Annotated in this window: 47 protein-coding genes, 3 tRNA genes, 2 pseudogenes and 1 other annotated feature (2 of these 53 cut by a window edge); of the genes and pseudogenes, 23 read left to right on the forward strand and 29 right to left on the reverse strand. The window is 58.6% G+C overall.

The features are described from left to right. The 6 genes from pykF to KYK33_RS06575 all read right to left on the reverse strand — a co-directional run. A protein-coding gene (gene pykF, locus KYK33_RS06550) for a pyruvate kinase PykF (RefSeq protein ID WP_263480023.1) crosses the window boundary here: on the reverse strand, positions 1–800 show its 5' portion. It extends 613 nt beyond the left edge of the window; 800 of the gene's 1,413 nt are visible here — the first part of the coding sequence; its start codon is at positions 798–800; its stop codon lies off the left edge, out of view. Between the two features lie 307 nt (positions 801–1,107). Next, on the reverse strand, positions 1,108–2,319 hold the full coding sequence (locus KYK33_RS06555) for a transporter (RefSeq protein WP_224432447.1): 1,212 nt from the start codon (positions 2,317–2,319) through the stop codon (positions 1,108–1,110). Between the two features lie 80 nt (positions 2,320–2,399). Continuing rightward, positions 2,400–3,059 (reverse strand): hypothetical protein, encoded by a 660-nt coding sequence (locus KYK33_RS06560; protein ID WP_224432448.1) that lies wholly within the window; start codon positions 3,057–3,059, stop codon positions 2,400–2,402. A gap of 7 nt (positions 3,060–3,066) precedes the next feature. Then, positions 3,067–3,744, reverse strand: coding sequence for a C39 family peptidase (locus tag KYK33_RS06565; RefSeq protein WP_042040366.1), 678 nt, complete (start codon positions 3,742–3,744; stop codon positions 3,067–3,069). A 53-nt stretch (positions 3,745–3,797) separates the two neighbouring features. Continuing rightward, a complete protein-coding gene (locus KYK33_RS06570) occupies positions 3,798–4,901 on the reverse strand; it encodes a hypothetical protein (protein ID WP_224432449.1) in 1,104 nt (367 codons plus the stop codon). A gap of 127 nt (positions 4,902–5,028) precedes the next feature. Continuing rightward, positions 5,029–5,610 carry a hypothetical protein gene (locus tag KYK33_RS06575; RefSeq protein ID WP_224432450.1) on the reverse strand — a complete coding sequence of 194 codons (582 nt, stop codon included), beginning with the start codon at positions 5,608–5,610 and terminating at the stop codon, positions 5,029–5,031. 366 nt (positions 5,611–5,976) lie between these two features. Between KYK33_RS06575 and KYK33_RS06580 the strand changes: the two genes are divergently transcribed. Together KYK33_RS06580 and KYK33_RS06585 are read left to right on the forward strand one after the other, a co-directional pair. Next, the gene (locus KYK33_RS06580; RefSeq protein ID WP_224432451.1) at positions 5,977–7,278 is read left to right on the forward strand and encodes a sigma-54 dependent transcriptional regulator; all 1,302 of its coding nucleotides are present in this window, start codon (positions 5,977–5,979) and stop codon (positions 7,276–7,278) included. Positions 7,279–7,376: 98 nt separating this feature from the next. Continuing rightward, positions 7,377–7,565 carry a hypothetical protein gene (locus tag KYK33_RS06585; RefSeq protein WP_224432452.1) on the forward strand — a complete coding sequence of 63 codons (189 nt, stop codon included), beginning with the start codon at positions 7,377–7,379 and terminating at the stop codon, positions 7,563–7,565. 105 nt (positions 7,566–7,670) lie between these two features. Here the strand turns inward: KYK33_RS06585 and ggt are convergent, their stop codons facing one another. Further along, positions 7,671–9,452, reverse strand: coding sequence for a gamma-glutamyltransferase (gene ggt, locus KYK33_RS06590; RefSeq protein ID WP_224432453.1), 1,782 nt, complete (start codon positions 9,450–9,452; stop codon positions 7,671–7,673). Positions 9,453–9,588: 136 nt separating this feature from the next. On the opposite strand from ggt, the gene KYK33_RS06595 reads away from it, so the two are divergent. Then, the gene (locus tag KYK33_RS06595) at positions 9,589–10,185 is read left to right on the forward strand and encodes a GDSL-type esterase/lipase family protein (protein ID WP_224432454.1); all 597 of its coding nucleotides are present in this window, start codon (positions 9,589–9,591) and stop codon (positions 10,183–10,185) included. A gap of 106 nt (positions 10,186–10,291) precedes the next feature. Here KYK33_RS06595 and rdgC read toward each other — a convergent pair whose 3' ends face one another. Continuing rightward, positions 10,292–11,203 (reverse strand): recombination-associated protein RdgC, encoded by a 912-nt coding sequence (rdgC, locus tag KYK33_RS06600; RefSeq protein ID WP_042040372.1) that lies wholly within the window; start codon positions 11,201–11,203, stop codon positions 10,292–10,294. A 180-nt stretch (positions 11,204–11,383) separates the two neighbouring features. On the opposite strand from rdgC, the gene KYK33_RS06605 reads away from it, so the two are divergent. The 3 genes from KYK33_RS06605 to KYK33_RS06615 all read left to right on the forward strand — a co-directional run bounded on the left by KYK33_RS06605 (position 11,384) and on the right by KYK33_RS06615 (position 16,902). After that, the gene (locus KYK33_RS06605) at positions 11,384–11,812 is read left to right on the forward strand and encodes an N-acetyltransferase (protein ID WP_224432455.1); all 429 of its coding nucleotides are present in this window, start codon (positions 11,384–11,386) and stop codon (positions 11,810–11,812) included. A 114-nt stretch (positions 11,813–11,926) separates the two neighbouring features. After that, complete coding sequence (locus KYK33_RS06610) at positions 11,927–13,153, forward strand: exonuclease SbcCD subunit D C-terminal domain-containing protein (RefSeq protein ID WP_224432456.1); 1,227 nt, start codon at positions 11,927–11,929, stop codon at positions 13,151–13,153. After that, complete coding sequence (locus KYK33_RS06615) at positions 13,150–16,902, forward strand: AAA family ATPase (protein WP_224432457.1); 3,753 nt, start codon at positions 13,150–13,152, stop codon at positions 16,900–16,902. Before KYK33_RS06610 ends, KYK33_RS06615 begins: the two co-directional genes overlap by 4 nt. 385 nt (positions 16,903–17,287) lie before the next feature. Here the strand turns inward: KYK33_RS06615 and crr are convergent, their stop codons facing one another. The 4 genes from crr to cysK form a co-directional block, all read right to left on the reverse strand. After that, the gene (gene crr, locus KYK33_RS06620; protein ID WP_005906805.1) at positions 17,288–17,797 is read right to left on the reverse strand and encodes a PTS glucose transporter subunit IIA; all 510 of its coding nucleotides are present in this window, start codon (positions 17,795–17,797) and stop codon (positions 17,288–17,290) included. A gap of 43 nt (positions 17,798–17,840) precedes the next feature. Beyond that, a complete protein-coding gene (gene ptsI / locus KYK33_RS06625) occupies positions 17,841–19,568 on the reverse strand; it encodes a phosphoenolpyruvate-protein phosphotransferase PtsI (RefSeq protein ID WP_042040377.1) in 1,728 nt (575 codons plus the stop codon). Between the two features lie 45 nt (positions 19,569–19,613). After that, entirely contained in the window at positions 19,614–19,871 is a 258-nt protein-coding gene (locus KYK33_RS06630) for an HPr family phosphocarrier protein (RefSeq protein WP_005303128.1), read from the reverse strand. 441 nt (positions 19,872–20,312) lie between these two features. Beyond that, a complete protein-coding gene (gene cysK, locus KYK33_RS06635; protein WP_042040379.1) occupies positions 20,313–21,281 on the reverse strand; it encodes a cysteine synthase A in 969 nt (322 codons plus the stop codon). A gap of 276 nt (positions 21,282–21,557) precedes the next feature. Here cysK and KYK33_RS06640 point away from each other — a divergent pair, with 276 nt between their 5' ends. Next, positions 21,558–22,679: a beta-ketoacyl-ACP synthase III gene (locus KYK33_RS06640; RefSeq protein WP_224432458.1), complete on the forward strand. Its 1,122-nt coding sequence runs from the start codon at positions 21,558–21,560 to the stop codon at positions 22,677–22,679. A gap of 83 nt (positions 22,680–22,762) precedes the next feature. Here KYK33_RS06640 and tsaA read toward each other — a convergent pair whose 3' ends face one another. Then, positions 22,763–23,467 (reverse strand): tRNA (N6-threonylcarbamoyladenosine(37)-N6)-methyltransferase TrmO, encoded by a 705-nt coding sequence (tsaA, locus tag KYK33_RS06645; RefSeq protein ID WP_224432459.1) that lies wholly within the window; start codon positions 23,465–23,467, stop codon positions 22,763–22,765. A gap of 170 nt (positions 23,468–23,637) precedes the next feature. On the opposite strand from tsaA, the gene KYK33_RS06650 reads away from it, so the two are divergent. Next, positions 23,638–24,027 carry an MAPEG family protein gene (locus KYK33_RS06650; protein ID WP_042040382.1) on the forward strand — a complete coding sequence of 130 codons (390 nt, stop codon included), beginning with the start codon at positions 23,638–23,640 and terminating at the stop codon, positions 24,025–24,027. A 66-nt stretch (positions 24,028–24,093) separates the two neighbouring features. On the opposite strand, the gene rcsF is transcribed toward KYK33_RS06650, so the two are convergent. The 3 genes from rcsF to cydD all read right to left on the reverse strand — a co-directional run bounded on the left by rcsF (position 24,094) and on the right by cydD (position 28,082). Next, positions 24,094–24,465: an Rcs stress response system protein RcsF gene (gene rcsF, locus KYK33_RS06655; protein ID WP_042040384.1), complete on the reverse strand. Its 372-nt coding sequence runs from the start codon at positions 24,463–24,465 to the stop codon at positions 24,094–24,096. Between the two features lie 124 nt (positions 24,466–24,589). After that, entirely contained in the window at positions 24,590–26,320 is a 1,731-nt protein-coding gene (cydC, locus tag KYK33_RS06660) for a heme ABC transporter ATP-binding protein/permease CydC (protein WP_224432460.1), read from the reverse strand. Further along, a complete protein-coding gene (gene cydD / locus KYK33_RS06665) occupies positions 26,313–28,082 on the reverse strand; it encodes a heme ABC transporter permease/ATP-binding protein CydD (RefSeq protein ID WP_224432461.1) in 1,770 nt (589 codons plus the stop codon). The genes cydC and cydD overlap by 8 nt, the downstream gene beginning before the upstream one ends. Before the next feature lie 201 nt (positions 28,083–28,283). Here cydD and KYK33_RS06670 point away from each other — a divergent pair. Both KYK33_RS06670 and KYK33_RS06675 read left to right on the forward strand, forming a co-directional pair. Beyond that, positions 28,284–28,357, forward strand: a tRNA-Gly gene (locus KYK33_RS06670). Positions 28,358–28,451: 94 nt separating this feature from the next. Further along, positions 28,452–28,526 (forward strand) — tRNA-Gly (locus tag KYK33_RS06675). Positions 28,527–28,708: 182 nt separating this feature from the next. Here KYK33_RS06675 and arcA read toward each other — a convergent pair. Beyond that, complete coding sequence (arcA, locus tag KYK33_RS06680) at positions 28,709–29,428, reverse strand: two-component system response regulator ArcA (RefSeq protein WP_042040388.1); 720 nt, start codon at positions 29,426–29,428, stop codon at positions 28,709–28,711. A 776-nt stretch (positions 29,429–30,204) separates the two neighbouring features. On the opposite strand from arcA, the gene KYK33_RS06685 reads away from it, so the two are divergent. Further along, positions 30,205–30,684 (forward strand): putative 4-hydroxy-4-methyl-2-oxoglutarate aldolase, encoded by a 480-nt coding sequence (locus tag KYK33_RS06685; protein WP_224432462.1) that lies wholly within the window; start codon positions 30,205–30,207, stop codon positions 30,682–30,684. Between the two features lie 3 nt (positions 30,685–30,687). Here KYK33_RS06685 and KYK33_RS06690 read toward each other — a convergent pair whose 3' ends face one another. Beyond that, positions 30,688–31,170 carry a hypothetical protein gene (locus tag KYK33_RS06690; RefSeq protein ID WP_224432463.1) on the reverse strand — a complete coding sequence of 161 codons (483 nt, stop codon included), beginning with the start codon at positions 31,168–31,170 and terminating at the stop codon, positions 30,688–30,690. A gap of 156 nt (positions 31,171–31,326) precedes the next feature. Between KYK33_RS06690 and KYK33_RS06695 the strand changes: the two genes are divergently transcribed. Continuing rightward, positions 31,327–31,722 (forward strand): META domain-containing protein, encoded by a 396-nt coding sequence (locus KYK33_RS06695; protein WP_224432464.1) that lies wholly within the window; start codon positions 31,327–31,329, stop codon positions 31,720–31,722. 137 nt (positions 31,723–31,859) lie between these two features. On the opposite strand, the gene aceK is transcribed toward KYK33_RS06695, so the two are convergent. Next, positions 31,860–33,635 (reverse strand): bifunctional isocitrate dehydrogenase kinase/phosphatase, encoded by a 1,776-nt coding sequence (gene aceK, locus KYK33_RS06700; RefSeq protein ID WP_224432465.1) that lies wholly within the window; start codon positions 33,633–33,635, stop codon positions 31,860–31,862. A gap of 156 nt (positions 33,636–33,791) precedes the next feature. On the opposite strand from aceK, the gene KYK33_RS06705 reads away from it, so the two are divergent. From KYK33_RS06705 to KYK33_RS06735, 7 genes and pseudogenes are all read left to right on the forward strand, one after another. Further along, positions 33,792–34,484: a tRNA/rRNA methyltransferase gene (locus tag KYK33_RS06705; RefSeq protein ID WP_224432466.1), complete on the forward strand. Its 693-nt coding sequence runs from the start codon at positions 33,792–33,794 to the stop codon at positions 34,482–34,484. 67 nt (positions 34,485–34,551) lie between these two features. Then, positions 34,552–34,686: a sequence feature (Thr leader region), on the forward strand. A gap of 25 nt (positions 34,687–34,711) precedes the next feature. Then, complete coding sequence (gene thrA / locus KYK33_RS06710) at positions 34,712–37,204, forward strand: bifunctional aspartate kinase/homoserine dehydrogenase I (protein WP_224432467.1); 2,493 nt, start codon at positions 34,712–34,714, stop codon at positions 37,202–37,204. A gap of 40 nt (positions 37,205–37,244) precedes the next feature. After that, a complete protein-coding gene (gene thrB, locus KYK33_RS06715; protein WP_224432963.1) occupies positions 37,245–38,213 on the forward strand; it encodes a homoserine kinase in 969 nt (322 codons plus the stop codon). Continuing rightward, positions 38,210–39,499, forward strand: a complete 1,290-nt coding sequence (gene thrC, locus KYK33_RS06720) for a threonine synthase (RefSeq protein ID WP_224432468.1) — start codon at positions 38,210–38,212, stop codon at positions 39,497–39,499. The genes thrB and thrC overlap by 4 nt, the downstream gene beginning before the upstream one ends. A 109-nt stretch (positions 39,500–39,608) precedes the next feature. After that, complete coding sequence (locus tag KYK33_RS06725) at positions 39,609–40,010, forward strand: YybH family protein (protein ID WP_224432469.1); 402 nt, start codon at positions 39,609–39,611, stop codon at positions 40,008–40,010. 361 nt (positions 40,011–40,371) lie between these two features. Next, a complete protein-coding gene (locus tag KYK33_RS06730) occupies positions 40,372–41,946 on the forward strand; it encodes an ATP-binding cassette domain-containing protein (protein ID WP_224432470.1) in 1,575 nt (524 codons plus the stop codon). A gap of 46 nt (positions 41,947–41,992) precedes the next feature. Next, positions 41,993–42,187, forward strand: a pseudogene (locus KYK33_RS06735) (IS481 family transposase); the annotation flags it as partial. Between the two features lie 354 nt (positions 42,188–42,541). On the opposite strand, the gene KYK33_RS06740 reads toward KYK33_RS06735, so the two are convergent. The 6 genes from KYK33_RS06740 to KYK33_RS06765 form a co-directional block, all read right to left on the reverse strand. Beyond that, on the reverse strand, positions 42,542–43,684 hold the full coding sequence (locus KYK33_RS06740) for a hypothetical protein (protein WP_224432471.1): 1,143 nt from the start codon (positions 43,682–43,684) through the stop codon (positions 42,542–42,544). After that, positions 43,681–44,691 (reverse strand): hypothetical protein, encoded by a 1,011-nt coding sequence (locus tag KYK33_RS06745; RefSeq protein WP_224432472.1) that lies wholly within the window; start codon positions 44,689–44,691, stop codon positions 43,681–43,683. The genes KYK33_RS06740 and KYK33_RS06745 overlap by 4 nt, the downstream gene beginning before the upstream one ends. Then, a complete protein-coding gene (locus tag KYK33_RS06750) occupies positions 44,691–45,707 on the reverse strand; it encodes a hypothetical protein (RefSeq protein ID WP_224432473.1) in 1,017 nt (338 codons plus the stop codon). The genes KYK33_RS06745 and KYK33_RS06750 overlap by 1 nt, the downstream gene beginning before the upstream one ends. Beyond that, complete coding sequence (locus KYK33_RS06755) at positions 45,704–45,907, reverse strand: hypothetical protein (RefSeq protein WP_224432474.1); 204 nt, start codon at positions 45,905–45,907, stop codon at positions 45,704–45,706. Before KYK33_RS06755 ends, KYK33_RS06750 begins: the two co-directional genes overlap by 4 nt. 886 nt (positions 45,908–46,793) lie before the next feature. Then, entirely contained in the window at positions 46,794–48,818 is a 2,025-nt protein-coding gene (locus KYK33_RS06760) for a BCCT family transporter (protein WP_224432475.1), read from the reverse strand. A 240-nt stretch (positions 48,819–49,058) separates the two neighbouring features. Next, on the reverse strand, positions 49,059–49,949 hold the full coding sequence (locus tag KYK33_RS06765; RefSeq protein WP_224432476.1) for a LysR substrate-binding domain-containing protein: 891 nt from the start codon (positions 49,947–49,949) through the stop codon (positions 49,059–49,061). A 103-nt stretch (positions 49,950–50,052) separates the two neighbouring features. Here KYK33_RS06765 and KYK33_RS06770 point away from each other — a divergent pair, with 103 nt between their 5' ends. Both KYK33_RS06770 and KYK33_RS06775 read left to right on the forward strand, forming a co-directional pair. Then, positions 50,053–51,033 carry a TDT family transporter gene (locus KYK33_RS06770; protein WP_224432477.1) on the forward strand — a complete coding sequence of 327 codons (981 nt, stop codon included), beginning with the start codon at positions 50,053–50,055 and terminating at the stop codon, positions 51,031–51,033. 310 nt (positions 51,034–51,343) lie between these two features. Beyond that, positions 51,344–51,724, forward strand: a pseudogene (locus KYK33_RS06775) (hypothetical protein); the annotation flags it as partial. Positions 51,725–51,968: 244 nt separating this feature from the next. Here the strand turns inward: KYK33_RS06775 and KYK33_RS06780 are convergent. Beyond that, positions 51,969–52,976 carry a DUF481 domain-containing protein gene (locus tag KYK33_RS06780; RefSeq protein WP_224432478.1) on the reverse strand — a complete coding sequence of 336 codons (1,008 nt, stop codon included), beginning with the start codon at positions 52,974–52,976 and terminating at the stop codon, positions 51,969–51,971. A gap of 20 nt (positions 52,977–52,996) precedes the next feature. Beyond that, complete coding sequence (locus tag KYK33_RS06785; RefSeq protein WP_224432479.1) at positions 52,997–53,908, reverse strand: L,D-transpeptidase family protein; 912 nt, start codon at positions 53,906–53,908, stop codon at positions 52,997–52,999. Positions 53,909–54,185: 277 nt separating this feature from the next. On the opposite strand from KYK33_RS06785, the gene KYK33_RS06790 reads away from it, so the two are divergent. Beyond that, positions 54,186–54,275, forward strand: a tRNA-Ser gene (locus KYK33_RS06790). Positions 54,276–54,739: 464 nt separating this feature from the next. After that, complete coding sequence (locus tag KYK33_RS06795; RefSeq protein WP_224432480.1) at positions 54,740–54,982, forward strand: DUF6719 family protein; 243 nt, start codon at positions 54,740–54,742, stop codon at positions 54,980–54,982. A gap of 140 nt (positions 54,983–55,122) precedes the next feature. Here the strand turns inward: KYK33_RS06795 and prpF are convergent, their stop codons facing one another. Continuing rightward, positions 55,123–56,325 carry a 2-methylaconitate cis-trans isomerase PrpF gene (prpF, locus tag KYK33_RS06800; protein ID WP_224432481.1) on the reverse strand — a complete coding sequence of 401 codons (1,203 nt, stop codon included), beginning with the start codon at positions 56,323–56,325 and terminating at the stop codon, positions 55,123–55,125. 155 nt (positions 56,326–56,480) lie between these two features. Further along, positions 56,481–57,117, reverse strand: the 3' end of a protein-coding gene (acnD, locus tag KYK33_RS06805; RefSeq protein WP_224432964.1) for a Fe/S-dependent 2-methylisocitrate dehydratase AcnD. Its footprint extends 1,994 nt past the window's final position; only the last 637 of its 2,631 coding nucleotides appear in the window; the start codon falls outside the window, past its right edge; its stop codon occupies positions 56,481–56,483.

The raw sequence follows: 57,117 nt of genomic DNA on the forward strand, positions 1-57,117 counted from the left end.
CACTTGGTGATGATCATCTTCTGGGCGAAGATCACTTCTTCAACCGGGATCTCGACACCCATGTCACCACGGGCGACCATGATGCCGTCGGAGACAGCCAGGATCTCGTCGAAGTTGTCCAGGCCTTCCTGGTTTTCGATCTTGGAGATGATCTGGATGTTCTCGCCACCGTGGGCTTTCAGGTGCTCACGGATTTCCAGCACGTCTTCTTGCTTGCGGATGAAAGATGCAGCAACGAAATCAACGCCTTGCTCACAACCGAAGATGAGGTCGCGCTTGTCTTTCTCGGCCAGGGCCGGCAGCTTGATGGAGACACCCGGCAGGTTGACACCCTTGTTCTCACCCAGGTCGCCGTTGTTGAGCACCTTGCAGATGACTTCACGCTCGGTGATTTCGATAACATCCATGCCGATCAAGCCATCGTCAACCAGGATACGGTTGCCGACGCGCAGGTCGTTGGCAAAACCGGCATAGGTCACGGCGACCTTGTCCTGATTGCCAACTACGGTCTGATCGATCGTGAAGGTGAAGGTCTGGCCGGCGACCAGAGAGACATCGTTGCCACCTTCCAGCTTCATGGTACGGATTTCCGGACCCTTGGTGTCGAGCAGGATAGCGGCTTGCTGTCCGGTTTCTGCCATGACTTCGCGCAAGTTGTTGATGCGGCCGCCGTGTTCGGCGTAGTCACCGTGAGAGAAGTTCAGGCGCATGACGTTCATGCCGGCATCCAGCATCTTGGCCAGCATTTCTTTGGATTCGGTCTTGGGACCTATGGTGCAGACGATTTTGGTCTTTTTCATGTCAGTCTTCATGGTTAAGGAGTTTCCGCCGAGTAATATACACCAGTTTCTGGATACTTTTTATGATCCAGAAACAACGTTTTGAGCCAAAAATGCCTCATTTTGCGCGATAACGTTTTCGTAGCCATAAGATTTTAGGGCCTAAAATAATGGCGTTTTTGGGGTCTAGCCCATACATGACAGATGCGTCACGGATCTGGCTGATGGGGAGTATGTAGTTAAATGACTAGCTGGCCCGACCTCTCCCCAGGCCGGCGAAAGCGTACTTTCCCCGGCCTGGGTGGGTGCGACAACCTCGATGTTGGTGCTAGAAACGATAGGGGAAACGTATCCCTATGTTGTAATCAGGAGCATCAGTAGTCAGCCCTGCCGACCAGTTGACGGCCATGGAGAGCTTGTCTGTCATGGCCCAGGTCGCCCCCATGCCAAAGCTGGCGGCATTGGCATCCGAGCCTGTGACTTTCTCCATGGGGAAGCCTTCGGCGCCTTGCTCGGATTCCAGGGTGATGCGTTGGTTGATGTTGAATGAGAGGCTGAAACGCTCGTTAAGGGCAAAGGCAACCCCCAGACCATATTCGTACCAGTCACCAATCTGTATGCTGCCGGGCTGATCGCCAGGCAGATAGGAGACATCGTCAAAGTCGCCTTTGAGGCTATGGCCATAGTTCAGGTTGGCAAACAAGATGGCAGGATCCAGGGTTCTGACCACGGAGAAGCCGGTAGAGAGTTGCCATAGACCGTTACCTGTGGCGAGCTCTTTGGGGGTGATCAGGTTGCCAGATTCCGATGTATCCACTCCTATGCCATAGGGATCTCGGCCGGTCGGTGCCTTGGCCCGTATGTTCCAGACCAGATCCGGCCAATTTTCATCCTCCGCCAGCACCCGATAGTAGACAGCCATGCTCAGATCGCCCAAGCCGCCGTCCGTGACACTCTGCTCTTCGAAATCGCGGCTGGAATTCTCCTTGCCCGTGGTCTGGTAGTTGGTGCTGCGCAGCATGTAGGGTACAGCCAGCTCCAGCTGCCAGCGATCGTTGAGGGTATAACGAGTGACGAGATCGGCGACCCATTGATCGGAACGTACCCGATCGAGATTGATCTCGCCGAGGAAGATGGCATCGAGGGCAAGGAAACCACGCAGGGCCAGGTCTTTGCGGTTGTAATGCTGATAGGAGAGCCCGAAGTCCAGCACCCAGGCACGATCGAACACATTATGCTGCTCGATCATCAAGTCTTCCGTGCTGCGCCCCGCCTCCGGGGTACGGCGAGTCGCTTCATTTTGGGGGGCTGATGCGGTGGCGGCCGTACCAGCCACGGCCCCCGTGGCGGCGGCTGTGCCCGCTGTCTTGCTGGTTTTCACGGCCTCCAGACGCGCTTGTAGCTGATGAAGTGCCTGATTTTGCTGGATAAGTTGTTGGCGTAGCAGATCGAGTTGCTGTTGCAGTGCCTCTTCTTCCGCACTGGCCGCCCAGCAGCTGAGCGGTGCCAGTGCAATCAACACCATGGCAGACTGTTTCATCGGATCCATCCTTGTTGTTTATTGTCTTTGTATCAGCGCCATCCAATGGAGCAGAATCAATCAGCAAGGGTTTACTTACTTTAACGGGAGAGCCAGATCCGGGTCTGATTGAGTGCCCGTAAACCATCTCCTCTGACTCGATTAAGCTGCAATAAGCCCCGGCTGAAGTTGTCTCCTCGCAGACTCTGTTCCAGTTGAACGTGTCCATCGGCCGAGTTTAGTTGCAGTCCCGCATAATTGCCCGAGACCCGGTAGCTAGCCGTACCAAGAGATCCCTGACTTTCATAATTGCCAGTGTTTACGCTCTGGCCCGTCACCGGTGGCGCTGTCAAGGTGATGCCGGTCTGGTTGACCGAGCTATTACCACTGCCTTGAAGCTGCACCACTTGAACCAGACCCGAGCCATTGATGTTGCTGGCGGCAGGCGCGGACACAGCCGCTTTTGCATCATTTTTGATGCGGATGTCGAGATTGGGGTGATTCTGGATGACGCTCAGGGTCAGATTCATGGCTGCCGTCTGCTGCGCCTGGGCCGTGGTCAGGGTCGAGATAAATTCGATCCCGAAATAGCGGATCCCCTGAGGCCCGGCGTAACGACCGCGCAGATTGGCGAGTTCACTGTCGCCAAGCTCCGGGGCGAAGTGCTCCGACAGGTTGGCCAGTGGATCCGAGGCTGCCAGCGCAGGGCCGGTCATGCCTGCAAACAAGCAGGCAAGCCAAACGGAATGTAGGTTGCTCATAACTGCCTCACATTAGCTCCCTGTGCTGAAAACCAAACTCCAGCAGGGAGGTCTCGTTGATGGGCGCAAACAGGCCATCTTTCCCTCGCACTGACAGAGGGGGGGATGGATTGGCCAGGGGAGCGTCCGGACGATATCCGGATCCAATCACCGCCAGCAGGATCCCGTTCCAGCTCTTCTTGAACTCATCAAACGAGATAATGCGATTTCCCAGGGCGGGATCGGCCAGATAGACGCGATCTTGTCGATCAATGGCGCGCAGTACGGCGAAGTGCTGATAGCCACGAATATTGAGTAACACTATGGTCGGCACTCTCACCTGGCGCAGCTTCTCGTCACCAAGTCGATAGCCCCTGACCCGCATGCCGAGCATTTGCAGATACTGCTTCATGTCGAGCATGGAAAATCCATAACGCTGTACCAAAGCCGGATCGGCCATGGCCATCATGCCATCCATGACCCAGCGTTCATTGGTCACCTGGCCGTAGGAGTAACGCAATATGGTTGCCACGGCAGCGGCGCCGCAGCTGAAATCCGTATGTTGACGCTCGATATTGGCGAAGCGCCGTTCCATGATGCTCTGCACCGGCTTGTTGAAGTCGCCAAGGGCCGGGAGATGTTCCCCTATGGGCAGATTGGCCGCCCAGGCACCCTGACAGAGACACAAGATTAGTAGCCAGCGCATCGTCTCCTCCTCGCGTGTAAAAAAGGGGGCTTGAAGCCCCCTGTGCAGACTGATTACTTGGCGAAACCTGCGGCCAGCGAGAGGTTGTTCGCTTGCAGATTGTTGGTGCCAGATGCCACGTTCACCCCAATGTTGCCCACGGCGCCATTGAAGGCCCCACCATTGATGTTGGCGTGGTTGAAGGTCTCACGACTGGTGTAGGTGTTGACCACAGGAATGTAGCCAGACACAGAACCGCTCAGCTTGATATCACCCTCTTCCTCGAACTCGAACTTGCCAGGGTTTTTCTTGTTATCGTTATCGAAGTCGATATGACCAAGCTGTTTTTGTGCCCCGGGGTTGTGATCCCCGTCTATCCATACTTCCGGATAGACATCATTGGACTGCTTGCTATCGCCCTCATAGCTGCCATGAGCGTTGAGCTTCAGGTAAACAGGGTTGTAGGCCACTGTTTTGGTTGCACTCAGGCTGGTGTTGGAGGTGGCGTTGTGGGATACGTTCTGGCTATTGGCGACTGTGGCCACGGCCATGTTGCCAGTGGAGACAGTGGCAGCCATGTTATTGGCCTGGACGTTACCCGAGCCGGAAACCACGTTCACCCCGATATTGCCTGCCGCGTCTTTGAAGGCGCCATCGCCGATGCCAGATTTGTTCTGATGACCCATGTTGGTGGTCAGGTTATGACCGGCACTCTGATCGGAGAAGATCTCTGCATCAGATGATCCACCGGCAGAACCGCTTTGGCCCGGGTAACCACGACCCATGACGAACTCGGCGTCAGCTGAATCGTAGGCTGCAAGGGAGGCGCTGTTGCCCTGCACGTTGGAGTCACCGGCGGCCACGTTGGCGCCGACGTTACCTGCCGCCCCTTTGAAGGCGTTATCGATCTGGCTCTTGTTTTCGGTTCTGTAGTTGGAGGTGCCAATCATAGAGCTGGATTGCTGGTTATCCACCACGGCCATACCCAGCTTGTTGACATTGATGGATCCGCCGACGTTGACCCGTCCTTCATATTCAACATCCACTTCAACCTTGACCTTCTTGGTCAGGGTGGCGCCCGTTTCGTCCCTGTCACCGCCTCTTTCATTGGCGAATGCGGTACCCGACATGGCCATGACGACCGCGGCGGCTAATGAGCTGTATATAAGTCCACGCATAATGAGTCTCTCCATTGAGCTTGCCATGGGGGCCTCACCTGTGACTCCTGTATCCGCGTTCCGATCTATAGATTGAGCATCGGGCATGGCGGTGAAGTGTCAGGTTTAACCTCCTGTCCCTGCGGCATCAAGGCGATGCCGTTACTGCACCGGTCAAAGGCAGGGAAACCATGTTTACCGCTTGATTCCCTTGTCCCGTGACCTGATTAACCTGAATGACTCCCTTGCTTCCTGCGAGGGCGTTGCCATCCAGATAAATACTGCTTGTCGTATTCGCCGGTACCTTGCCTGTGGGCAATGTCGCGACGCTGGTACTGAGATTGATATCGGTCACCGTGCCTACCCCAGTGTCATCCCCAAGGGATAGTGCAAAAGCGTTTACCTGTTGATTGGCTTCCCCTGCTCCTTGGTTGATGCCAATGAGCCCCTTGCTTTGGTTCAGTGCGGAGTCGTAAATGGCAACGCGCTGGTTTCCATTGAGGGCAGAGATAGCCTGGGTTTGCTGACTAAACTGGATGATGGCAGGACCCGAGATTGCGATGGCGGCAAGATTCCCTTGTTGGTTATTGTTGCCGGACACCATATTCACCCCCATGCTTCCTCTGATATTACTCAGAGCCTGCTGGCCTAAATTGACCTGGTTTTCAGCTCTGGTTGGGGCTGTGAATAGCAATAAAATATAAGCAGCCAATGCAATATATGTTTTCACTCTTTCTCTCCATGCTACAAGAGGGGCGAAAGAGGTAAAGCAATGCTTGTGCCATTATTTAAGTTATTGTTTTTAAAATAATAAATTATTGTTGGCTGTGTCATTTAATCTCACCAGTGAGATATGGTCTTTTTTATAATGAATAAGCTTTTGTTTATTTTGGAATTTATTCTTTCTCATCATTAAATCTCGAGTCTCATTATTGTTGTGTCATTAATCTATATCCGGGATAGGTTATAGTTATCCCGTCTTAGTTCATTGAGACGGTGTCGTTTGATATCAAGTTTTTTATTTCTACCTGCATGCCGATAACAAGGTGGTCGCAGGCTAGCGTCGCAGTCGGCACGGACGACAGGAGGTTTCAACATGTCGGAAGAAGCACTGCTGGTTATCAATCCATGTGCTGTGTTGGAGACGTTGCTTGCTCAGGGGGAGTGGCGTTTATCTCGGGCCCACTCGTTGAGCGTAGCGGAAGAGAAGTTGCGTCATGGTGACTTTCCCTTGGTGCTGGTGGCTATTGATCCGCTACAAAATGAAGCTCTGCGCGCGCTCATTACCCAACATCCCAATCGCCTCTGGATAGGGCTGGTCGATAGAGAGCTATTGGCCTGTGAGAAGTTGCGTAATCTGCTGGCTGCCTGTTTCCATGATTTCCATACTTTTCCTCTTGATGCCGCCCGTTTGTGCCACAGCCTGGGTCATGCCCTGGGAATGGCACGGCTCATCGAGTGCCAACGTCCACCATTACCGGCCAAGATGCGGATCATCCAGGGGAAAAGTGAGCCGATTGTTCAGCTCAAAGCACAGATTGCCAGACTGCAACACTGCCGGTTACCCGTGTTGGTGACAGGGCCAAGTGGTACGGGCAAGGAGCTGGTGGCGCGTGAGTTGCACTACGGTACCTTCGGGGAGGAGGGGCCTTTTGTGGCGGTCAACTGTGGCGCCATGCCTCACCAGTTGATCCAGTCCGAGCTGTTCGGTCATGTGAAGGGCGCGTTCACAGGGGCTCAGGCCCACAAGATAGGCAAGATAGAGGCGGCTGATGGTGGCACCCTGTTTCTCGATGAGATTGGCGAGCTGCCGCTGGAGGATCAAGTCACTCTGCTGCGCTTCTTGCAGGAGCAGTGTATCGAGATGGTCGGCAGTCACGCCTCGCGCAGTGTCGATGTCAGGGTGATAGCCGCGACCAATATAGATGTAGAGCAGGCGGTTGCGCAGGGGCGTTTTCGTGAGGACCTCTACTATCGGCTGAATGTCGTGCGCCTGAGAACCCCAGCGTTGCGGGACCGCAGAGATGATGTGCAGCTGCTCGCCAACGAGGTATTGGCCGAAATGAAGGGAACTAGGTCGCTGACATTTTCCCATCAGGCGCGTCAAGCCATGCAGGCTTATGGTTGGCCCGGCAACGTGCGTGAGTTGCACAACAGGGTGCAGCGTGCCGCTGTCATGTGTACAGGCCCCTTGATAGAGGCGCAGGATCTGGAGTTGTCAAATTCTGAGTCTTTGCTGTTTGATGGATCACTCAAGGCGGTGCGTGAGGCGGCCGAGCGCCAGGTTTTGCAGCAAACGCTCGCCCGTTTTCCCGATCGCCTTGAGGAGGTTGCCCGCCAGCTTGCCATCTCTCGGGCAACCCTCTATCGCCTGCTGGATAAGCACGACCTGTTGTAACACTGCCGTCACAGGGAAGAGGCATCATCATGAGGTAACCTTGGGGGTGTGCTGCAACAGGCGCCCCAATCAGAATAAGCGTCATACAGGAGCCTCCCATGGCCTGGTATCTTGCTAGCCTGTTTGTCTTGTTGTTGACCCTGCCCTGGTGGCCGCTGCCCAATTGGTCCGTGGCGCCCGTCCCCCAAGGGGATGTGCAGCCCGCTGCCCTGGAGCGTATCGAGCGCCAGCACTGGCTGCTGGCCCAGACAACCGCCCCGGCCGCATTGACCGCCAGCAACCCCTGAGGTCTTTGATTTCCCGATAAACAGCGAGGCCACCCTTTGGGTGGCCTCGTTGGTATGGGCACCTTGCTAGCCTGCATGATGCATGGATGGGGTCATGATCCTAGGTCACTCACCCTTGGCTATCCCTTCCCGGCGCGGATCGGCGGCGCCAAACCAGCCCAGGTCATTGCGCTCTACCCCCTGCAATCCGGAGGTTTGCTCGTTCAGCACCACCTCATGACCCCGGGTCCGCAGTGCATCGACCACAAACTGAGGGGTACGTCCCTGCTCCAGCTCGGTGGGGCCATTGCGGCTGCCGAAGTTGGGCAGATTGATGGCCTGCTGCAAGTTGAGCCCCCAGTCCTGAGTGCCGAGCAGCGTCTTGCCCACATAGTTGATGATGGCCGAGCCACCCGGGGAACCCAGGCTCATCTCCAGTTGTTTGCTCTTTTTATCAAAGACCAGCAAGGGCGACATGGAGGATCGTGGCCGCTTGCCTGGCTCGACCCGGTTGGCGACCGGCAGTCCGGCGGCGTCCACCGAGGTGAAGGAGAAATCAGTCAGCTCGTTGTTGAGCAGATAACCATTCACCATCAACCTTGAGCCAAAGCCGTCTTCGATGGAACTGGTCATGGAGACGGCCATGCCTTGTTCATCGACGATGGAGATGTGGCTGGTGGAGGGCAACTCCGGGGTCGCATCCAGGCCACGGGCAATGGCCATGGGCGGTGTGCCGGGTTTGGCCATGCCCATAGACTTGTCGCTGATAAGTGCTCCACGTTGCGCCAGGTAGCCCTTGTCCAGCATGCCAGCCACCGGCACGCTGACAAAATCCATGTCTGCCACATATTGGTTGCGATCGGCGAAGGCGAGGCGCGCCGCTTCGCTATAGAGGTGAATGGCTTGCGGACTGGCGCTCAGTTGGCCATCGGCGCCCTGCACGGGTTTGAGGGCTGCCATGTCACGGCTCTCCAGCATGCCGAAGATCTGTCCCAGCGCCAGGGTGCCGGAGGAGGGGGTCGGGAAGCCACAGACTTCACTCTGGCGATAATCGAAGCAGAGACCCTCCCTGAGCTTGGCCTGGTAGCTGGCGAGATCGCTTGCCGCCAGCACCCCCGGGTTATCCGGGTGCTGATGCACCTTGGCGACCATGGCGTCGGCGAGCGGACCGCGATAGAAGGCGTCGGGCCCCTCACTGGCCAGGGTGCGCAATACCTTGGCCAGGGCCGGGTTGGTGAGCCGGGTCCCCACAGGCTTGGGTGTGCCATCGGCCTGATAGAAGTAGGCGCGGGCCTCCTTGTCCCTGGCAAGATAGGGCTCCTTGGCCAGCAGGGTGCCCAGTCGTGGACTGATGGCAAACCCTTGCTCTGCGAGGGTGATGGCTGGCTCGAACAGGCTGGCCCAGGGCAGCTTGCCATACTGCTGATGGGCCAGGGCCAGCGCGCGTACCGTGCCGGGTACCCCGACCGAGCGTCCACCGACGACCCCCTCATAGAAGGCCATCGGCTTGCCATCCTTCATAAACAGCTGGTCGGTGGCGGCCGCTGGCGCCGTCTCCCGGCCATCCACGGCGCTGACTCGTTGGCCGTCCCAGACCAGCATGAGGGAGCCACCCCCTATGCCGGAGGATTGCGGCTCGACCAGGGTCAGCACCAACTGTACGGCGATGGCGGCATCCACCGCCGAACCACCGGCCTTGATCACCTGATAACCGGCATCCACCGCCAGCGGGTTGGCGGCGGCGACCATGAAGGATTTGCCTTGCCAGCCCTGTTTGTCGGTCCAGCCACTGGCAGCCTCGGGGGCGAGCAGGGTCTGGGGAGGCACTGAATAATGGAAGGCTTCCTGAGAGGCGCAACCGGCGAGCAGGCCGAGGGTGACCAGCAGGCTGAGGGGTTTGAGGAACATGACACTCTCCTTGTCTGTTTTTCCTACAGGGATAAAGAATGTGGCACAATCGAGGCTCTATGGAAAGTTTGTCTTTATACTCAAGTGGTTACAAATCTATCAATGAACCAGGGTGGCGGTGGTCAGGGAGGAGAGGATGAGAAGAGGCGTGATAGGGCTGCTCTGCTTGCTGTTGGCCGGTTGTGGTGAGCCCCAGTTCAGACCCCTGGCGGCCGGGGAAACCATACTGGCCTTTGGGGACAGTCTGACCGAGGGGCGGGGGGCGAGTCCCTCGCAGAGCTACCCCAGTGTGCTGGCGAGTCTCAGTGGCCGCCCCGTCATCAATGCCGGGGTGTCGGGGGAGCTGAGCCAAGCGGGCCGAGCGCGGTTACCGGCCCTGTTGGTCAAGCACAGGCCGGGCCTGGTGATCCTGCTGGAGGGGGGTAATGACATCTTGCGAAACAGTGGCGAACCCGCGCTCAAGGCCAATCTCGCCGCCATGATAGAGGCGGTGCAGGGCAGCGGTGCCCAGCTACTGCTGGTGGCGGTGCCGCGCAAGTCGTTGTTGAGCGACGGCGCTCCCCTCTATGGCGAGCTGGCGGAACATTACCAGCTGGTGCTGGACGACAGCAGCATAGGTGAACTGCTGCGCAGTCCGGGTCTCAAGTCCGATACGGTGCACCTCAATGACGAAGGATACAGGGTGCTGGCCGAACGGCTCCATGGCTTGTTGCAGGATCGCGGCGCCCTCTGAATGGGCTCGGTTGCCAGGCGCTGCCGATTTCATGGACAAAAAAACCGCCCGAGGGCGGTTTTTCATCATCTGGTCGAGGGTTTGCGACAGATACTGGCAAGTGCGCTCAGATGGACTGCTCTTCACCACCTAGCACCGCGAACAGCGCCGGGATGAACTGGGCCAGCTCGGCGGTCACCAGGGCGAAGTCGGCATCCAGACGAGCGGCCGGATCCTCGCTGGTCACATCGTCGTTCTGCTCGCGCAGCTCCTCGCTGAACTTGAGGCGCTTGATGGAGAGATCGTCCCCCAGCACGAAGCTCAGGGTCTCGCCCCAGTTCAGGGCCAGCTTGGTCACCAGCTTGTCGTTGGCGAGGTGATTCTTGATCTCGTCAGTCATCAGATCCTGCTGCTTGCAGCGGATGATGCCACCATGTTCCATGGCGCTGCGCAGCTCTGCTTCATCTTCCAGGGTGAAGGGAGCGGGCAGGTTCCCCTCGCTGAGCCACTCGGTCATGGTGATTTCGGGCGGATTCTTGAGGGCCACTGGCACCACCGGCAGGGTGCCGATGCTCTTGCGCAGCAGGGCCAGCAGATCGTCAGCCTTCTTGGCGGAGCCTGCATCGACCACCATCAGGTTGTCGGCCGGGTTTATCCAGGCGAAGGTCTGGCTGGTGCGGCTGAAGGCGCGCGGCAGCAGGGTATGCATTATCTCCTCTTTCAGCGCCTCCTTCTCTTTCTTCTTCAGGGCGCGGCCCTGCTCGAATTCGATCGCTTCCACCTTCTCGGCCAGCATCTCCTTGACCACGTTGCCGGGCAACATCTTCTCTTCTTTGCGGGCGCAAAGGAGGATGTGGCCAGCGGCCGAGTGGGTCAGGGTGGCGCCGAACTTGCCGAGGGGCTTGACCCAACCGAACCGGGAGATGTCCTGGCTGCCACAGGGGGTAAAGGCACAGGCCTCAAGCTGGGTCTCCAGCTCGTCGACACTCAGCTCGAAGGGGCGGGTAAAGCGATAAATCTGCAGGTTTTTAAACCACATGGCGTCCTCGGTCGTAAAGATTGTCCGGCGGGCATTGTACTGCAAAGCGGCGCTTTGTGATCGACCAATCACTCCGGTGAGAAAAATCGGACGGCGCTCACAGGCCAGGGTGCTGGCCGAGCAAGGGGCAGTCGAGGTCTCCTAGACTGCCAGAGTTGGCTGACGGATAAGGATGAAGAGATGCTCAGAGCGAGTCGGGCGCAGGACATGGATGCCATTATGGACATCTGGTTGCTGGCTTCCCTGCAGTCCCACGATTTTGTCGATGCTTCCGTCTGGTGGCAGGCTCAGGAACTGCTGCGCAGCCGTTACCTGACCCGGGCCGAGGTGTGGGTCTATGAAGACGATGGCCAGCTGCAGGGATTCATCGCCCTGGTCGACGATTATCTGGCCGCTCTGTTTGTGCGCCCGGATAGCCAGGGGCGGGGCATAGGCCATGCCTTGCTGCAAAATGCCAAGACCCAGGTCACCAGCCTGCATGCCAGGGTCTTCACCGAGAACGATCCTGCGGTGCGCTTCTACCGCCAGCATGGCTTCGTCATCGATGGCGAGGAGCCGGATCCCCTGACCGGTCATGGCCAATACCGGATGCACTGGTTCGGGGCTTGAGCCGTTTTTCTTTATGGCACCCTTGAGTCCCACCCTTGCCGAACAGGCATGGGCTAAGGCACCATGACGTCAATATGGGCGCCTGACGCCTTCGCTTAATTGAGCCGCAACGCCATGAAAATCCTGCATACCGCCGATTGGCATCTGGGCCATCAGCTCCATGGCCATGAGCGCCGTTTCGAGCATGATGCCTTCCTCGACTGGTTGGCCGATACCATCAAGACGCGGCAGATAGATGCCCTGCTGGTGGCCGGGGATCTGTTCGATACCGCCAATCCCCCCGCCAGTGCCTGGCAGCAGCTGTATGGCTTTCTGGCAAGATTGCGCGCCGATATGCCCAGGCTCAACCTGGTGCTGGTCGGTGGCAACCATGACTCCCCCTCCAAGCTGGATGCCCCCCATGAGTTGCTGCGGGCCTTCAACTTGCATCTGGTGGGCAGCATCAGTCGGGATGAGGGTGGGCAACTGGAAACTGACCGCCTGCTGGTACCACTGCATGACAGGGAGGGCAAGGTGGCCGCCTGGTGCGCCGCCGTGCCCTTCTTGCGCAGCAGCGACCTCAGACCCGAGGCCTTGGGGGAGGGGCAGGACAGGCTGATCGAAGGGGTGCGCCAGATCTATGATGAGCTGCTGGCCGAGGGGCGGGCCCGCTGCGAGCCCGAGCAGGCCCTGATCGCCATGGGCCATGCCTATCTGGCCGCGGGTCAGCTCTCCGAACTGTCCGAGCGGCGGGTGCTGGGTGGCAATCAGCATGCCCTGCCTGCCGACATCTTTGCCGGTGCCGATTACACGGCGCTCGGTCACTTGCATCTGGCCCAGCGTCTGGCCCCCGGCGTGCACTACAGCGGCTCGCCGCTGCCCCTCTCTCTCAATGAGGCCAACTATCGTCATCAGGTGCTGGAAGTCACGCTGGAGGGCGGCAAACTGGTGGCGGTCGATCCCATATTGGTGCCACGCAGCGTCGAGATGATACGGCTGCCCGAGAGCGAATTGCATGTCGCTCTGGAGGCGATCGCGGCGCTGGACTTGGCCGATGTCCCTGCGCAGGCGCAGCCATTCCTTGAGGTGAGGCTGTTGCTGCCCAAGCCCGAGGCGCGCATTCGTGAGCGGATCCTCGCGGTCCTAGCAGGCAAGCCGGTGCGACTGGCCCGGATCAGCACCCGCTATCAGGGTTCAGGACAGGGGCTGGCCGATGGCGGCCAGCGTCGGCGTCTGGACGATATTGCCCCCCAGGAGGTGTTCACCCTCTGTTATCAACGGCAGTTCGAAGGGGAACCGAGCGAGGCACTGCTCGCCTCCTTTGACGAGATCCTGACCCAGGTCAGAGAGGCCAAGTCATGAAAATTTTATCCCTTGCCGGGGAGAACCTGGCCAGTCTGACTCAGGCTTTTCACATCGATTTTGACAAGGATGCCCTGGGCGCTGCCGGTCTGTTTGCCATCACCGGCAATACCGGGGCGGGCAAGAGCACCCTGCTCGATGCCATCTGTCTGGCGCTCTATGACGAGATGCCGCGCTTTGTCGCCAACCGTAAAAATGTGGCCGAAGTCGGTCGCCAGGATGATGAAGAGAAGCTCAAGGCCAATGACGTGCGCGGCATCTTGAGTCGCGGCCATGCCAGCGGTTTTGCCGAAGTGCGCTTTCGCGGCTGCGATGGCCGGGTCTATCTCGCCCGCTGGGCGGTGCGCCGGGCCCGCAACCGGGCTGAGGGACGTTTCCAGGCCCAGGAGCGATCCTTGACGGATCTGGTCAGCGGTCAACTCTTCTCTGGCAGCAAGCGTGAGCTGCAAGAGCGGATCGACGAGTTGGTTGGGCTCTCCTGGGAGCAGTTCCGCCGCGCAGTCATCCTGCCACAGGGGGAGTTTGCCGCCTTCCTCAAGTCCGATGCCAACGAACGCTCCGCCTTGCTCGAGCGCATGACCGGCACCGAGCTCTACTCAGCCATCTCGGTACAGACCTATGAGCGGGCCCGGGCCGAGCAGCAGATGCTGGCGACGCTGAGGGAGCGGCTTGGCGACATAGCGCTGATGGACGAGGCAACGCGCACGCAGTGGGCCGCGCAGCAGCAGAGTCTCTCCGCCAGCCTCACGCTCGCCCAGCAAGAGCGCCAGCTGTTGCAGGATTTGCGCGATCTCAACGATCGTATCGCCGCCCTGCGCCAAGCCTGTCTGGAGGGGGAGGCCTCACTGGCGGATGCCGAGGTGGCTCATGCTCAGGCGGCGCCCGAGCGAGAGGCGTTTGGCCGCGCCGAACAGGCTCAGGTGGCCCGCGCCGACCACGACGAGCTAGCCCGTCTCGATCTGGAGGCGCAGCAGCAGGAGCGGCTCATCGACCAACTGAGGCCCGAGCTCGAACGGGCCGAGCAGGCGCAGCAGCAAGCCGCCCAGCTCGAACAGCAGCTTATTACGCAAAGAGCGGCCGCCGAGCGGGAGTGGGGGGCGTTGCAGCCCGAACTCAAGCGGGCGCAAGATCTTGATACCCGTATCCGGGAGAAGACCAGCCAGTTGCAGGAGATCCAGCAGCAGGGCAAGCCGGCGCGCGAGCAGCAACTCAAGCTGCAGCAGGAGTGGCAGCAACAAAACGAGCAGAAGCAATCCCTCGAGACGCGCCGTCAGCAGCGAGCGAACTGGCTCGAGGAACGCAAGGGGATGGCCCCCTTGGCCCGTCAGTGGCAGCCCTTGCTGGCCGCCATGCAAGACTGGGCCGAGAGCCGGGGGCAGTTGCAGCGCGTGATCCAGCGTCGTGCCCAGGGAAGCGAGACGCTGCTCGATCTCAATGCCCGCCTGGAGCAGGGACAGCAGGAGCGCGATCGCGGGCAACAGGAGTGCGCGGCCTTGCAACGGCAGCACGATGAGTTGCAGGCTCAGGAGTGGGACGCTCAGGTCGCCGGGGCGCAGGAGTTGCGCCAATCCCGGACCGAGCAGTTGGGGCAAGTGCGCGCATTGTTGGCGCTGACGCAAGAGGGCCGCCACCACAGCGAACAGCAGGCGCGGCTGCAGCAAGAGATGAACCTGCTCGAGCAGCAACTGGCGCGGCTGGCCGCGCAACATGGGGAGCGGGAACCCGAGCTGGCACGGCTCGTCATCCAGCGTGATGAGGCGCGCCATGCCCTGGAGCAGGCCCGTGCCGTGGTCAGTTTCGATCAGCATCGCCATGTGCTTCAAGATGGTATTCCGTGCCCGCTCTGTGGCTCAGAGACTCACCCTTACCGCCAGAGTCAGCCTCAGGCCGCGGGTATCCTGGCCCAGCAGAGCGAACGGGTTCACCAGCTGGATCTCGAATGTGAGCGGCTCAACCGTCAGCATCTGCAAGGGGAGGTCGAGTGCGCCGAACTGACCCGTCAGCTGGCCGCGCACCAACAACATCATCCCGAGCTGGCCGCGAGAGCCGCACAGCTCAATCAACGCTGGGGAGAGCTGGGAGGGCGCAAGCTGCTGGGGCACGACCTGCCGACTAACCCCAGTCCAACTGAATGGGGCGAGTGGCAGACGCAACTGCTGACCCAGGAGAAGGCTCTGGCGCTGAGCCTGGCGACTGGCCTGGCGCAGTTGCAACAGGCCCAGCGGGAGCAGCAGCGACTGGCGGAGCTGCGGGATCAGCTGACCAGACTCAATGTTCGTCAACAGCAGTGTGAACAGCAGCTGCACGAAGCCGAGCGCCAGAAGATAGCGTTGGAGGGCGAGCTGAAGGCGTTGGCCGAACAGGAGAGCGCCCTGGCACAGCGACTGGTGCAGGGGGAGGCGCGGCTCGATCAGCAGATGGGCGCCGAGCCCTGGCGCCAATGGGCGGAGGCGGCGCGTTGGCAGGAGTGGCAACAGACTTGCGAGGCCTATTTGCAGGGCCAGAGCGAGTGGGAACAACTGGGCAATGAGCTTGCCAGCCTGACCCCCATCCTCAGTGCACAGGCGGTGCGGGTGCAGAGTCAGAACGATCTGCTGCACAAGCTGACGCTTGACTATAAAGAGGGCGATCAACAACGCCAGGTGTTGCTGGCCAGCCGCGAGGCGTGCCTCGATGGTCGCGCCATCGCCGTGGTGGAAAGTGAGTGGCAGCAGCGATTGCAACAGGGGGTCACTCAGCTCGAGGAGGCGATGGCTGCCCTGCATGCCTCAAGGGAGCGTCAGACCGAGCTCAAGACCCGGTTGACCCATCTCGAGCAGGACAGGCAGCTGAGTCGCCAGCGGCAGCGTGAGGTGCAGGGGCGCTGGTCAGCTCGGGCCAGCGCGTTGGGCATCCCGGAAGATGATCTGCGCCAGCTGCTGGCCATCACGCTGGATGAGCTAAAGGCTCGCCGTATCGCCTTGCAGCGCCTGGACGATGCCCTGGCCGAGGCACGTACCCGGCTCGGCGAACGCCAGCGGGCACAGGCTCAGGAAGAGGCGAAGCTGGCGCGCTATCGCGTGCATCATGGGGAGTTGGCGGCGCTGAGTGCCGAAGCCCTTAGCCAGCGGCTTGCCGAATGTGAGACCCGCTGCCGCGAGCTCGATGAGCAGCTGTTTGAGTGCCGCAGTCAACTTGCCCAGGCCGAGGTGGCTCGCCAGAAGGCGGGTGAGCTGCAGGCGGCGTTACAGCATCAGCAGGGGGTGGCGGATCATTGGCAACAGCTGTCGGATCTCATCGGCCAGGCCAATGGTGCCAAGTTCCGTACCTTCGCCCAGAGTCTGACCCTGGAGCGCTTGCTGCTCGAGGCCAACGCCCAGCTGAGCGACTTGTCACCACGTTATCGGCTGGAGCGGGTACCGGGTACCGATCTGGCGCTGCAGGTGGTCGACCTCGACATGGGAGATGAGGTGCGTTCGGTCGACTCCCTCTCAGGCGGCGAGAGCTTCCTGGTCTCCCTGGCTCTGGCCCTGGCGCTCTCCAGCCTCTCCTCCAAGCAGACCCAGATAGAGTCGCTGTTTATCGACGAGGGGTTCGGTACCCTGGATCCGGACAGCCTGGACCTGGCCCTGGCCAGTCTGGACTCCCTGCAGGCGGCGGGGCGCCAGATCGGCGTCATCTCCCATGTCCAGACTCTGGTTGAGCGCATCGGGGTACAGATCCGCATCGAGGCCCTGGGTGGGGGAGAGAGCCGGGTAGTCTTGCCCTGAATGGTTGCCAGCCGCGACGACTGCTGGATCAGCATGGCGTAGTGGAAGTGGAAGTGGAAGTGGAAGTGGAAGTGGAAGTGGAAGTGGAAGTGGAAGTGGAAGTGGAAGTGGAAGTGGAAGTGGAAGTGGAAGTGGAAGTGGAAGTGGAAGTGGAAGTGGAAGTGGAAGTGGAAGTGGAAGTGGAACCGTGGAGCAATGCGCCGGTTTGCCATCAGGGATACCAAACTGGCGGAGCGGCTCCCACAGGCTGGCATCCGTGCTGTCTGGGGGGACGGTGGGAAGTCGAGGAGCCATGTCGAGTGCTCGCCTGGTTGCGGGTTTGGCGAACAGATATAAAAAAACCGACGCCTTGGCGTCGGTTTTCATCGTCAGGCCTGGGCCAGACTTATTTCTTGATGCGGATCACCGGGGTCTCACCGACGGTCACGGCACCAGTCATCTTGATCAGCTCTTTGATCTCATCCATGTTGGAGATGACAACCGGCGTCAGAGTAGACTTGGCTTTCTCTTCCAGCAGGGCCAGATCGAACTCGATGATGGTGTCGCCGCGTTTGACCTTTTGGCCTTCCTGGGCGATACGAGTGAAGCCTTCGCCTTTCAGTTCAACGGTATCGATACCGAAGTGAACGAACAGCTCGATACCAGTGTCAGACTCCAGCGAGAATGCATGGTTGGTCTCGAAGATCTTGCCGATGGTGCCGTCGCAAGGGGCAACCATCTTGTTACCGGCTGGCTTGATGGCGATGCCGTCACCAACGATCTTCTCGGCGAATACTACGTCAGGCACGTCTTCGATGGGGACGATCTCGCCAGACAGGGGGGCAAAGATTTCGATGCCGCCGGTGTCAGAGCTGTCATCGGAAACTAGCTTCTTCAGTTTATCGAACAGACCCATAGTAAAAGCTCCTAAAGATGATTATCGCTGTTTGCAGCCGATCTTAGCAGACTGCTTTCTGCTTTATAAAGTTATCTACACAGGCTTCGATTTCGGCGGCGGTGGCATAGCTCAATGCTTGATCTGCCATGGCCTTCACATCTTCGAAGTTAGTGTTGCGAATGAGCTTCTTGATGCGCGGTACAGAGATGGCGCTCATGGAGAATTCATCCAGACCCATACCCAGCAGCAGCAGGGTGGCGCGTTCGTCACCAGCCAGTTCACCACACATGCCAGTCCACTTGCCTTCGGCGTGGGATGCATCGATCACCATCTTGATCAGCGTCAGGACGGAAGGTGACAGCGGGTTGTACATGGCGGAAATCATTTCGTTACCACGGTCGACAGCCAGGGTGTACTGGGTCAAGTCGTTGGTGCCGATACTGAAGAAGTCCACTTCCTTGGCCAGATGATGAGCCATCACGGCGGCGGCTGGGGTCTCAATCATGATACCCACTTCGATGGATTCATCAAAGGCTTTACCGTCGGCACGCAGTTCGGCTTTGAGCTGTTCCACGGTGGCTTTGAGGCTGCGGAACTCTTCAACCGAGATGATCATCGGGAACATGATGCGCAGTTTGCCGAAGGCAGAGGCACGCAAGATGGCCTTCAGTTGAGCGTGCATGATCTCTTCGCGATCGAAGAAAATGCGGATGGCACGCCAGCCCAGGAAGGGGTTCATCTCTTTCGGGAAATTCATGTATGGCAGTTCTTTGTCGCCGCCAATGTCCATGGTACGGACGATGATCGGCTGATCCGGCATGGCCTCTGCCACTTCTTTGTAGGCCTTGAACTGCTCGTCTTCGGTCGGCAGCGCATCGCGATCCATGAACAGGAACTCGGTGCGGTACAGACCGACGCCCTCGGCGCCATTGCGGATGGCACCCTCGGTATCCTTGACGGTACCTATGTTGGCGCAGACTTCGACCTGATGACCATCAAGGGTGATGGCGGGCAAGTCTTTGAGCTTGGCCAGCTCATCTTTCTCGGCCTGGAACTGGGCCTGGAACTTCTTGGCGTCGCTCAGCTGCTCCGGGCTCGGATTGATGATGACCTGGTTATTGATGGCATCCAGCACCAGCATGTCGCCATTGTTGACGCGACGGGTGATGTCATTGGTGCCCACGATGGCCGGCAGCTCGAGGGAGCGGGCCATGATGGAGGTGTGAGAGGTACGGCCACCGATGTCGGTGACAAAACCCAGCACATATTTCAAATTGATCTGGGCAGTTTCAGACGGGGTCAGGTCGTTGGCGACCAGGATCACCTCTTCGTCTATGGTGCTCAGGTTGACCACGGCGATGCCCAGTGCGTTCTTCACCAGACGGGTGCCGATGTCACGGAAATCGGTGGCGCGCTCACGCAGATAGGGGTCATCCAGGTCGGCCATCATCTTCGCATATTGCTCGATGACCTCAAAGATGGCCTTGTCAGCATGGGCCTTGTTGTCCTTGATGAAGGATCTGATATCCCCTTCCAGCTCCTCATCTTCGAGCAGCATGATGTGGCCTTCGAAGATGGCCTCTTTTTCCTCACCGAAGGTGCGACCGGCCATCTCTTTGATGGCTTCCAGCTGGGTAGCTGACTTGGTGCGAGCCTCGAGGAAGCGGTTGATTTCGGTATCTATCTGTTCGGCAGAAATCTTGCTCTGATTGATAACGATTTCATCTTCTTTGAGAAGAAGCGCCTTGCCGAATGCGATGCCGGGGGACGCAGGAATGCCAGATATCATAATCCTTCCTATTAAAACGACTGTGGGGGAGGAGTGTGAGCCGGATTACTCCAGCTCGTCCATCAGGGCGACCAGCTTCTCAACGGCTTTCTGAGCGTCCGGGCCATCGGCCTGGATGGTGACGTTGGTACCCTTGGTCAGACCCAGAGTCTGCAACTTGAACAGGCTCTTGGCGCTGGCGGACTTGCCACCGGAGACCACAGTGATCTCGCTTTGGAATTCTTTGGCTTCTTTCACGAATTGCGCTGCCGGACGGGTGTGCAGGCCGTTTTCAGCAGTGATAACTACAGACTTCTCGTACATGGTTCACCCCATATTATTGATATTTTATAGTCTGAAGGCCGCTTTGAGGCTGCTCTTTCAGACCGTTTAAGTATGCATATGTTGTAAAGTAACGAAATCAGACCTGCAATAGCTTAATCCAGGTCAATTTTCTGTTCAGTATTTGTAGTCTTGGTCGGATTTCCTGGAACGCTGTGCTGCAAGCCGCGCTATACCTAGCTTGTCGTTATTTTATAACGAAAAATAACACTTTGTTACTTTGTGAAACCTGACCCGCAAAAAGTGCGTGACGCCGCACAGGATATGAGATTTATCACAGAATGTCTGCTTTTTTTGTGGCGCGCTTATTTGTTATTTTACCCCAAAAAATAAGGGGGTCGAGTGGCGCTGTTTGGCGATAAGTTTAGCGCAAACAAAAATGGCGCCCACTGTGGGCGCCATTTTTATGGAAAACAACATCATTTACTGTTGCAGCTCTTGCTCACTGAACACACCCGCAAACAGGGCGCTGGAGAGATAGCGCTCGGCAGCACTCGGCAACACGACCACTATGGTCTTGCCTGCAAATTCGGGCAGTTCTGCCAGACGGGCGGCGGCCACGACGGCGGCGCCTGAGCTGATCCCCGCCAGAATGCCTTCCTCTTCCATCAGGCGGCGAGCCATCTCGATGGCATCATCGCTGCTGACTTGCTCGACTCTGTCCAGCAGGGCCAGGTCCAGGTTGCCCGGAATGAAGCCGGCGCCGATGCCCTGGATCTTGTGGGGGCCTGGCTTGATCTCTTCTCCAGCCAGTTTCTGGCTGATGACGGGGGATTCGCTTGGCTCGACCGCGACCGAAATGATGGCCTTGCCCTTGGTCTGCTTGATGTAGCGGGAGACCCCGGTGATGGTGCCGCCGGTACCGACCCCGGCCACGAACACATCGATGTCGCCATCGGTGGCTTCCCAGATCTCGGGGCCAGTGGTCTGCTCGTGGATCTCGGGGTTGGCCGGGTTTTCAAATTGCTGCAGCAGTACAAACTTGCCTGGTTCGGATTCGAGGATCTCATTGGCCTTGGCGATGGCGCCCTTCATGCCAAGCGGCCCCTCGGTCAGCACCAGATTGGCACCGAGCGCCTTGAGCAGCTTGCGGCGCTCAAGGCTCATGGTGGCCGGCATGGTGAGGGTGATGGGATAGCCACGGGCCGCAGCCACGAAGGCCAGAGCAATACCGGTATTACCGCTGGTGGGCTCGATGATCTCTTTGCCCTTGGTCAGCACACCGCGCTTCTCTGCATCCCAGATAAGGTTGGCGCCGATGCGGCACTTGACGCTGAAGCTGGGGTTACGGCTTTCGATCTTGGCCAGCACTCGGCCTTTGGTAACACGGTTGAGACGAACCAGCGGTGTCTGACCTATGGTCTGGCTGTTGTCCTCAAAAATCTTACTCATGGTGCTATCCCTGTTTGTTACGGCGATGAAACAAGATTACTCTGAGATTCCTGAATGAGAAGTGACGTTTTGTTATAACAATATGTTATTACAAGATATAGAGCTTATACCCTCTTATCTGAATTAATCGCCGACCATCATCCGATGGTCAGTTATAACGAAACCCTGAACGATAGCAGAGTGTCGCGCGCTGGCGCCTGTTCTTCCGTCGGCCCGGCTCTGCCTCACCTCGACCCTACCCGATAAGCCGGGACTGCACCCGGCACAGGAGCAAAGATGACCCAGATAGTGATCAGTGGCAGCGGCCTCTATACCCCGCCCCACGCCGTCAGCAACGAGGAGCTGGTCCAGGCCTTCAACCAGTATGTGGATCTCTACAACGAAGAGAATGCCTCCGCCATAGATGCGGGTCAGCTCGATGCCAAACAGCACTCCAGCAGCGATTTCATCGAGAAGGCCTCCGGCATCAAGAGCCGCTTCCTGGTGAGCCGGGAAGGGGTGCTGGATCCCGACATCATGCAGCCGCTCTTGGCCGAGCGCCCCGATGAGCAGCCCTCCATCATGGTCGAGATGGCGGTTGCCGCCGCCGAGCAGGCGCTGATCGCCGCCGGTCGCAAACCCGAAGAGATAGACCTGGTGATAGTGGCTGCGTCGAACATGCCGCGCCCCTATCCGGCACTGGCTATCGAACTGCAGCACTATCTTGGGGCAAGCGGCATGGCATTTGACATGAATGTGGCCTGCTCCTCCGCCACCTTCGGCATCAAGACGGCGGCGGATCTGCTGGCGGCAGGGACGGCCAGGCTGGCCCTGGTGGTCAATCCGGAGATCTGCTCGGGTCACCTCAATTTTCGCGACCGTGACAGCCATTTCATCTTCGGCGATGCCTGTACCGCCGTCTTGCTGGAGCGGGAGACCGATTGCCAGGTGGCGCAACCCTGGCGGCTGGTGGGCAGCAAGCTGACCACCCAGTATTCAAATAACATCCGCAACAACTTCGGCTTCTTGAACCGGCTCAGCCCCCGCACCCGTTATGGCGACGACAAGCTGTTTCGCCAGCAGGGGCGCAAGGTGTTCAAGGAGGTGTTACCCCTGGTCTGCGACCAGATTGAGGGACAGTTGGCGGCTCAGGGCTGGCAGACCGGGGAGCTTTCCCGCCTCTGGTTGCATCAGGCCAATCTCACCATGAACCAGTTCATTGGCCGGAAATTGCTGGGCCACGATGCCAGTCAGGAGGAGGCTCCCGTCATCCTGGACCGCTACGCCAACACCAGCTCGGCGGGCTCTGTCATCGCGTTTCATCTTCATAACCAGGATCTGCCCAGCGGCGCCCGCGGGGTGCTCTGTTCGTTCGGCGCCGGTTACTCCATCGGCAGCCTGCTGCTCGAGCGGGGATGATCCGGCGCCTGAGTCGACTGTTTCAGCGCAGCAAAAGGGGCCCTCGATGGGCCCCTTTTTATCGGGCAGAGATCCTGGGAGAGTCAGATTGCCTCGATGGAGAGGACCTCGCACTCGGGCTCTGTGATACGAAAACGCACCTCGAGGTCGAACAGGCGCACCCCGTACAGTTTCTCATCGGTTTTGCCTCGCTTGTAGGTGGGGCGGGGATCCTGTGCAAGCACTTCGGCGATCAGGGTCTCAAGCTCGGGATGCACTTGCTGCAAGGCGGACAGCGCCGCCCGGGCCTGCTCGGCAAAGTGCACCGAGAGCAGCCCTTGGGGCGCGTCAGGGGCAAAGCCTCCCCGGGCATCGGGCAGGCTGTCGGCATAGGGAATGTAGGGTTTGATATCGACGATGGGGGTGCCGTCGAGCAAGTCGACGGCGCCGAGTTCGAGCCAGAGTTTGCCGCGTGCGCGGCCGACGCCAAGCAGTTCCACCACGGAGAGACCCAGCGGATTGGGGCGGAAGGTGGAGCGGGTGGCGAAGACGCCGACGCGCTCGTTCCCGCCAAGGCGAGGCGGGCGTACCGTCGGGTGCCAGCCCTGGGCCATGGTCTGGTGGAACACGAAGCTGAGCCAGAGGTGGGAGAACTGCTCTATGCCGCGCAGCACATCGGGCTGATCGTAGGGGGGCAGCAGCTCGAGCCGGGCGCGGGCCGATTTGACCAGACCGGGCTGGCGAGGGATGGCGAACTTCTCCTTGTAGGGGGAGTGGATCACCCCCAGGGTATCTATCTCAAATTTCACGCGGCGCGCCCCTGCATAGTGGAAAACCGGGGCAATCTAGCATAATCCGCCGATAAAGGCATGGATGCGGCAGGAAGCCTGGCCCGGCGCTGGGCGCCATTGGCGCAAGCACCGGACCCGGCTATAGTGCTGGCACTGCTGATCCCCAGATCCTGCTTCGAGGAGTGCCCATGATCATTGCCCCTTACGCCGCTTTGCTGGCTTGCCTGTTCATCTATCTGAGCCTGAGGGTGGTGCGGCTGCGCCACCGCTTCCAGGTGGCGGTGGGAGATCATCAGGAGCCGCTGCTTACCCGTGCCATTCGCGCCCATGGCAACTTCGCCGAGTATGTGCCGCTCTGTCTGCTGCTCATCTTCTGCTTCGATGGCCTCGGTGGCCCCATTCCCCTGATCCATGGCCTCTGTCTGTCGCTGTTGCTGGGTCGCGCTTTGCATGCCTATGGCATCAGTTCGCCAAAAGAGAATTTCAAGTTCAGGAGCAGTGGCATGGTGATGACCTTCATCGCCCTGCTGGGTGCGGCACTGGGTATCTTGGCGCTGACCCTGATAGACCTGCTGTGATCGCGGTCTCGATAAGGGGGAGTGGGAGAGGGAATGCAATCACCCCGGCGAGGCCGGGGTGAGGTGTCATTTCTGTTCGGCCACCTTGAGGGCCTGGCCGTAGCAGATGACCTGCTTGAGGCAACCGGGGATGTCGCTGTACTCGGCACACTTGTCGATGGCGATGCCATTGCCGCCCATGTCCGCAGCCCGGCGCCGGGCCAGAGTGCGCGCTTCCCCGGCGTTGGGGACGGGCTGGTTGGCATCGGTTTGGCAGGATTCGCCCTCGACGGTACCAAGGTAGAGATAGTTCAGCTCGGCAAGATCGGCCTGCTCATAAATGGTGACACTGCCCGGTTTGAAGTACTCGTCAAAGTTCTCCTTGTCCAGGTTGCTATTGAAGGCGTAGTTGGCGCAGCCGGAGGCGAGCAGGGGCATCATCAGGATCAGGGGTTTCATGTCGGCATCTTGTTGACCAGTGAGGCAAACATTATAGGGGCCAGTCGCCACCGGCGACCAGCCCCTATTTCTCTGTGTGTGACCAGGATGACGACGCCAGTCACCCGCAGGGTCCCTCAAAGAGTCAGACCGGTGCCAGGCGTCGATGCAGGCTCTGATAGTAATCATCGGCCAGCAGTGCTTGATGCGGGGCACACAGACGGATCTGACCCTCCTCCATCAGCGCTATCCTGTCCATCTGCTCCAGGCCAATCAATCGGTGGGAGATGAGCAGCATGGCGCGATCGGCACCCAAGCGCATCAGCAGCGCCATGATGTCGCGCTCGGTCTGGCTGTCGAGTCCCTCGGTCGGCTCATCCAGCAACCAGAGCGGGGCATCATGCAAGAGGGCACGGGCAATGCCGATGCGGCGCCGTTCCCCACCAGACAGGGGGCGGCCACCGTCGCCGAGCCAGGCATCCAGCCCCGTCTCATCTTCTAGCAAGGCGCCAAGCCCGACCTGTTGCAGTACCTCGGCCAGACGCCCGTCACTGGCGGCAGGCGCCGCGAGCTTGAGGTTGTCGCGCAAGGTGGTGGCAAACAGGTGCACCCGCTGGCTGACCACAGAGAGCGAAGCGCGCAGAGCCCCTTCGCTGTAATCGGTCAGCGGCTTGCCGCCCAGCAAGATCTCGCCAGATTGCGGGCTCCACTCCCGGGTCAGCAAGCCCATCAGGGTCGATTTTCCGCAGCCCGTCTGGCCCAGCAGCGCCAGCTTCTCACCGGCCTGCAGCTGCAAGGTGCAACCGCGCAGTACGGCTTGGGTACTACCCGGATAGCCGAAGGAGAGATCGTTTATCTGCAAGGCGCCACCCTGGGCAGGTTCGTTCAAGGTGCCCCATTCCGGCGGCTGGGCATCTTGCAATATCTCGTTGAGGCGGCGGGCCGAGGCCAGGCTGGTGGAGAGATGCTGAAAGGCGCCGGCCAGGGGCAGTAAGGCCTCGAAGCTTGCCAAGGTGGCAAACACCATCAGCGCCGTGATGGGATCCGGCGTCGCGCCGCCCACCCCGTGGCTGGCGAGCCAGAGCATCAGGGTCAGGGTCCAGCCGCTCAGTAGCTGAACACTTGCATTGGCCAGACCGCTCACCCTGGCCATGCGCGCCTGGGCAAGGATCAGGTCCTGCTCGGCCTGTTGCAGCTCGGTGAGGGCGCGGGGGGCGGCGGCAAACATCTGCAGCTCGGCCTGACCATCCAGATAATCCACCAGGCGGGTACGCAGTTGGGCCTTGCCGAGGATGAGCGCCTGACCGGGCTTGCGACCGGCGAAGAAGAACACCAGGGGCAGGGCTATCATGCCAAACAGCAAGATGGCGCCCAGAGTCAGGGCGAGCCGACCGTCGAAGAAGGAGAGGAAGAACACCAGGCCGGCTGTGCTGAGCAGCGCCGCGCCAATCGGGGTGATCAGGCGCAGATAGACGTGGTCCATGGCGTCGATGTCAGCCACCAGGCGATTGAGCAGATCCGCCTGGCGAAAGCCTGCCAGGGCCCCGGTGGAGAGGGGGGAGAGTTTCTGCCAGAACCAGACCCGCAGCCGGGTCAGTACCCGGAAGGTGGCATCGTGACTCACGACTCGCTCCCCCCAGCGACCCGCGGTGCGGACGATGGAGAAGAAACGCACCCCGCCAGCCGGAGTCATGTAGTTGAAGGTGTCACGGCTGGCGGCAGCCATGCCCGCCACGGCTGCGGCGGAGAGGAACCAGCCGGAGAGCGACAGCAGGCCTATGCCGGCGGCCAGGGTCACCAAGGCCAGCAGCAGGCCGACACTCAGGCTCAGCCAATGTTGGCGGTAGAGCCGCAGAAAGGGCAATAAATCAGTCATCGAGAGAATCCCCCGCACGTTGGGACAAGAGGCTGGCGAAGGGCCCCTGGCCCTCGCTCAGCTGCCGGTAATGGCCCTGTTCGACCAGCTGACCCTTGGCCAGCACCAGGATCTGATCCATCTCGCTCAGTTGATCGAGCCGGTGGGTGATCATCAGCAGAGTCTGGCCCGCCGTGGCTTTTTCCAGGCTTCCCATGATGGCGCGCTCCGAGAGCCTGTCCAGACTAGCGGTGGGTTCATCCAGCACCATCAATTGGGTCGACTTGAGCAGGGTGCGGGCCAGGGCCAGACGTTGCGCCTGACCGACCGAGAGGCCGCCTGCCTGATCGCCAAGGGGATAATCCATCCCTTTTTCCATGGCAAACTCCCACGCCTGGGCACCCTTGAGTGCCTCGCTCAGCTCGGCATCGCTGGCATCCGGTTTGGCGAGCAGCAAGTTGTCGCGCAAGGAGGCATGAAACAGCTGCGGGTTTTGAGAGAGCCAGCCGAGGCGTTGTCGCCACTGACTCATGTCGAGACTGGCCAGCTCCAGGCCATCGACTTTCAGCTCCCCGCGATAGGGGGCAAAGCCGAGCAGGGCATTGACCAGGGAACTCTTGCCCGCACCACTGATCCCTACCAGGGCGGTGCGTGAGCCGGGTTCCAGAGTGAAGTCGATGGGGCCGACCAGCACCTTGCCCTCGGCGCTCAATACCTCCAAGGCACGGGCCTCGACCCGAATGGGGTGGTTGGCCGTGAACGGCTGGCTGCCGCTGGCAGGTTCAGCCACCTCGGCTTCCAGAAACTCCAGCAGCTGTTCGGCGGCGCCGATGGCCTGGGCCTTGGCGTGATAGTGCGCGCCGAGCTCGCGCAGGGGCGCATAGAACTCGGGGGCCAGGAAGAGCACGAACAGGCCGGTAAACAGCGTTACCTTGGCGCCGTAGTTGCCGAAGTTGAGGTGATCGATATAAGAGAAACCAAAATAGACGGCGACCAGGGCGACCGAGAGGGCGGCGAAGAACTCCAGCACCGCCGTGCTGAGGAAGGCCAGCCGCAGCACCTCCATGGTCCTGACCCGAAAGTCTTCCGACGCCTCTTCTATCTCCTTGCCCTCGGCCTGAGTTCGCATGAACAGTTGCAGGGTGCGCAGTCCCTTGAGCCGGTCGAGGAAGTGACCCGAGAGGCGAGCCAGGGAGTGGAAGTTGCGGCGGTTGGCATCGGCGGCGCCGACCCCGACCAGGATCATGAACAGGGGGATGAGCGGCGCCGTACCGAGCAGTATGATGCCTGCCGCCCAGTTGACCGGGAAGACAGCGACCAATATCACGATGGGAATGAAGACGGCGATGGCCATCTGCGGCAAATAGCGGGAGAAGAACTCCTGCATATTTTCGATCTGTTCGAGCAGCAGGCTGGCCCAGCTCCCGGCCGGACGACGTTGTATATAAGCAGGGCCGAGGCGACTGAGACGGGTCAGCACCAGGTTGCGTATGGTCTGGCGCACGGCGGCACCGGCCTTGAAGCTGGTCACTTCGCGGCCATAGGCGAGCAGCGCCTTGCCGAGGGTGACGGCGAGCAGGGTGATAAACAGGGGGATCTGCTGCTCGGGCAAGATGCCCTCTATGATGAAGCCGTGCAGCAGGGTGGCCAGCAGCCAGGCTTGGGCGACCATCAGGACTCCCTGACCCAGGCCGAATGCTATGGAGAGACCGATCCAGCGTCGGCCGTGACTCGACTGCATGCGCAACCAGCCATAAAGATGTTTTTGGGTATTCTTGTCCATCACCAGCTTCCTCATTTCGAGTGGCGCAAGACTATCCTCGCCCCCAGGCAATGGCAACCTTGTAAATGCCATGGCATCACGCGGGGTGGTTGAAAATGCGGCGCCCTGTTCATTAGTTGGTCGAACAGTTTGATTTGCGGTAAAAAATCGAAAGGGTGCCATTGCGCTTGGCGGCAAAATGCATATAGTAGAGCCCCTGACGCGGGTGTAGTTCAATGGTAGAACGGTAGCTTCCCAAGCTGCATACGTGGGTTCGATTCCCATCACCCGCTCCATATTCCGATGGCAAGCTGCTTGATCTGTCTCAAGGCAACAAGTTGCTTGAACAGGTGGGTTTGGTTGTCCTCCCACTGTAATTTCTGATGCCAAGCGGGCATCGTATAATGGCTATTACCTCAGCCTTCCAAGCTGATGATGCGGGTTCGATTCCCGCTGCCCGCTCCAGCTTCACAGCAAAAAGCCCACTCTCGCGAGTGGGCTTTTTGCTTATGTGGCTCTTCCATCAACCGTTGCCGCGCCTTCATCCCCAAGCACTCATCAGGTCAGGTGTGGCCACGGCTTCTCTGGTGCGGCCAGCAAAAAGGCGCCCGATGGCGCCCTTATTTGTGCGGTGAGGTCGAGTTCGCTTATTCCTGCTCGAGCTCGCCGCAGAAGCGGTAACCTTCGCCATGGATGGTGGCGATGATCTCGGGGGTGTCGCCCACGCTCTCGAAATGCTTGCGAATGCGGCGAATGGTCACGTCCACGGTGCGATCATGGGGTTTCAGCTCACGGCCAGTCATCTTCTTGAGCAACTCGGCACGGGTCTGGATCTGGCCCGGGTTCTCACAGAAATGCAGCATGGCGCGAAACTCTGAGCGAGGCAGCTTGAACATGTCGCCGGTCGGGCTGACCAGAGCGCGGCTGTTGATGTCCAGGGCCCAGCCGTTGAACAGGTAACGTTCGACTTGCTTCTTCTCCTCGCCACCGGGCAGCACATTCATGGTGCGGCTCAGCAGGTTGCGAGCGCGTATGGTCAGCTCACGAGGATTGAACGGCTTGGTGATGTAATCGTCGGCGCCGATTTCAAGCCCCAGGATCTTGTCGACTTCATTATCGCGACCGGTCAGGAACATCAGAGCTATGTTGTCATCTTCACGGAGTTCGCGAGCCAGCAGCAGGCCATTTTTGCCCGGCAGGTTGATATCCATGATCACCAGATTGATGGTGTGGTTGGTCAGCGCCTGGTGCATCTCGTCACCATTGTTCGCTTCCAGCACGACATAGCCTTCGGCTTCGAAGATGCTCTTGAGGGTATTGCGGGTAACCAGCTCGTCTTCGACGATCAGAATGTGTGGTGTTTGCATGAGTTTTCCCAGATTCTTATCAGTTAATTAGCTAAATTTTAACACTTTTGGCGTTACCCGACCCATCAAGGACGTATCCTGAAAATTTATTACATCATCCAGGGTATGAACTCAGGATCGAGTCATCGCGAATTTGGTATCAATGCTGGCCAACATCCCTGCGCCATATGAAGGCTCTCGACCCTGGCGGGAGAGAGGAGCCGGAAAGGTAGTCCATTACGAAAGTTGCCGCATTTTATCAGTTAACAGGCGCATAACAACAGTCTTTGCTGTCAGATAGCAACTTTTTAACTCTGGTTTGATGTAGGTCAAACCCTGAACTGGCAGCATAATAGTGGGGTCAGCCCCCTTTTTAGCCACTTATTAATGTAATTAAATGTAACATGTGATTGACATGGTTTTGTGGGAAAACTACAAAATTTCGTGCGATCCCCCTCCTTGTTCCGCCCGCGTAGTCCAGTTACGCCAGGTTAATCGCCAATCATCCCGCTCACTGCGCCGCGCTCAACGTGCGATGACCGAACACTCCCTCTGTCCTGCCAAAATGATCAAATTTTTCATCGTGCAGTGCGGGCTGGCATCGGTTCAAGCCAGCCCGCCCTGACCCCTTGACTGTGTAGCCAACGATGCGGCTATAGACCAGAGGTAAAGCCGCGGAGTCAGTGCTTGTGGACTGTGCCTTGGGGTAGGTCGAGGGGATGGACTCATTTTGGATTGTCAGCTCGTTATCTTGATGAAAGAATGAGCGACATCATATCCAAGGAGAGGAGTGAATCATGCTGGATCTTTTGCCGGATCTCTGCGACCTGCACGGCGACAGTTTGCAGGTTGCCGACCCGCTGTTTCAACACTTTGGCGCCAATACCATTTTCTATGGGGAGGCGGTGACCCTCTCCTGTTTTGAAGACAATAGTCTGGTGCGAGATCTGGTGGCTCGTCCCGGCCATGGCCGGGTCATGGTGGTCGATGGTGGGGGTTCTGTGCGTCGAGCCTTGCTCGGGGATCAGTTGGCCATCCAGGCGGTCGGATCAGGATGGGCTGGTTTCATCATCAATGGGGCTGTGCGTGATGTGGGGACGCTCAATACCCTGGCCCTTGGTGTCAAGGCGCTGGCGGCCTGTCCCGTCAAGACGCAAAAGTTGGGGGTGGGGGAGGAGGGCGTTGTGTTGAGCTTTGCCGGGGTGACCATAGCGCCGGGGGATTTCGTCTACGCAGATCTCAATGGCGTCGTGATCAGTGCCAGTCGGCTGATCTGAGCGTCAGAAGTGAAAGCCCATGCCGATGCTCAGAGACTGTTCGGCGGTGAGCGGGCTGATGCCAAGGTTAGCTGTCAGCGCCAATTGAGGGGCCAACAGCAGCCGGCTATTGAGTTCGACTTGAGTCGTCGTATTGCCAATCTCTAGCTGACTTAACTGGCTGCCAATGTTGAGCGCCGGGGTGAGCTGGTAGCGCAGCCCTGAGGCTAGATTGAAGCCTGCCTGTGCGGATCGGCCAGAGCCTGCGGGGCCCCCCTCCATGAAGAGGGCAACATCATCCATGATGTTGTACTGATAGCCGGTGTTGATGAGCCAGGTGTCGAAAGGGTCGGTTCGGCTATCTCCCCGTTTGTCCTGCAACACCCCTGAATAGCTTCTCAGATAGAGCTCTCCCTCGCCGGGATCCTGTTCAAGGAAGTCCCAGTCGGCGGCGATACAGTTGAGGCTACAGGCAGATAACAGCAGACAGATGAGTGAGTTAGCCATTCATTTCCCCTCCATGGGTCCCGAACAGGATCACAAGCATGGCACATGCTTGCATGCTGTAAAGGGACTCATTTAAATTTCCGAGGCTTTGCTTCGCAGGCTCATCGTGGTAAACAGGGCCGTTCATTTTACTGCATATGACCGAGAGGGGATCCCATGAACAAGAATCTGATGCTGCTGGCCGCCCTGGCCCTGGGAGGCTGTGCCATGACATCCGGCTCCAACATGACTCAACTGGAGGCCAATACCTGGCAACTGCAAGGGGCGAGCGCCGATGCCTTCACCCTGCAGATCGCCGAGGGCAAGGTGGCTGGCAAAGGCGGCTGCAACCGCTATTTTGGTGGCATTACCAAGCTCGATGATCAGACGCTGACCCTGGCTGGCCTCGGTTCAACCCGCATGGCGTGCATGGGCGATCTGATGGCCAAGGAGGGTGATTACCTCCAGAAGCTGACCCAGGTCGCCAGCTATCAGGTGAGCGGCAACCAGCTGGTATTGAAAGATGCCAGTCAGGCAACCCTGCTCACGTTCGACGCCAAGTTGGCCGAGTAAGCACCCGTTGCGGGTCAAGGGTTGTCGCATCCGTCACACGGCTGCACCTGCGAGGCAAGCTGTCTGAGAGAGAACTGACCCAATAGAGAGGGGCGCCGCGGCGCCTCTCTCGTTTTCCCGCCGGATGCGCTTCGAACTTATGGCACGCTGCTCCCGTCAGGAGATGGCGGCTTGGCTTGTGCGTCTCTTTCTCCCTGTTGATAGCGAAAGCGCTTCTTGCGTCTATAGGGATAGACATCCTCGAAGCTGCCCCCCTGGATATTGGCCTGCAGCCCTTGCCAGTAACCTGCATCGAACAGCTCACTGTGCACTTGCATCATGATTTCCCGCACCTGGCGCTTTTGTAGCAGGAAGGTGGCGAACTCTTCGGGGAAGATGTCGTTCGGGGCGACCGAATACCAGGGCTCGGCACTCAACTCATCCTCCGGGTAGCGTGGCGGCGGGATCTGGCGAAAGTTGCACTCCGTCATGTAGCAGATCTCGTCATAGTCGTAGAACACCACCCGGCCGTGGCGAGTCACCCCAAAATTCTTGAACAGCATGTCACCGGGGAAGATGTTGGCCGCCGCCAGCTGCTTGATGGCGTTGCCGTACTCTTCCAGCGCGAGTCGGGTCTGCTGCTCGTCGGCGTTATCCAGATAGAGGTTGAGCGGGATCATCTTGCGCTCGGTATAGAGGTGTTTTATCACCAGTTTGTCCGAGGTCAGGGTCAGCGCCGAGGGGGCGACCCGTTGCAGCTCGTCCAGCAGCTCGGGAGAGATGCGGTCCAGGGGAAACTCGAAGTTGGTGAACTCCTGGGTATCGGCCATGCGGCCCACCCGGTCGTGCTGCTTGACCAGCCGGTATTTTGCCTTCACCTGTTCATGGCTCACGTCTTTGGGGGGGGTGAACTCATCCTTTATTACTTTGAACACCACGTCATAGGAGGGGAGGGTGAACACGCTCATCACCATGCCCTTGATGCCGGGGGCGATGACGAACTGATCCCGGCTCATGGCCATGTGCTGGCGATAGTGACGGTAGAACTCCGTCTTGCCGTGCTTCTGGCAACCGATAGCGTTGTAGAGTTCGTAGTCGGGTTTGTGGGGCAGTATCTGCCGCAAGAAGGCAACAATGAGCGCAGGCTCGGGAGCATAGACCATGAAATAGGCGCGGGCGAAGCCAAACACGATGGAGGCAAGCTCGGGCTCGAAGATGAGGGTATCCACATAGATGTGCTGCCCCGTGCTCAGCAGCGGCAGGATGAAGGGATAGACCCGGTCCTGGCAGCGAACAAGTCCCACCAGGTAGGCGCCCTTGTTGCGATAGAACACCTCGCGCAGCAGTTCCAGGGTGAAGGGCGCGGTGCGCAGTACCGCCGGGCCGCTCTGGGCCAAGTGGCGGCAAATGTGCGCAATGTCGCGCTCCTTGTCCTCATAGGGCAAGGTGAAGGGGTAGTCGGCAAACAGTTGACGCAAGGAGTGGGGCAGCTCTGCCAGGCTGCCGGGATAGATGCGCAGTTGGGTCGACAAGTCAGGGTGTTCACCCCGGCTGCGAAATGGGTGGATATAGAGGTTCTCGTCGCGGATGTTGCGATGGCGGAAGATGCGCCGGTAGACGGAGTTGAAGAAAGACTCGGCCACCTCGAAGTTGGCACAACCCGGCAGCAGATCGCTAAAGGCGCTCTTGACGCGTTTGAGCAGGTCCTGGGTCGCAACCTGCTCCCCCATCATGGTACGGATGAGCGCCGTGGTCGCGCCCACATGATGGTCGTAGAGGCGGATCCGCTCACGCCCGGCGAGTTGCACCCCGAGCCAGTCGCCATGCTCGAAGCGGCTCTTGCTGCCTTGGGTGATGTCGAGAAAGCGGCTATAAAATGACTCGAACCGCTGCAAAATAGTCTCTGCGACTGCCTGTCCCAGTGCCTTGTCCATCGCCACCGTCCTTGTGGTTATCTGGCCTCTTCTGGCCATTATTTCGCCGATATTTCTGGCCACTATGGCAACATTCAAACATCTGTTCAAGTGGCATTTTGCGGGGATAAGCGGTAGATTTCGCCCCTTTGCAGCCCTGCCCGCGAGGAATAATCCATGAAGCTCTATTTTGTCCTGATGGCGCCAGCCCGCCCACAGAATGTCGGGGCCGCCGCCCGCGCCATGAAGACCATGGGTTTTGACGCCATGCGGGTCGTGGCGAGCCGGGTTCACCAAGAGGATGAGGCGAGCTGGGTGGCCCATGGGGCGCAGGAGATACTGGCCAATGCCGAGGCGTTCGATACCTTGCCAGACGCCTTGGCCGACATGGATCTGGTGATCGCCACCACGGCCCGCCAGCGTGGCCGTTATCAGCACTACCTCACCCCGGGGGAAATTCGTGATCAGATCCGCGCCAAACCCTCCCTGAACAAGGTGGCCATCCTGTTTGGCTGCGAGGAGTCGGGTCTCTCCAACGAACAGCTGGCCCATGCCGACCTGCTCAGTTACCTGCCCCTCAAGGTGAGTTACCCCTCCTTGAATCTGGGGCAGGCGATCATGCTGTATGCCTATGAGCTGAGTCCATTGCTCGATGAGTCGACCGCAGTAGACGAAAATTCGGACAACAGTGGGCAAGTTCGAGTGCTAAAAAGTAAAACAGCAGAAATTCTTGCCGAAGTCGGGGTTTCGCAGGATGAAAAACTGCATAAATGGGTAATGGACCGAGTGCCTATGCTGCCACAGCGGGATCTGAATATGCTGCATCTGCTCTGTAAAGACCTGATGAGGCGGCTTGGCAAGTTGCTTTGAGTTGACAGCGTCCGCCGTGCAGGGTATTGCTAGAGGCCAGTCTCGTAGCAGAGTGTTCGTCATGCAGTTAATCATCAACGTCATCACCACCACCATTATTACCGGTACCACCACAGGTGGCACTGGGGCCGGTTGATGCGCTGACGAACAAGCACAGAAATCAGAAAAAGGCCCGTACCCACCCAGTACGGGCCTTTTTGTTGCGCAGTTTACAGGGAGAGAAAGCGATGAGAGTGTTGAAGTTTGGCGGGTCGTCACTGGCCGATGCAGAGCGTTTTTTACGGGTTGCCGATATTGCGGTCAACACCCATGGTCAGTCCCAGGTGGCCCTGGTGTTGTCAGCGCCAGCCAAGGTGACCAATCACCTGGTGGCGCTGGTCGAACAGACCAGCCGTGGCATGGATGCCAGCCCCACCCTGTTTGAGATAAACGGCATCTTCTCCCGTCTGTTGGCGGGTCTCAAGGCGGCCTATCCGGCCCTCGATGAGAAAGCATTGCAGGCCCGGCTCACGGCCGAACTGGATCAGGTCGAGCGCCTGATGCAGGGCATCCGCCTGCTGGGTCAGTGCCCGGACAATGTTCAGGCTCACATCCTGAGCCGGGGGGAGAATCTCTCCATCGCCTTCATGCATGAGCTGCTGCGGGTGCGCGGCCTCGAGCTGGACGTGATAGTGCCCGAGCAGATGCTGGTGACCGATGGCGGCCATCTTGAGGCCCATGTCGACATCGAAGCTTCCCGGGTGCGTTTCGCCGCCAAGGGGCTTCGCCCGGTTGTAGAGGGGCAGGGCCCCTCTGGAAAAGCGTCATGCCTCTACCTGATGCCGGGCTTCACCGGTGGCAGCGACAAGGGCGAGACTGTGCTGCTGGGCCGTAACGGCTCTGATTACTCCGCCGCCGTCTTGGCCGCCTGCGTGGACGCCGAGTGCTGCGAGATCTGGACCGACGTGGAAGGTTGCTACAACTGCGACCCGCGCCTGGTGCCGGATGCCTACCTGCTGAAAACCCTCTCCTACAAAGAGGCGATGGAGCTCTCCTACTTCGGCGCCAAGGTGCTGCACCCGAAAACCATAGCCCCGGTGGCCCAGTTCCACATTCCCTGCCTCATCAAGAACAGCTTCAACCCGCAAGGGCCGGGCACCCTGATCGGTGCCGAGCAGGGGGATGATGACCTGAAGGTAAAAGCCATCTCGGATCTGTCCGGCATGTGCATGGTCAACGTCTCCGGCCCCGGCATGAAGGGCATGGTGGGCATGGCTGGCCGCATCTTCTCCGCCGTCTCCCGCGCCGGGGTCAGCATAGTGCTGATTACCCAGTCATCCTCCGAGTACAGCGTCAGCTTCTGTATCCACAGTTACGATCTGGACAAGACCCGCAAGGTGCTGGAGCGTGAATTCGAACTGGAGTTCAAGAACCAGCTGCTTGAGCCGCTGGAGATAGTGCGCGATCTGGCCATCATCTCCCTGATCGGTGACGGCATGCGCACCAGCAAGGGGATGGCGGCGCGCTTCTTCACCTCCCTGGCCCAGGCCTCCATCAATATCGTCGCCATCGCCCAGGGGTCGAGCGAGCGATCCATCTCGGCGGTGGTGCGGGATCGCAAGGTGGCGGAAGCCATCAAGGCCTGCCACCAGAACTTCTTCGGCAGCCAGCAGTTCATCGACCTGTTCGTAGTCGGCATCGGCGGCGTCGGCGCGGCCCTGGTCGATCAAATCGCCCGCCAGCAGCCGGTATTGGCCGAGCAAGGCACCGGCCTGCGGGTGGTGGGCATCGCCAACAGCCGCCAGATGGCGGTCAACAAGGATGGCCTGGCGCTCGCCAATTGGCGCGAACAGCTGGTGGAAGCTCGTGATAGCTTCAGCCTGGAGGCGGTGAAAAAACTGGTGGAAGAGAGCCACCTCATCAATCCGGTGATCGTCGATTGCACCTCAAGCGAGGCCATCGCCGTGCAGTATGCCGACTTCCTGGCCGCCGGTTTCCACGTGGTGACCCCGAACAAGAAGGCCAACACCGGGTCGCTCGATTACTACAAGGCGCTGCGCCGCACCGCCCGCCAGACTCGTCGCAAGTTCCTGTACGAGACCAACGTCGGTGCCGGTCTGCCGGTCATCGAGAACCTGCAAAACCTCATCAAGGCCGGTGACAAGCTGCGCGCCTTCGACGGCGTCCTGTCCGGGTCGCTCTCCTTCATCTTCGGCAAGCTGGACGAGGGCATGAGCTTTAGCGAGGCCACCAAGATAGCCCGTGGCAACGGCTTCACCGAGCCGGATCCTCGCGACGATCTCAACGGCATGGACGTGGCTCGCAAGCTGCTCATTCTGGCCCGTGAGGCCGGCATGGCGCTGGAGCTTGCCGATGTCGAGGTCGAACAGGCCCTGCCACCCGGTTTCGATGTGAGCGGCGATGTGGAGTCCTTTATGGCCCGTCTGCCCGAGGCCGATGGCTGGTTCCGCGATCAGTTCGCCCTGGCTCAGAGCGAGGGCAAGGTGCTGCGCTACGTGGGCTCCATCGAAGAGGGGCAGTGCAAGGTCGCCATCAAGGCGGTCGGCGCCGATGAGCCGCTGTTCAAGGTGAAAGACGGGGAGAACGCCCTGGCCTTCTTCTCTACCTATTACCAGCCCATCCCCCTGGTGCTGCGCGGCTATGGCGCCGGTACCGAAGTGACCGCCGCCGGTGTCTTTGCCGACGTGTTGCGCACCCAGAACTGGAAGCAGGAGCTGTAACATGAGTTCAGCGATGAACCCCGATTTTGAACAAGATGCCATGGTGCAGGGCGGCAGCGTGGTCGCCTATGCCCCGGCCTCCAGCGCCAACCTGAGCGTGGGATTCGATGTCCTGGGGGCGGCGCTCGCCCCCGTGGATGGCTCCCTGCTCGGGGATCGCGTCCAGGTAAAGGCTGCCGATGTGGCGTTCGCCCTCTCCTCCGTGGGCCGCTACGCCCACAAGCTGCCGGACGATCCCAAGAAGAACATCCTCTATGACTGCTGGCTCGCCTATGGCGAGGCGCTGGCCAAGATAGGCCGCGAGATGCAGCCGCTGGCGATGGTGCTGGAGAAGAACCTGCCGGTGGGCTCGGGTCTGGGATCCAGCGCCTGCAGCGTGGTGGCGGCGCTTGAGGGACTCAACGCCTTCCACGGCGCGCCCCTCGATGAACACGCCATGCTGCTGTTGATGGGGGAGATGGAAGGCAAGATTTCCGGCTCGGTCCACTACGACAACGTCGCCCCCTGCTATTTGGGGGGCATGCAGCTGGTGCTCGAAGAGCACGGCGTCATCAGCCAGGGCATTCCGGTGTTCGAGCAGTGGTACTGGGTGGTCTGCTACCCGGGCACAGTAGTCTCCACCGCCGCCGCCCGCGCCATACTACCGGCCCAGTATCGCCGTCAGGATTGCCTCACCTATGGCCGTCGCCTGGCCGCCTTCGTGCACGCCAGCTACACAGGGCAGGAGGGGCTGGCGGCGAGCGTGCTCAAAGACGTGATTGCCGAACCCTACCGCGCGGCGCTCATCGAAGGTTTCAACGAGGTGCGGGCCCAGGCGGCTCAGAACGGGGCCCTGGCCACCGGCATCTCGGGCTCGGGCCCCAGCGTCTTCGTGGTGATGAAGGATCTGGCCCAGGCCGAGCGCATGAAGGATTGGATGGATGCACATTTCGTGCAGAACGAAGATGGATTTGCCCGGGTCTGCAAACTGGACATGGCCGGGGCACGGGTAACAGGAAGCGAGCTATGAATCTTTACAATATCAAGGACAAGAGTGAACAGGTGAGCTTCGCCCAGGCGGTGCGTCAGGGTCTGGGCCGCGAGCAGGGGCTCTTCTTCCCCGAAACCATCGCGCCCCTGGCCGAGGTGGATGCCCTGCTGGACTTGCCGCTGGCCGAGCGCTCCGCTCGCATCATCAGCCACCTGCTGGGGGACGAAGTGCCCTTGCCTAAGGTCAGCGAGCTGATCGACGCCGCCTTCACCTTCCCGGCGCCCCTGGTGAAGCTGAAAGACGGCACTTATGCCCTCGAGCTGTTCCACGGCCCGACCCTGGCGTTCAAGGACTTCGGTGGCCGCTTTATGGCCCAGTGTCTGGCGACCTTCCGCACCGTGTCTGCCGAAAAGAATGACAAGATCACCATACTCACCGCCACCTCCGGCGACACCGGCGCCGCCGTGGCCCACGCCTTCTATGGCCTGGAGGGGATCGAAGTGGTCATTCTCTATCCCAAGGGCAAGATCAGCCCGCTGCAGGAGGCGCTCTTCTGCACCCTCGGCGGCAACATCCGCACCATCGCCATCGACGGCGACTTCGATGCCTGTCAGGCGCTGGTCAAAGATGCCTTCGATGACCAAGGGCTCAAGACCGCCATCGGCCTGAACTCCGCCAACTCCATCAACATCAGCCGCCTGCTGGCCCAGGTCTGCTACTACTTCGAGGCGCTGGCCCAGTTGCCCAAGGCCGACCGCGCCAAGGCAGTGATCAGCGTGCCGTCCGGCAACTTCGGCAACCTCACCGCGGGCCTGATTGCCAAGGCGCTGGGGCTGCCGGTGAAGCGCTTTATCGCCGCCACCAACGCCAACGACACAGTGCCACGCTACTTGAAAACCGGCAGCTGGGAGCCGCACCAGACGGTCGCGACCCTCTCCAACGCCATGGACGTGAGCCGCCCCAACAACTGGCCGCGAGTGGAAGAGCTGTGCCGCCGGGAAGGCTGGGCGCTGGAGACCCTGGGCTCTGGCATGCGCAGCGATGCCCAGACTCGCGATGCATTGCAGCGCCTGCATCAGCTGGATTACCTGTGCGAGCCTCACGGGGCCATTGCCTGGGATCTGCTCAATGAGCAGCTTAGGCAAGACGAAGTGGGGGTCTTCCTCTGCACCGCCCATCCCGCCAAGTTCAAGGAGTCGGTGGACGAGATCCTGGGGTTGGATGTGCCGCTGCCAGCCCCGCTTGCCAAGCATGCCGCCCTGCCGCTGCTCTCCCACAATCTGCCCGCAGACTTTGGCCGCCTAAAGGCCTTCCTGCTCGGTTAAGCACTGATGAAAATCCCCCGCCTTTTTGCAAAGAGCGGGGGATTTTTTATTTCCGGCATAGGGCGGGGAATCCAGCCCTGGATGATCACCCTGAAACAAGGATCACGGTATGAGTCAGCATCCCCTTCGCACATTGATCGAGACCTGTGACGCCGCCATCTCCCGGCGCGACTTCGATGCCCTGATGGCCTTCTACGCCGAGGACGCCGCCCTGGTTATCAAACCCGGCATGGTGGTGCGCGGCATTCCCGCCATCCGCCGCGCCTTCGCGGCCATCTCCGATTACTTTGACGGCCGGCTTGAGGTGACCCAGGGGGCCATGGAGGTGATAGAGGGGGCCGACAACGCCCTGGTGATCATGGAGACTCGGCTGCGCTACCCGGACGGGCAAGGCGGCCTGGTGGACGAGACTCGCCGCGCCACCTATGTGTTTCGCAAGGAGGCGGATGGGCAGTGGCGCTGCACAATCGACAACTCCTATGGCACTGCGCTGCTGGCGGCAGTCCCATAACCCCTGCGGCTCAACGTCGCCACAGCTGGCTGGATCCTTGACTCGTTCGCGCCCATAGCTAGCCCTTGGATCGGGGGCTCCGGCTCGCTCTCCAGGCTAGTCGCCGTGGCGCACGGGTTGATCTTGTTGGGGCATTTGGTTACCGTTACCGCTCTTCTGATCCCAAGAGTACTTCCTCCGATGCGCATTTAACCTGTCCGCACCCTCCAGTTTTCTGCCCCTCTTCATTGAGGCCGGGTGCGTCTTTACCGTGACAGGTTGATGTTGATCCCTCATTGCATTTCTTGTTTGCAGGCGCTGCGTCCCTGTCATTTGGCTTCACTCTCGGCTCGTTGCTCCAGCATCGGCCTCAGGAGTTCAGATGACCCAACTCTCATGTCATATCAAACAGTTGCAACTGCCCTATCTGCCAGGCATTGCACCCCTCACGTTTTCCCTGCCACGGGCACCCTGCGCCCTGATAGGTCGTAACGGCATAGGCAAGAGTCTGCTGCTGGAACTGCTGGCGGGCCAGCGTGCCCCAGCTTCGGGCAAGATAGAGTGGGCCCAGCCCGTCGCCTGGTTACCCCAGTTTGTCCCCGCGAGCGATAGCTCTGTGGCTGACTTCATTGGTTGGGGGGAGGCTCTGGGGGCACTTGGGCGCATCGAGCAGGGCAGTATCGACAGCCGGGACTTCGACCTGCTGGCCGATCGCTGGACATTGCGAGACGATCTCGCCGCCCTCTTGGCCGAGGCGGGGCTCAGGGTCGATGCCAAGCAGCCTCTCAACCAGTTGAGCGGCGGCCAGCTCACCCGACTAAGGCTGCTGGCACTCTTTGCCGAGCCCGAACACTTCCTGTTGCTGGATGAACCGGACAATCACCTCGATGACGCGGGGATAGCGTGGCTGGCGCGGCGACTGGCCAACCATAGCGGCGGCTACCTGCTGGTGAGCCACGACCGGCGCTTGCTCAATCAGGCCAAGCAACTGCTTGAGTTAAGCGAGCAGGGGCTGCAAAGCGCCCAGCTCTCGTTTCAGGCCTTCTTGCAACAGCAGGCTCAGGAACAGACTGCCCGCACCGCCCGGCTGGCCCAGGCGGTACGCAATGAGAAGGCGGCCGCTCTGGCGCTGCAGAGGGTGCGCGAACAAGCTGCGCAGCGCGCCAGTCAGGGCCGCCGGGATCGCGGCTCTCAGGCCAAAATCCTGTTGGATTTCAACAAGGATCAGGCGGGGAAATCCCTCGGCAAGGCGCTGGATCGCCATGAGCGCGGTCATCAGCAGCAACTGGGGCTTAAGGAGGATGCGGCCGCCACATTAGCGGCGGTACAGCCCCTGCGGTTGCAGTGGCAGGGGAGGGGCGATCCCGGCAAACAGGGCAGTGCCCAGCCCCTGGTGATCATGGCCGCCAGCCATCCTCGCTGGCATCATCAGCGGGTCAGCCTGGTGCTGCAGCGGGGGGATCGCTGTCTGCTCGTTGGTAAAAATGGCGCCGGCAAATCCAGTCTGCTCAAGATGCTGCGCGGGGAGCTGGCCCCCGAGTCGGGTGCTTTCAGGCTAACTGGCCCCATGGCTTGTCTGGATCAGGGCTTGAGCCTGATTGCGCGGGATCTCAGCCCGCTTGCCAACCTGTTGGCAGTGGCGCCTGGGCTGGCCGAAAGCGATGCGAGAACACGGCTGGCGGGCATAGCCCTTCGCGGGGAGCGCGCCCTGCAACCGACCCACCAGTTGAGTGGTGGTGAGCGGCTGAAGCTGGGCCTCTTGATGGTATTGGCACAGCAGCCTGAGCTGCTGCTGCTCGATGAGCCGGACAGTCACCTGGATAACGCCTCTCGCCAGCTGCTCACTCAGGTGCTGGCCGATTATCCGGGCACATTGCTGCTTGTCTCCCACGATCCCGAGTTTGTCGCCGGGGTGGGGATTGGGCGGGAGTATTGGTTGGAGGGGGATAAAACATGAGCCAGCCGAGTAATGGCTGGCTCAGAAAGGTGGATGTCCCAGATTGTACTTCCGTATCAAAGGGAGGACGACCTGGTATTAGTCGGTGGAGTAAATGCAGACAGACCTGGATAGCTATCTGGAGCAGTACAACACCAAGCGGCCTCATCAGGGCCGAATGATGGAAGGGCAGACGCCCTACAGCATGTTCAAGAAGGGACTGAAATTGATACCGAAGGAAGTACGCGATAACGTAGCGTAAACAAGACACCGGTTTGAGGCCGGTGTCAGGTGATAACTAGATCTGTACATTCCAGATTTCTTTTACTGATGCAGATATCTAACTTGATGATGATTTTGATTGCCATTGTGTAGTCGTAACGTCAGAGCCATCCTCAGTAGCTGTGGTAGGTGATATACCTGATACTCCATGAGTCATACAATAAAAGGCCATCTCAAATGAGATGACCTTATTTATTGATGATATCAAGCAGGATTGGTTAGGTTGCAATTATCTCCCACATGTCGATTGCTGATGATAAAATCATACCTAATTAAGTAATGTATTATTAAAAAGGTAGGGCTCTGATTATAACTAAAAAGTTATATCATCCATCTAGATTTCTTGTTGTTTCGATAATTGTTCTAAAAGAAATCGAACATCTTCTAAACTTACTTGGTCTTTTAAACTTGTGATTTCTTTTAAGTGTTCACTTTGCACTTTCAGTCGACCACTCCAAAGTGATAAAAGAAATTCTAAGCACCCTTCGCCTTGTGAGTTTTCGCAATTTTTAACAATTGAGGTGATAATGTCAGTGACCTGTCTACTAAAAGCCTCATCAACTGCATAGTTCAACTCAGCTGGCTTTGCGGCTCTTAATAAGCAAGCTTGAATTACACCGTCATTGAAGCGATCAAAGCAAACTGGACTTAATAATGTTGAGTGATATGTTGTTGCCAACCCTTTATCATTTTCTATTCTTAAATCATGCAATATCGATTGTATAGTCCAGTATGCATCTGCTTGTGAGGCATCACTTGTTTTTAATCCTAGTCCAGACCAAAATGCAAACGTATTCCTTAATGTTAACTTTTCACCTAACGGTGATGAAATAAAAAGCTCATCTTGACGAGAGTGATTATTAAGGATTTTTAGTCTGTCATTCAATAATGCGGGCAATAGTGCATGGGAGTCGTTAAATGGATCCTCTGTGTCACTAATAAAGTCTAGTTTTTGTCTTTCAATCTCCCATGGAGAAAGAGATTTTTCATTAAATCTTGGCAAGCAACATGTTTTTAGTGAGATAAGTTCATGACCTCCTTGAGAGAGGTCTTTACGAAGTTGTTCAAAAGATTCAAATGTTGGTGGTTTTGAAAAGCCAACAAGATATGTAATCGTAGAAAAAGAGTTTATTCCTCTCAACTTTCTTGCGGTGGCAAGCAACTTCCTTCCTGATGTTATAGCACTAGCTACAACCATTATTGAACCATGGCCTTGAAGTTTACTCTCACAAGCATCTTGATAGTTTATTATTTCTATTGATTGATCATCAACAATGCTTTTAATTTCATTAGCAAGAGCTTTCGCATGTTCGTCATCAAGACTGATTATTGTCTTTATGTCCCTAGAGAAATGTTTGTTTATTTTTCTTTTTAAAGGTGTAATAAATGACTCGCAATGAAGTGCCAATAGTTTTTTTACATCAACAAAAAAATGCTCCCTTTCCCATTCTTCACTTGATGCCGCATTGAATGTCAATACTCCTTTTGTTGCAAACTCCTTGAAAAAAACCTGACGTGCATCTTTGAAATCTGTTTTTTTATGACTAAAAGCTCATGTTTTGGTGTTTCTGGTATGAACTGCTCTCCTTCTATTTTTATAAGCTTTGCCCCATCCCGGCAGAACTCACAGGCATTACTCTTCACCGATGTTATTTTACCAACAGCTTTAGAGATATTGTATATAGCACGCTGATTTTCTTCTATTCTAGAGTAGAATAATGTAATTATGTTAGATGGCTCTAAAGTATGTTTTTGGGTTAATCTTCGTGCTAGACCACCGCTGGTGGTTGCGGAAATTATAACTAAGCTGTTTTCATCCTCTTGGAACTCGTAAGGTTTATTAAATATTGAATATGATTCAAAGCTTTCAATTATAGGAGGCTGGGTTCCAAAGCGTTTACTCAATTGAATTGCGATGCTGACTAAAAAAGATATTGAGGATGTGTCTACGTAAATACGTTTAATGTTACCCTTAAGGAAAGGTAATAATCCAATGGCTAAAAATGCCACCTCGAGACCTGAGGTGAATAAGTTTGAGGCACGAATGAATTTATCACAATGGTCACCAGATGGTTTTAAAAAATGATAGCTTGGTAATGAAGTGATTAAACCTTTACGTTTTTCAAAAATATATACTGCTCCAGCTGAAATAAGTTCAGATGCGAAGGGTATATCTTCACTGGTAGATGGGTCTTTAATAATTCCATCAGGGGATATTGTTAGAAAAGATAGCTTCTCGGCTATAGGGCCAATCCAAGACTCGAACTCATCAACAAAAAGGCTGTTGGATGTAATGTCTTTTATAGTCTCAGAGGCTAAACTATACCCCATTAAATAAACTCGTTGAGGTACAAGTTTTTCATAAACATCTTCTCTGATAACCTTTGTCAAAGAAGACACATCTATTTCTGTATGAAAGAAAATGACGAGTGACTCTCTATGCTCACGAGCTTGCAGGAATCTAAAATTAAAGTAGTTACTCATTATGCAAGCTCCGTGACATCGAGTTTATCATAAAGTGGGATTAGAACCGTAATTGCAACTCCTCTCACGTTTAGGTGTTCCGTTAAACCGCTAGAACAGCACTCCTTTGTTTCCCAGTCACAAAAATCGGAGCTGTCATTTTCATTTGAGGTAAATGGTTGATTGGCAAAGTCCCGAAACAAAGACAGTTTGTTTGTTCGTAATTTCATAAATCCATTAAGATTGGTTAAATTAACCATGACAGCTGGCAATCCATTCCCTTTTATCTCATTTTTAGTTGATGACTTTCTAAACTGAAAGCACCTCTTAATTATTTGATGCTGTTGGAGTATACTTTTTTCTTCAATTCTACCTTCGTCAGGATGGTCAGCTAACCAGCGACCACAATAACCCAACCCTGAGTCGACAATACTAATCTCTACAAATCGACGAGTAGATTTTTGAGTCGTGGATAATCTATCTATATAGTTTCTGAAATTCTCATCCTGCTCCGCAATATTGTTTATTGCAACATCACTTAAATTTATACCATAGGTATAAATTATCCTATTTGCAGGCTTTATCCATACATTCCTGTCTATGTCACGACTCCCATGTTCATGTGAGTTAACAAACAATTCATAAAACATACGTCCTAGGCTGGCAATGCTGTCCTCACTAGGGAGAACTCCACCTCCTGCGACTTTGGAGGACTGTTCTACCATTGATTTTATGATACTGGTAATTTGATTTATATTTTTTGGGGAGGGGTGATGATCAGGATGTATATTGTAGAAATTCCTATCGAAGCCTTTGGTGCTATGATCTATAAATGAATACCAGCACAGTCTCCCTCTATTCTGCCCATAAATTATTTTTGGTTGGTTTTCGATTGCATCTTTTGCAAGTCGATTCACCTCACCCCTAATGTTTGGTTCCACCTCGCTTGGCAATTCAATTTCTTTAGCCATCATTAGGGCTGTGAACTTATGAGGCTGTTCAATAATATTTTCAAGCGCATCATTTTTACTTTTCACGCAGGCTTTATAACTACTTTTCGTTCATTGTTATTATTCGCCCAGGTGTTTACTGACTGAATTGCGCTGGCAATTCCACCAAACGCAAATTTACTATTTCCTACTGGAATTTGAAGAGCCTTTACACTGTCGGATTCCTCTAGTACTTTAATGAAATTGTCTAACTTATCTAAGTCTAACGATGCAGGTAGTGAAATCATAAGGCATCCTTTCATAACTATCGTTAATTAAAACTCAATCTCAGATTAAATATTGCCCCAATATATATTGGAGGGGGTTTGTTGATATATGTGGCATGATGAGATATATAAGATAGGTACTAGAATACTGTTCTTTCATCTCTCTCGGGAAGTGACGTGTAATCTTATTATTTCGAAAATAATAGGCGCTAAAAATAAATATTGGGAGCTGGTTATGGGTATATTGTTCCTCTTTGACTTTTCTTATATTAAGCTAACTTTTCAGGTTAAGAGGTAAGATGTTACGTGTGTGAGCTTGGTCATGAATCAAACCGGAATAGGATAAACAGTAAGTGCTCTTTATTGGGTGCGATGAGAGAAGTTGGGAGACCGAACTTTTGGACATGGCGTAACTTCATCAAACCCCACGCTACCGCCCCTGGATTACAGCTTCCAATGTGCTCCATCGACCAGCGGGCGGGGCCCGGATGGTGCTGTGGGCGCCGAACGACCAGCATATCCTCAAGGCTCATACGCAAACCAGTCAGAAAGTGACGCAACCATCAGGAAGATCTGCGTTTCTTGCGCCAGCTCACCAATTGGCGCCTAAGTTGGATGGTGCTTGAGCAGATAGCTCGCGGGGCCATACGGATTTGGATGCAGGGCCGACGGTGGGCTGTTATCTCGATCGTTCGTTGAGGGGGTGGAGCGACTGAATGGAGGCGTCAAAGTGGCATCCCGCTGAGCGGGCGTGGCTCGCGTCAGGGCGAAGATAGATGGTCGTTGAATTGCCAGCGACCGCCAATAAAAATCCCCCGTGATGGGGGATTTTTATTGCTCGGGTTGGGCGCCAGCGTGACCGACTTGTTGGGCCCAAGGCGCTACCCGTTTGCCCATTACAGGGCCATCAGGCCCCGGCTTCGGGCTGGGTGTGCTCGGGGGCGCCGCTCAGCAGATCCTGTCCTTCGTCCTGACTCAGCATCAGATAGCGTTCGTACTGGCGCAACACATCGGCGCTCAGCTCGTCCCGGGTCAGGTACTGAATGTCGTAACCGGCACGGCCATCTGCAAAGAAGGTGATGGGCTCGAAGATACGGGCGTCGGGGTCGTGGTTGTGGGTCGCTTCCAGGGGGTTGAAGGCGGGGGCGGGGCGGGCCTCGATACGCACCCCGTAGCAGAAGTCGCGTCTACCCTCCTGAGGCACCAGCAGGTGGCACTGCTCCGGATCGTCCTGCACGACCTGGCTGGTGAGCCCGCGGGCATTGAACTCGCTGCACAGGGTGGTCAGGGCGGGCAGGGCGACTTCGCCGAGGAAGTTGCGGGCCTCCTTCTCGCTGGAGGGGCGCAGCAGGTGATCCATGCGGGTGCGCCACTGTTTGCCATTCCAAAAATCGGTGGCAGGGGAGAGGCGCCGCGCCGAGTGCTCTTTATCCGCGATGAGACCGCGCACCAGGCCAAGGCAGAGCAGCACTATGATGAAGGCAAACGGCAGGGCGGCGATCAGCGTCATGGATTGCAGCGCCGCCAGCCCCCCGGTTGCCATCAGGGTACCGGCGGTGACCCCGAGCAGCAGGGCCCAGAACAGGCGTTGCCAGATGGGGGAGCGCTCCTTGCCCTGGGTGGCGATGTTGTCGATGACGAAGGCCCCCGAGTCGGCGGAGGTGACGAAGAAGACGCTGATCAGGATCACCGCCAGGGCGGAGGTGATGTCGGCCCCCGGCAGCAGATCGAAGAAGTTGAACAGCAGGGTATCGACGTTACCGACCGAGTCGATGAGGGCCTGGCCCCCCTCCTGCTGACTGGCCCAGATGGCTGCGTTGCCGAATATCGTCATCCACAGCAGGTTGAAGGCGGTGGGCACGAACAGCACCCCCAGGATGAATTCGCGCAGGGTGCGGCCGCGGGAGATGCGGGCGATGAACAGGCCGACGAAAGGAGACCAGGAGATCCACCAGGCCCAGTAGAGCAGAGTCCAGTTGCCGAACCAGCCTGCCTGGTTGGGCTCGCTGTAGGTGAAGGTGCGGAAGGTGAGCTGGGTCAGGGAGGAGACATAGTTGCCTATGTTCTCTGACAGGGCCCCCAACAGGTACTGGGTGGGACCGGCCACCAGCACGAACAGCAGCAGCACGATGGCGAGGAACAGGTTCAGCTCGGAGAGGCGCTTGACCCCCTTGTCGAGGCCGGTGACCGCAGACAGACCGGCCAGGGCGATGACGATCCCGATGAGGCCAAAGCGGAACAGATCCCCCGAGGTGTCCATCCCGGTGAGCCGGGCGATCCCCGCCGACAGCTGCAGTACCCCGTAACCTAGGGTGGTGGCGATACCGAAGATGGTGCCCACCAGGGCGAAGACGTCTACCGTATGGCCCAGCGGCCCGTGGATCTTCTCCTTGAAGATGGGGTAGAGGCCGGAGCGGATGGTCAGCGGCAGGTTATAGCGAAAGCCGAAATAGGCCAGTACCAGGCCGACGATGGCGTAGATGGCCCAGGCGTGAAAGCCCCAGTGGAAGAAGGTGGTGACCATGGCCTCACGGGCGGCGCCCGGTGTGAGCGGGGTCGCCTGGGGTGGGGAGACGAAGTGGGTCATGGGTTCGCCCACCCCGAAATACATGAGCCCTATCCCCATACCGGCGGCAAACAGCATGGCGAGCCAGGAGGTGAAGCTGAACTCGGGGCGGGCGTCGTCCGGCCCGAGCCGGATGTTGCCGTAGCTGCTGAAGGCCAGCACCAGCAGCAGGATTAGGAACATGCCGACCACCAGCACGTAGAACCAGCTGAAGTGCTCGGCTATCCAGCGCTGACCGTCACCGAAGAAGCGGGCGGCAGATTCGGGGGCCAGGGAGCAGACCGCCAGCAGTGCCACGATAAACAGCAGGCTGGGGATGAAAATAGGCCACGACAGGGTACAACGGGGTGGACGGGGTGCGTTCATGGGAGACCTTTGGGTAGAGGGACTCAGATACTATAAAGCCATGTTCGTAAAAGAGGGGGAGTTGTTTTTCAAATCAGGCGTTCGCTACCACTTTCCACGCTTCAGATGACGGCTAGACAGGGTGCTTTCTGACAGGCAGGCCAAAGGTGTTCGGTCTGTCTATGGCGCTGATATACGCGATCACCTCTGCCAGGGCGCTGTCGCCGAGCAGGTCGATGTTGCCGTCCCGGTTTGCCCGGCTCAGGGAGCGGGCAGGGTCTGGGCGCGGCAGAAGGCGAGGAAGCGGCGCAGGGCCGCGGAGTGGAACTTCTGCCTGTGCCAGACGAGGGAGAGCTGGCGGGGGAAGGTCTGGCTCGGGGTGAGCGCCACCAGGCGGCCGCTGTGCAGGCGATCGGAGACCGCGAGGCGGGAGATAAAGGAGATGCCGAGCCCCTTCTCCACCGCCAGCATCACCGCCTCCAGGGTGTTGAGCTCGAGCCCCGCCTGCCAGCGCGGCAGCCTGGGCAGGATCTGCTGCTCGAACTGCTCACGGCTCCCTGACTGGGGTTCGCGCAGTACCCAGGTTTCGCCTGCGAGCAGGCGAAGAGGCAGCTCCAGCTGCCCGGCCAGGGGGTGGTGGGGCGGGGCTATGATCAGCATCTCGTCTTCGAGCCAGGGCTCGCTCACCAGGTCCGGGTGATGGTTCTCCCCCTCGATGAGGGCCAGATCCAGCTCGAAGTGGGCGAGGGAGTGGCACAACAGGTGGGTGTTGGCGATGGTCACCCTGGGGGCGGATCCCAGCTCCTGGGCGCCCCCCGCCAGCAGACTGGGCAGCAGGTAGTTGCCTATGGTCTGGCTGGCCCCCAGCCGCAGCTGGCCGCTCGGCTCGGCGTCTGGGCCAAACAGCTGCTCTATCTCCTGCATCCGGGTCAGCAGCTCCTCGGCGGCCGGTTGCAGCAGGCGCCCCTCGTTGTTGAGCTGAAGCCTGGGATGCACCCGATCGAACAGCGGGGTGGCGAGCTGGCGCTCCAGCTCCTGCAACGACTGGGAGACGGCCCCCTTGCTGAGGCAGAGCTCGCTGGCCGCGCCCCCCAGGTTGCCGTGGCGGGCTATGGTGGCGAACACCTTGAGTTGTTGCAGGGTCAGCTTCATATCGTTTAATTTTCCTAAACGCTTAGTTCAATTCATTTAGATATCGTAAACGATAGACCCTCTTTATCCTATGTACATCGTCATCAACAAGAGGGTACCAGTCATGATCGCACGCACCCGTCGCTCCCTTGCCGCCGCCCCGACCCCCATGGCCGGGCTGGCACTCGGGATCGCCAGCCTCGGCTGGTGTTGGGAAAATGCCGGTCAGTTCGATGGCCGCCTGCAACTGCTGGGGGCCGCCATCGCCGCCGTGCTGCTCCTCGTCCTCACCTTCAAGTTCCTGCTGCACCCGCGTCTGCTGTGGCAGGATCTCGCCCACCCCGTGGTGGGCAGCGTGGTGCCCACCTATGCCATGGGGACCATGGTGGTCTCCAAGGCGGTGGGGCTGCTGGCCCCGACCCTGGGCCAGGGGCTCTGGCTGTTTGCGGTGATCATTCACCTGGTGTTCCTCGCCACCTTCGTCTGGCACAGGGCCAAGGCGTTTGAAATTCACCACATGGTGCCGAGCTGGTTCGTGCCGCCGGTGGGGATCATCGTGGCCGACGTCGCCTATCCCGGTGGCCCCTTCGCCGCCCTGGCCAATGGCCTGCTCTGGTTCGGCATGGCCTGCTACGCCCTGATGCTGCCGCTGATGCTCTATCGCCTCATCTTCAGCCACGAGGTGCCGGATGCTGCCAAGCCCACCATTGCCATCCTGGCGGCCCCCGCCAGTCTCTCCTTGGCCGGCTACCTCACCGTGAGCCAGGATCCGTCGCTGCTGCTGGTGGCCGTGCTGTTGGGGATAGCCCTGCTGATGACAGGCATCATCTACCTGGCCTTCATCAAGCTGCTGCGTCTGCCGTTCTCGCCGGGTTATGCCGCCTTCACCTTCCCCCTGGTGATAGGCGCCACCGCCCTGTTCAAGGTGGGTCAGCTGCTGTCGCAGTGGCCAGAGGCGGCCCACTATGCGGCGCAGATCAACCAGCTGGCCTATCTGGAGCTCGGTGCGGCGACCCTGATCGTCGGTTATGTGGCGCTGCGCTACCTGATGTTCTTCCTGCCGCTGGGTCAGACTGGGGGCTTGGGTCACCCCGTGCGCCGCTAAGCGTCCGGCTCGCCTGCCAGCAACAGACCCCGCCCCGCGGGGTCTGCTTCATTCTGGGGCCTGCACGATGTCAGCGCCCTTGATGGGGTGCCAGGTATTTTCCCCACGTGAGTATGTTTTCGATCCCTGGCGAGTTAAGGCGGCCTCTTGTCGCACGGCGTGTCCGGCTTTCGTTGAGCAAGGCAGTTGACCATGACGGCTTTGGTTGTAATGCGGCGGGGCGACTATAGTGCACCCTGATGAGGGTGCCTCGTTTGGCCCGCTCGAAGAGGTAAAAACCATATTGGGATCAACAGTAGGAGGTTGTCATATGAAAGGTATTGCCATCCTGGTGACGGTGTTTTTGATGGGGGTGGGGGTCGCGCACAGCGCCACCATGACGGCGCAGCAGCTGTGCGAGAGTCAGGCTGCCGAGAAGAAGTTGAGCGGCGCGGCCAAGACCAGCTTCGTCGGCAAGTGCGTCAAGACAGCCCCGGCCACTGATAGCGCCAAGGCGAGTCAGTGCGAGAAAGCGGCGGCCGACAAGAAGCTGGCCGGTGCGGCCAAGAACAGCTTTATCCAAAAATGCGTGAAAACCGATGCCACGGCCGACAAGGCAAGCCAATGCGAGAAAGCGGCGGCCGACAAGAAGCTGGCCGGTGCGGCCAAGAACAGCTTTATCCAGAAATGCGTGAAAACCGATGCCACGGCCGACAAGGCAAGCCAATGCGAGAAAGCGGCGGCCGACAAGAAGCTGGCGGGGGCGGCCAAGAACAGCTTTATCCAGAAATGCGTCAAGACCGGCTAAGGGTGTGCAAGCGGGGCGCTCCCTGGGGTGCCAGCTAATAGCGATACGCGATGTTCAGGGGGCCCATGGCCCCCTGTTTTATTCGCCGTCATTCGCCATCTCAGGGCTTATTGTCTCAAACGAGGCTGGCGTGCTCGCCCGCAGGGGCCTAGAAGCTGGCCCCTAGGCTGATATATTGGCGCCACTCCTTGCCATCTATGGTGATGCGGCCGTCCGGGGTGTTGAACCAGGTATCGTCCCAATCCAGCTCGCTCGACCAGGAGAGGCGGACGTTATCGTTGAAGTAGTAGCGCATGCCGATGCTGCCATTGACGCTCTGGTTGAGGGTAAAGAGGGGGGAGTCCTGATCCAGGTACTTGATGTAGGTGCCCTTGCTAAACAGCTCTATCCGCTCCTCCCAGACAGGCTGACGATAGTCCCAGCCGAGACTGGCGAAGGGGTAGGAGGCATGCAACTTGCCAAACAGTTCCATGATCTCGTCATTGCCATCGCGCCAATAGGCATGACGCACACCGCCCTGGGTGATGAGTTCGAGGCGGCGCTTCTTGTCATTCCAGAACCGGTAGCCGGGGCCCGAACCCAAGTCGAGGGAGAGATAGTTGGTGTCTATCATGTCGTACTCGTAGTCCACCGAGGTTCGCCAGAACCAGCTCTGATCGAAGAAGATATCGACAATGGGCTTGAGCTGGTAGTCGTGGCTGTCGGTCTTGCCATCGGTGGTTTCGTAGTTGTACTCCCCCTCCAGGGTGTAGCGCCAATCCATGTTGGCGAGTTCGAATGCGCCCTTGAGGTTGACGTCATTGCTCTGGCTGGTGTTGCTCTTGAGCTTGATGTTGACGTCGCCGTTGCCCGTCATATGCCAGGCATTTTCGGCAATGCCGAGGGGGTTGAAGTCGATGCCCCCCTTGGCGGTGGATTTGGGTTTGTAGGGTTGATCGAGCCGCCAGCGCATGATGGCGCTGCGCGCTATGGTCAGCGGCTCCCCATAGGGCAGTTTGATGCGCACCATCTTGTCGGTCATCTCCTCTATCTTGCCGCTCAGCCGATCGCCGTTGTGCATCCAGAGAATATCGGCGGCCCAGAGTGGCGTCGCGGCCAGCAGGGCGCAGAGGCAGAGCAGGCGCGGCAAGGCGCGCAGGAAAGAGCAGGGGTTCATCATGGTGTCCTATCTGGCACTTAACCGCCAACGAGCAGGGGCATGCCGTTTTTGCGCTCCAGCGCCAGGCTGGCTTGACCCGCATCCACCTCGGGGGCATCGATAAAGCCTTTGACCGCCGGGCTCAGCACCAGGGGGGCACCTTGCTCAAGCTCTTGCTCGGTGCGGGACAGGGGGGAGTGCACCTCCAGCCAGCGGCTGCCATCTGGCTCTATGGCGGTCTTGACCGGCTGATTGATGACCCTGACCTGGGTGCCCAACGGCACCTGCTTGAACAGGGATTCGATATCGGCGGGTCGCAGCCGGATGCAGCCGGCACTGACCCTCAGCCCGACGCCGAAATCCTTGTTGGTGCCGTGGATCAGGTAGTCCTGCTTGCCATAGCCGAGCCGCATGGCGAACTTGCCCAACGGATTGTCCGGGCCCGGCGGCACCACGGCGGGCAAGTCGATGCCCTTTTGCTCCAGCCAGGATTTGCGCACCATGGGCCCCGGCGTCCAGGTTGGATTGGGGTTCTTGGCAATGACGGTGGTGGTCATCTCCGGGGTCTCGCGGCCTATGTCACCTATGCCAATGGGCAGTACCACCACATCATTCGCGCCCTTGGGGAAGTAGTAGAGGCGCAGCTCCGGCAAATTGATGACGATGCCCTCTCGCGGCACATCCGGCAGCAGTATCTGAGTGGGCAGGATCAAACGGGTACCCGGTTTGGGCAGGTAGGGATCGACCCCGGGATTGGCCTCAAGCAGTGCCAGGAAGCCAATCTGAGTGTGAGCCCCGATCAGTTCCAGGTGTTCACCTTGCTGCACTATGTAGTCTTCGGGGGCGCCAATGAGGCGGCTGTTGGCAGCAGGCAGCGGATAGCTGGTGGCCAGTGCTGAGCCCGCCCAGCAAGTGGTGAGGAGCGGTAGCAGAATACGCAAGTTGAACATGAGCAATCCAGGTCGTCGAAACGGATCCCCTCAGGGAGGGCGAAAGAGGCGAAATTGTTAACCAATCGGCTCGGGAATACCAGCCCGGCGGCAGCGACGCACCGATCTTCATCCGCCGGGATAAACAACAGGGAGCCAGGCGGAGCAAGGAAGCAACAGGGGAGGAGACCCATGATGAGGCCCGCCATGATGCTTGATGGATTTCTATACAGTCAGTTGATATTTAAAGAGATTGAGATTGATTTCCTGGGTGGGACTGAGTCAGAATAGCCCCTATGGAGAGATGCCGGAGTGGCCGAACGGGATTGACTCGAAATCAATTGTGGTAGCAATACCACCCAGGGTTCGAATCCCTGTTTCTCCGCCATCTATCAAGCCCAACCTACTCAGTAGGTTGGGCTTTTTCGTTGTCTGTCTCTGCGGAGATGCCATCCAGATGAACGGCGCTGGACCGCTCATCGCCCCGTGTTTGCTGTTGAGGGTGCTCGGTAATTTGGACATATCTGAACCCATGACATACAGGGCCCTGAAACGGCGCATCAACAATGCAAGTGGCTGGCTAATGGGTGGCAATTCAAGGTGACCGAGCCAGCTCGAGTGGACGAGCCTGTGTGAAGACTGCGACTGTTTATCGGGATCATCTATCCAGCAAGACGCCCAGTTTGCTCATCAAGGCGATGGAGCCAAGGATGCGCCTCCCTGTGTCTGAAATCGTCGGAGCGGCGCCGGGAGCGGGTTTCGGTCTATGGGATCCGGTGGCTACACTGCCTGAGTTCATGGGGCCTGTGCGTGAGTTGGCGCAGGGCCGGGATCACACAGAAGGAGCGACAGATGGTAATGAGATGGCAGAGCGCGGGGTTGCTGATGGTGAGCCTGATGTCGGGTTGTACCACCCTTGTCCCAGCCCCCATCGAGTATCTGAAACAGGATCCTCCTCCTGGCGGCGTGCCGCCTGGGAAGCTGGTCTATGTGGACGATGGCAAGTGTCCGGATGGCCAGGTCAAAAAGCTTCGCGGCGGCGATGGGAGCAAGAATCTTCCTCGCCACGTCGAGTGTGTGCCGCGTCCGCAGTAGCCAGTACGCTGGCTATGGATCAACAGGGGAAAGCCTTGTCAGCAGTCATCGGCCATCGGCATATAAGTTGATGGGATCAATCCCCAATGAAAAGGCCCAGGCAATTGCCCGGGCCTTTTTGTTTTTATAGGGGCAGGGCGCTAGAAGGCATCGCCCGGCACCCGCACCCAGCCCTCCATCAGGATGCGGGCTGAGCGAGACATCACCGCCTTGGTGACAGTCCACTCGCCATTCACCTGCCGCGCCTCTGCCCCCACCCGCAGGGTGCCTGAAGGGTGGCCAAAACGCACCGCCTCACGCTCGCCGCCACCGGCGACCAGGTTCACCAGGGTGCCGGGAATGGCCGCCGCTGTGCCGATGGCCACGGCGCAGGTGCCCATCATGGCGTGGTGCAGCTTGCCCATGGAGAGTGCCCGCACCAGCAGGTCGATCTCGCCAGCCATCACCGTCTTGCCACTGGAGGAGAGGTACTCCTTCGATTTGGCGACGAAGGCCACCTTGGGGGTGTGCTGGCGGGTGGCCGCCTCCTCCGGCGTCTTGATGAGCCCCATGCGCAGGGCGCCGGCGATACGGATGGCCTCGAAGCGCGCCAGCGCCTCGGGATCGCCGTTGATCGCCTCGCGCAGCTCGGTGCCCTGATAACCGATCTCCTCGGCATTGACGAACACTGTCGGAATGCCGGCGCTGATCATTGTGGCCTTGATGTTTCCTATGCCGGGCACCTCGAGATCGTCGATGAGGTTGCCGGTGGGGAAGAGGGCGCCGCCCTCCTCGCCATCCTCGGAGGGGTCGAGAAACTCCAGCACGATTTCGGCGGCGGGGAAGCTGACCCCATCCAGCTCGAAGTCACCGGTCTCCTGCACCTGGCCGTTGCTCACCGGTACATGGGCCATGATGCTCTTGCCGATATTGGCCTGCCAGACTCGCACCACGCAGGTGCCGTCTTGGGGAATGCGAGCCGGATCCACCAGCCCCGCATGGATGGCGAAGGCGCCGGCGGCGGTGGAGAGGTTGCCGCAGTTGCCGCTCCAGTCCACGAACGGCTTGTCGATGGCAACCTGGCCGTAGAGGTAGTCCACGTCGTGATCGGGCTGCTGGCTCTTGGCGAGGATCACGCACTTGGAGGTGGAGGAGGTGGCGCCCCCCATGCCGTCCATGTGGGCAGAGTAGGGATCGGGGCTGCCGATCACGCGCATGAAGAGCGCGTCGCGGGCCGGGCCCGGCACCTGGCAGCGCTCGGGCAGATCGCTTAAGCGAAAGAAGACGCCCTTGCTGGTGCCGCCGCGCATATAGGTGGCCGGGATCCTGACTTGAGGTGTGTGAGTCGAAGAGAGTGGGGCCATGAATCTTGTCCTGAAAAGAGTGACGGTTCCTTCTTCCTCGGGGAGAAGGTGCCCTAAGGGCGGATGAGGGGAGATCCCCTCACCCCAACCCTCTCCCAAAGGGAGAGGGAGCACATCATGCCTCTCCCGGTGAAGGGGAGGGGGAATACCATATATCAGCTGGCGGCCTTGTGGGTGGTCGCTTCCAGGAAGTCCTGGGCGAAGCGCTGCAGCACGCCGCCAGCCTCGTAGACCGAGACCTCCTCGGCGGTGTCGAGGCGGCAGGTCATGGGCACCTCGAGCGTCTCGCCGTTGCGCCTGTGAATGACCAGCACGAGATCGGTGCGCGGGGTGCGTGCCCCCTTGACATCATAGGTCTCGGTGCCGTCCAGCCCCAGGGTCAAACGGCTGGTGCCCGGTTTGAACTCCAGGGGCAGCACTCCCATGCCGATCAGGTTGGTGCGGTGAATGCGCTCGAAGCCTTCCGCCGCTATCACCTCCACCCCCGCCAGCCGTACCCCCTTGGCCGCCCAGTCACGGGACGAGCCCTGGCCGTAGTCGGCGCCCGCCACTATGATCAGCGGCTGCTTGCGGGCCATGTAGGTTTCGATGGCTTCCCACATCCGCATGACCCGGCCCTCCGGTTCGACCCGGGCGAGGGAGCCCTTCTTCACTGCGCCGTTCACCACCGCCATCTCGTTCACCAGCTGAGGGTTGGCGAAGGTGGCGCGCTGGGCGGTCAGGTGATCGCCGCGGTGGGTGGCGTAGGAGTTGAAGTCCTCCTCCGGCAGGCCCATCTTGTGCAGGTACTCA

The organism is Aeromonas rivuli (assembly GCF_020149575.1).
Classification (GTDB): Bacteria; Pseudomonadota; Gammaproteobacteria; order Enterobacterales; family Aeromonadaceae; genus Aeromonas; species Aeromonas rivuli.

Excerpts from the sequence above, each read along its gene's own strand:
- KYK33_RS06555 (WP_224432447.1), bottom strand. The coding sequence starts at position 2,319 with ATGAAACAGTCTGCCATGGTGTTGATTGCACTGGCACCGCTCAGCTGC.
- KYK33_RS06560 (WP_224432448.1), bottom strand. The coding sequence starts at position 3,059 with ATGAGCAACCTACATTCCGTTTGGCTTGCCTGCTTGTTTGCAGGCATG.
- KYK33_RS06565 (WP_042040366.1), bottom strand. The coding sequence starts at position 3,744 with ATGCGCTGGCTACTAATCTTGTGTCTCTGTCAGGGTGCCTGGGCGGCC.
- KYK33_RS06570 (WP_224432449.1), bottom strand. The coding sequence starts at position 4,901 with ATGCGTGGACTTATATACAGCTCATTAGCCGCCGCGGTCGTCATGGCC.
- KYK33_RS06580 (WP_224432451.1), top strand. The coding sequence starts at position 5,977 with ATGTCGGAAGAAGCACTGCTGGTTATCAATCCATGTGCTGTGTTGGAG.
- KYK33_RS06585 (WP_224432452.1), top strand. The coding sequence starts at position 7,377 with ATGGCCTGGTATCTTGCTAGCCTGTTTGTCTTGTTGTTGACCCTGCCC.
- ggt (WP_224432453.1), bottom strand. The coding sequence starts at position 9,452 with ATGTTCCTCAAACCCCTCAGCCTGCTGGTCACCCTCGGCCTGCTCGCC.
- KYK33_RS06595 (WP_224432454.1), top strand. The coding sequence starts at position 9,589 with ATGAGAAGAGGCGTGATAGGGCTGCTCTGCTTGCTGTTGGCCGGTTGT.
- rdgC (WP_042040372.1), bottom strand. The coding sequence starts at position 11,203 with ATGTGGTTTAAAAACCTGCAGATTTATCGCTTTACCCGCCCCTTCGAG.
- KYK33_RS06605 (WP_224432455.1), top strand. The coding sequence starts at position 11,384 with ATGCTCAGAGCGAGTCGGGCGCAGGACATGGATGCCATTATGGACATC.
- KYK33_RS06610 (WP_224432456.1), top strand. The coding sequence starts at position 11,927 with ATGAAAATCCTGCATACCGCCGATTGGCATCTGGGCCATCAGCTCCAT.
- KYK33_RS06615 (WP_224432457.1), top strand. The coding sequence starts at position 13,150 with ATGAAAATTTTATCCCTTGCCGGGGAGAACCTGGCCAGTCTGACTCAG.
- crr (WP_005906805.1), bottom strand. The coding sequence starts at position 17,797 with ATGGGTCTGTTCGATAAACTGAAGAAGCTAGTTTCCGATGACAGCTCT.
- ptsI (WP_042040377.1), bottom strand. The coding sequence starts at position 19,568 with ATGATATCTGGCATTCCTGCGTCCCCCGGCATCGCATTCGGCAAGGCG.
- KYK33_RS06630 (WP_005303128.1), bottom strand. The coding sequence starts at position 19,871 with ATGTACGAGAAGTCTGTAGTTATCACTGCTGAAAACGGCCTGCACACC.
- cysK (WP_042040379.1), bottom strand. The coding sequence starts at position 21,281 with ATGAGTAAGATTTTTGAGGACAACAGCCAGACCATAGGTCAGACACCG.
- KYK33_RS06640 (WP_224432458.1), top strand. The coding sequence starts at position 21,558 with ATGACCCAGATAGTGATCAGTGGCAGCGGCCTCTATACCCCGCCCCAC.
- KYK33_RS06650 (WP_042040382.1), top strand. The coding sequence starts at position 23,638 with ATGATCATTGCCCCTTACGCCGCTTTGCTGGCTTGCCTGTTCATCTAT.
- rcsF (WP_042040384.1), bottom strand. The coding sequence starts at position 24,465 with ATGAAACCCCTGATCCTGATGATGCCCCTGCTCGCCTCCGGCTGCGCC.
- cydC (WP_224432460.1), bottom strand. The coding sequence starts at position 26,320 with ATGACTGATTTATTGCCCTTTCTGCGGCTCTACCGCCAACATTGGCTG.
- cydD (WP_224432461.1), bottom strand. The coding sequence starts at position 28,082 with ATGGACAAGAATACCCAAAAACATCTTTATGGCTGGTTGCGCATGCAG.
- arcA (WP_042040388.1), bottom strand. The coding sequence starts at position 29,428 with ATGCAAACACCACACATTCTGATCGTCGAAGACGAGCTGGTTACCCGC.
- KYK33_RS06685 (WP_224432462.1), top strand. The coding sequence starts at position 30,205 with ATGCTGGATCTTTTGCCGGATCTCTGCGACCTGCACGGCGACAGTTTG.
- KYK33_RS06690 (WP_224432463.1), bottom strand. The coding sequence starts at position 31,170 with ATGGCTAACTCACTCATCTGTCTGCTGTTATCTGCCTGTAGCCTCAAC.
- KYK33_RS06695 (WP_224432464.1), top strand. The coding sequence starts at position 31,327 with ATGAACAAGAATCTGATGCTGCTGGCCGCCCTGGCCCTGGGAGGCTGT.
- aceK (WP_224432465.1), bottom strand. The coding sequence starts at position 33,635 with ATGGACAAGGCACTGGGACAGGCAGTCGCAGAGACTATTTTGCAGCGG.
- KYK33_RS06705 (WP_224432466.1), top strand. The coding sequence starts at position 33,792 with ATGAAGCTCTATTTTGTCCTGATGGCGCCAGCCCGCCCACAGAATGTC.
- thrA (WP_224432467.1), top strand. The coding sequence starts at position 34,712 with ATGAGAGTGTTGAAGTTTGGCGGGTCGTCACTGGCCGATGCAGAGCGT.
- thrB (WP_224432963.1), top strand. The coding sequence starts at position 37,245 with ATGGTGCAGGGCGGCAGCGTGGTCGCCTATGCCCCGGCCTCCAGCGCC.
- thrC (WP_224432468.1), top strand. The coding sequence starts at position 38,210 with ATGAATCTTTACAATATCAAGGACAAGAGTGAACAGGTGAGCTTCGCC.
- KYK33_RS06725 (WP_224432469.1), top strand. The coding sequence starts at position 39,609 with ATGAGTCAGCATCCCCTTCGCACATTGATCGAGACCTGTGACGCCGCC.
- KYK33_RS06730 (WP_224432470.1), top strand. The coding sequence starts at position 40,372 with ATGACCCAACTCTCATGTCATATCAAACAGTTGCAACTGCCCTATCTG.
- KYK33_RS06745 (WP_224432472.1), bottom strand. The coding sequence starts at position 44,691 with ATGAGTAACTACTTTAATTTTAGATTCCTGCAAGCTCGTGAGCATAGA.
- KYK33_RS06755 (WP_224432474.1), bottom strand. The coding sequence starts at position 45,907 with ATGATTTCACTACCTGCATCGTTAGACTTAGATAAGTTAGACAATTTC.
- KYK33_RS06760 (WP_224432475.1), bottom strand. The coding sequence starts at position 48,818 with ATGAACGCACCCCGTCCACCCCGTTGTACCCTGTCGTGGCCTATTTTC.
- KYK33_RS06765 (WP_224432476.1), bottom strand. The coding sequence starts at position 49,949 with ATGAAGCTGACCCTGCAACAACTCAAGGTGTTCGCCACCATAGCCCGC.
- KYK33_RS06770 (WP_224432477.1), top strand. The coding sequence starts at position 50,053 with ATGATCGCACGCACCCGTCGCTCCCTTGCCGCCGCCCCGACCCCCATG.
- KYK33_RS06780 (WP_224432478.1), bottom strand. The coding sequence starts at position 52,976 with ATGAACCCCTGCTCTTTCCTGCGCGCCTTGCCGCGCCTGCTCTGCCTC.
- KYK33_RS06785 (WP_224432479.1), bottom strand. The coding sequence starts at position 53,908 with ATGTTCAACTTGCGTATTCTGCTACCGCTCCTCACCACTTGCTGGGCG.
- KYK33_RS06795 (WP_224432480.1), top strand. The coding sequence starts at position 54,740 with ATGGTAATGAGATGGCAGAGCGCGGGGTTGCTGATGGTGAGCCTGATG.
- prpF (WP_224432481.1), bottom strand. The coding sequence starts at position 56,325 with ATGGCCCCACTCTCTTCGACTCACACACCTCAAGTCAGGATCCCGGCC.